The sequence below is a fragment of the Blautia sp. HCP3S3_H10_2 genome, assembly GCF_052122375.1.
In the GTDB taxonomy this organism is placed as follows: Bacteria; Bacillota; Clostridia; order Lachnospirales; family Lachnospiraceae; genus Blautia_A.
Genome location: NZ_JBQKCL010000018.1, coordinates 1 through 57671, shown reverse-complemented (window position 1 = coordinate 57671; position 57671 = coordinate 1). Strand labels below are relative to the sequence as shown.

The 57671-nt window shown below is 41.6% G+C and carries 61 protein-coding genes, 2 pseudogenes and 1 riboswitch; of the genes and pseudogenes, 14 read left to right on the top strand and 49 right to left on the bottom strand.

All coding sequences use genetic code 11. The features are described 5' to 3' along the window. Positions 1–72: 72 nt before the first annotated feature. Complete coding sequence (locus tag ACTQWB_RS16595; RefSeq protein ID WP_441502544.1) at positions 73–1134, top strand: undecaprenyldiphospho-muramoylpentapeptide beta-N-acetylglucosaminyltransferase; 1062 nt, start codon at positions 73–75, stop codon at positions 1132–1134. A gap of 49 nt (positions 1135–1183) precedes the next feature. Here ACTQWB_RS16595 and ACTQWB_RS16590 read toward each other — a convergent pair whose 3' ends face one another. Next, positions 1184–1711 carry an RNA polymerase sigma factor gene (locus ACTQWB_RS16590; RefSeq protein WP_441502543.1) on the bottom strand — a complete coding sequence of 176 codons (528 nt, stop codon included), beginning with the start codon at positions 1709–1711 and terminating at the stop codon, positions 1184–1186. 20 nt (positions 1712–1731) lie between these two features. Then, positions 1732–2136: an HIT family protein gene (locus ACTQWB_RS16585; RefSeq protein ID WP_441502542.1), complete on the bottom strand. Its 405-nt coding sequence runs from the start codon at positions 2134–2136 to the stop codon at positions 1732–1734. 176 nt (positions 2137–2312) lie between these two features. Here ACTQWB_RS16585 and ACTQWB_RS16580 point away from each other — a divergent pair, with 176 nt between their 5' ends. Then, complete coding sequence (locus ACTQWB_RS16580) at positions 2313–3002, top strand: sensor histidine kinase (RefSeq protein WP_441502541.1); 690 nt, start codon at positions 2313–2315, stop codon at positions 3000–3002. Here ACTQWB_RS16580 and ACTQWB_RS16575 read toward each other — a convergent pair. From ACTQWB_RS16575 to ACTQWB_RS16520, 12 genes are all read right to left on the bottom strand, one after another. Continuing rightward, the gene (locus ACTQWB_RS16575; protein ID WP_441502540.1) at positions 2969–3571 is read right to left on the bottom strand and encodes a rhomboid family intramembrane serine protease; all 603 of its coding nucleotides are present in this window, start codon (positions 3569–3571) and stop codon (positions 2969–2971) included. The genes ACTQWB_RS16580 and ACTQWB_RS16575 overlap by 34 nt on opposite strands. 96 nt (positions 3572–3667) lie before the next feature. Further along, positions 3668–5173 (bottom strand): DUF6382 domain-containing protein, encoded by a 1506-nt coding sequence (locus ACTQWB_RS16570; protein ID WP_441502539.1) that lies wholly within the window; start codon positions 5171–5173, stop codon positions 3668–3670. Between the two features lie 2 nt (positions 5174–5175). Continuing rightward, positions 5176–5610, bottom strand: coding sequence for a TadE family protein (locus ACTQWB_RS16565; protein ID WP_441502538.1), 435 nt, complete (start codon positions 5608–5610; stop codon positions 5176–5178). Further along, a complete protein-coding gene (locus tag ACTQWB_RS16560) occupies positions 5607–6017 on the bottom strand; it encodes a prepilin peptidase (RefSeq protein ID WP_441502537.1) in 411 nt (136 codons plus the stop codon). Before ACTQWB_RS16560 ends, ACTQWB_RS16565 begins: the two co-directional genes overlap by 4 nt. Positions 6018–6095: 78 nt before the next feature. Then, positions 6096–6743, bottom strand: coding sequence for a hypothetical protein (locus tag ACTQWB_RS16555; protein WP_441502536.1), 648 nt, complete (start codon positions 6741–6743; stop codon positions 6096–6098). 216 nt (positions 6744–6959) lie between these two features. Further along, the gene (locus ACTQWB_RS16550; RefSeq protein WP_441502535.1) at positions 6960–8468 is read right to left on the bottom strand and encodes a DUF5702 domain-containing protein; all 1509 of its coding nucleotides are present in this window, start codon (positions 8466–8468) and stop codon (positions 6960–6962) included. A 45-nt stretch (positions 8469–8513) separates the two neighbouring features. Then, positions 8514–8693, bottom strand: a complete 180-nt coding sequence (locus tag ACTQWB_RS16545; protein ID WP_441502534.1) for a Flp1 family type IVb pilin — start codon at positions 8691–8693, stop codon at positions 8514–8516. Between the two features lie 78 nt (positions 8694–8771). Beyond that, entirely contained in the window at positions 8772–9788 is a 1017-nt protein-coding gene (locus ACTQWB_RS16540) for a type II secretion system F family protein (RefSeq protein WP_441502533.1), read from the bottom strand. Between the two features lie 3 nt (positions 9789–9791). Beyond that, a complete protein-coding gene (locus ACTQWB_RS16535) occupies positions 9792–10544 on the bottom strand; it encodes a type II secretion system F family protein (RefSeq protein WP_441502532.1) in 753 nt (250 codons plus the stop codon). After that, complete coding sequence (locus ACTQWB_RS16530; RefSeq protein ID WP_441502531.1) at positions 10541–11734, bottom strand: CpaF family protein; 1194 nt, start codon at positions 11732–11734, stop codon at positions 10541–10543. Before ACTQWB_RS16530 ends, ACTQWB_RS16535 begins: the two co-directional genes overlap by 4 nt. Further along, positions 11731–12741: a hypothetical protein gene (locus ACTQWB_RS16525; protein WP_441502530.1), complete on the bottom strand. Its 1011-nt coding sequence runs from the start codon at positions 12739–12741 to the stop codon at positions 11731–11733. The genes ACTQWB_RS16530 and ACTQWB_RS16525 overlap by 4 nt, the downstream gene beginning before the upstream one ends. Further along, positions 12738–13247 carry a prepilin peptidase gene (locus tag ACTQWB_RS16520; RefSeq protein WP_441502529.1) on the bottom strand — a complete coding sequence of 170 codons (510 nt, stop codon included), beginning with the start codon at positions 13245–13247 and terminating at the stop codon, positions 12738–12740. The genes ACTQWB_RS16525 and ACTQWB_RS16520 overlap by 4 nt, the downstream gene beginning before the upstream one ends. A 253-nt stretch (positions 13248–13500) precedes the next feature. Here ACTQWB_RS16520 and ACTQWB_RS16515 point away from each other — a divergent pair, with 253 nt between their 5' ends. Both ACTQWB_RS16515 and ACTQWB_RS16510 read left to right on the top strand, forming a co-directional pair. Next, the gene (locus ACTQWB_RS16515; RefSeq protein WP_441502528.1) at positions 13501–14118 is read left to right on the top strand and encodes an SGNH/GDSL hydrolase family protein; all 618 of its coding nucleotides are present in this window, start codon (positions 13501–13503) and stop codon (positions 14116–14118) included. A 70-nt stretch (positions 14119–14188) separates the two neighbouring features. Continuing rightward, positions 14189–14944 (top strand): GNAT family N-acetyltransferase, encoded by a 756-nt coding sequence (locus ACTQWB_RS16510; RefSeq protein WP_441502527.1) that lies wholly within the window; start codon positions 14189–14191, stop codon positions 14942–14944. A 225-nt stretch (positions 14945–15169) separates the two neighbouring features. On the opposite strand, the gene ACTQWB_RS16505 is transcribed toward ACTQWB_RS16510, so the two are convergent. Continuing rightward, positions 15170–15730 (bottom strand): folate family ECF transporter S component, encoded by a 561-nt coding sequence (locus ACTQWB_RS16505; protein WP_441502526.1) that lies wholly within the window; start codon positions 15728–15730, stop codon positions 15170–15172. Positions 15731–15815: 85 nt separating this feature from the next. Continuing rightward, a riboswitch (THF riboswitch) is annotated at positions 15816–15917 on the bottom strand. Between the two features lie 234 nt (positions 15918–16151). Here ACTQWB_RS16505 and ACTQWB_RS16500 point away from each other — a divergent pair. Next, positions 16152–16376, top strand: coding sequence for a hypothetical protein (locus ACTQWB_RS16500; RefSeq protein WP_441502525.1), 225 nt, complete (start codon positions 16152–16154; stop codon positions 16374–16376). Further along, on the top strand, positions 16373–17551 hold the full coding sequence (locus ACTQWB_RS16495) for a hypothetical protein (RefSeq protein ID WP_441502524.1): 1179 nt from the start codon (positions 16373–16375) through the stop codon (positions 17549–17551). Before ACTQWB_RS16500 ends, ACTQWB_RS16495 begins: the two co-directional genes overlap by 4 nt. Here ACTQWB_RS16495 and ACTQWB_RS16490 read toward each other — a convergent pair. Continuing rightward, the gene (locus ACTQWB_RS16490; protein WP_441502523.1) at positions 17532–18410 is read right to left on the bottom strand and encodes an amidohydrolase family protein; all 879 of its coding nucleotides are present in this window, start codon (positions 18408–18410) and stop codon (positions 17532–17534) included. The genes ACTQWB_RS16495 and ACTQWB_RS16490 overlap by 20 nt on opposite strands. Before the next feature lie 166 nt (positions 18411–18576). Continuing rightward, positions 18577–19728, bottom strand: a complete 1152-nt coding sequence (locus ACTQWB_RS16485) for an alanyl-tRNA editing protein (RefSeq protein ID WP_441502522.1) — start codon at positions 19726–19728, stop codon at positions 18577–18579. 131 nt (positions 19729–19859) lie between these two features. Here ACTQWB_RS16485 and ACTQWB_RS16480 point away from each other — a divergent pair, with 131 nt between their 5' ends. From ACTQWB_RS16480 to ACTQWB_RS16470, 3 genes are read left to right on the top strand one after another with little or no spacing between them, the layout of a single operon-like run. Beyond that, positions 19860–20435: an RNA polymerase sigma factor gene (locus ACTQWB_RS16480; RefSeq protein ID WP_441502521.1), complete on the top strand. Its 576-nt coding sequence runs from the start codon at positions 19860–19862 to the stop codon at positions 20433–20435. Then, a complete protein-coding gene (locus tag ACTQWB_RS16475; protein WP_441502520.1) occupies positions 20436–20951 on the top strand; it encodes a hypothetical protein in 516 nt (171 codons plus the stop codon). A gap of 1 nt (position 20952) precedes the next feature. Further along, a complete protein-coding gene (locus ACTQWB_RS16470) occupies positions 20953–21636 on the top strand; it encodes a hypothetical protein (protein ID WP_441502519.1) in 684 nt (227 codons plus the stop codon). 45 nt (positions 21637–21681) lie between these two features. Here ACTQWB_RS16470 and ACTQWB_RS16465 read toward each other — a convergent pair whose 3' ends face one another. The 11 genes and pseudogenes from ACTQWB_RS16465 to ACTQWB_RS16415 all read right to left on the bottom strand — a co-directional run bounded on the left by ACTQWB_RS16465 (position 21682) and on the right by ACTQWB_RS16415 (position 29956). Beyond that, positions 21682–22677: a biotin--[acetyl-CoA-carboxylase] ligase gene (locus ACTQWB_RS16465; protein WP_441502518.1), complete on the bottom strand. Its 996-nt coding sequence runs from the start codon at positions 22675–22677 to the stop codon at positions 21682–21684. Further along, a complete protein-coding gene (locus ACTQWB_RS16460) occupies positions 22667–23656 on the bottom strand; it encodes a helix-turn-helix transcriptional regulator (protein WP_441502517.1) in 990 nt (329 codons plus the stop codon). Before ACTQWB_RS16460 ends, ACTQWB_RS16465 begins: the two co-directional genes overlap by 11 nt. Before the next feature lie 10 nt (positions 23657–23666). After that, positions 23667–23927 carry a hypothetical protein gene (locus ACTQWB_RS16455; RefSeq protein ID WP_441502516.1) on the bottom strand — a complete coding sequence of 87 codons (261 nt, stop codon included), beginning with the start codon at positions 23925–23927 and terminating at the stop codon, positions 23667–23669. 340 nt (positions 23928–24267) lie between these two features. Next, positions 24268–24960 (bottom strand): LrgB family protein, encoded by a 693-nt coding sequence (locus ACTQWB_RS16450; RefSeq protein ID WP_441502515.1) that lies wholly within the window; start codon positions 24958–24960, stop codon positions 24268–24270. Further along, a complete protein-coding gene (locus ACTQWB_RS16445; protein ID WP_441502514.1) occupies positions 24957–25319 on the bottom strand; it encodes a CidA/LrgA family protein in 363 nt (120 codons plus the stop codon). Before ACTQWB_RS16445 ends, ACTQWB_RS16450 begins: the two co-directional genes overlap by 4 nt. After that, a complete protein-coding gene (locus ACTQWB_RS16440; RefSeq protein ID WP_441502513.1) occupies positions 25316–25792 on the bottom strand; it encodes a hypothetical protein in 477 nt (158 codons plus the stop codon). The genes ACTQWB_RS16445 and ACTQWB_RS16440 overlap by 4 nt, the downstream gene beginning before the upstream one ends. A gap of 169 nt (positions 25793–25961) precedes the next feature. After that, the gene (locus ACTQWB_RS16435) at positions 25962–26411 is read right to left on the bottom strand and encodes a metallophosphoesterase family protein (protein WP_441502512.1); all 450 of its coding nucleotides are present in this window, start codon (positions 26409–26411) and stop codon (positions 25962–25964) included. Continuing rightward, a pseudogene (locus ACTQWB_RS16430) lies at positions 26405–27625 on the bottom strand (endonuclease Q family protein); the annotation flags it as partial. The pseudogene ACTQWB_RS16430 and the gene ACTQWB_RS16435, both read right to left, overlap by 7 nt. Further along, positions 27622–28623 carry a glycoside hydrolase family 5 protein gene (locus tag ACTQWB_RS16425; protein ID WP_441502511.1) on the bottom strand — a complete coding sequence of 334 codons (1002 nt, stop codon included), beginning with the start codon at positions 28621–28623 and terminating at the stop codon, positions 27622–27624. The gene ACTQWB_RS16425 and the pseudogene ACTQWB_RS16430, both read right to left, overlap by 4 nt. Continuing rightward, complete coding sequence (locus ACTQWB_RS16420; protein ID WP_441502510.1) at positions 28620–29189, bottom strand: M48 family metallopeptidase; 570 nt, start codon at positions 29187–29189, stop codon at positions 28620–28622. The genes ACTQWB_RS16425 and ACTQWB_RS16420 overlap by 4 nt, the downstream gene beginning before the upstream one ends. Then, positions 29183–29956 (bottom strand): HD domain-containing protein, encoded by a 774-nt coding sequence (locus ACTQWB_RS16415; protein WP_441502585.1) that lies wholly within the window; start codon positions 29954–29956, stop codon positions 29183–29185. The genes ACTQWB_RS16420 and ACTQWB_RS16415 overlap by 7 nt, the downstream gene beginning before the upstream one ends. Before the next feature lie 285 nt (positions 29957–30241). Here ACTQWB_RS16415 and ACTQWB_RS16410 point away from each other — a divergent pair, with 285 nt between their 5' ends. The 3 genes from ACTQWB_RS16410 to ACTQWB_RS16400 all read left to right on the top strand — a co-directional run bounded on the left by ACTQWB_RS16410 (position 30242) and on the right by ACTQWB_RS16400 (position 34695). Beyond that, complete coding sequence (locus ACTQWB_RS16410) at positions 30242–31138, top strand: AraC family transcriptional regulator (protein ID WP_441502509.1); 897 nt, start codon at positions 30242–30244, stop codon at positions 31136–31138. A gap of 134 nt (positions 31139–31272) precedes the next feature. After that, complete coding sequence (locus ACTQWB_RS16405) at positions 31273–33531, top strand: glycogen/starch/alpha-glucan phosphorylase (protein ID WP_441502508.1); 2259 nt, start codon at positions 31273–31275, stop codon at positions 33529–33531. Between the two features lie 525 nt (positions 33532–34056). Beyond that, the gene (locus ACTQWB_RS16400; RefSeq protein WP_441502507.1) at positions 34057–34695 is read left to right on the top strand and encodes an endonuclease III domain-containing protein; all 639 of its coding nucleotides are present in this window, start codon (positions 34057–34059) and stop codon (positions 34693–34695) included. 157 nt (positions 34696–34852) lie between these two features. Here ACTQWB_RS16400 and ACTQWB_RS16395 read toward each other — a convergent pair whose 3' ends face one another. The 21 genes and pseudogenes from ACTQWB_RS16395 to ACTQWB_RS16295 all read right to left on the bottom strand — a co-directional run bounded on the left by ACTQWB_RS16395 (position 34853) and on the right by ACTQWB_RS16295 (position 56624). Beyond that, complete coding sequence (locus tag ACTQWB_RS16395) at positions 34853–35626, bottom strand: ABC transporter permease (protein WP_441502506.1); 774 nt, start codon at positions 35624–35626, stop codon at positions 34853–34855. Further along, positions 35598–36644: an ABC transporter substrate-binding protein gene (locus tag ACTQWB_RS16390; protein WP_441502505.1), complete on the bottom strand. Its 1047-nt coding sequence runs from the start codon at positions 36642–36644 to the stop codon at positions 35598–35600. Before ACTQWB_RS16390 ends, ACTQWB_RS16395 begins: the two co-directional genes overlap by 29 nt. A gap of 101 nt (positions 36645–36745) precedes the next feature. Next, positions 36746–37183, bottom strand: a complete 438-nt coding sequence (locus tag ACTQWB_RS16385; protein ID WP_330602502.1) for a MarR family winged helix-turn-helix transcriptional regulator — start codon at positions 37181–37183, stop codon at positions 36746–36748. Between the two features lie 151 nt (positions 37184–37334). Next, positions 37335–39161, bottom strand: a complete 1827-nt coding sequence (locus ACTQWB_RS16380; RefSeq protein ID WP_441502504.1) for an acetyl-CoA carboxylase carboxyltransferase subunit alpha — start codon at positions 39159–39161, stop codon at positions 37335–37337. After that, a complete protein-coding gene (locus ACTQWB_RS16375) occupies positions 39151–40515 on the bottom strand; it encodes an acetyl-CoA carboxylase biotin carboxylase subunit (protein WP_441502503.1) in 1365 nt (454 codons plus the stop codon). The genes ACTQWB_RS16380 and ACTQWB_RS16375 overlap by 11 nt, the downstream gene beginning before the upstream one ends. Positions 40516–40534: 19 nt before the next feature. Then, a complete protein-coding gene (gene fabZ / locus ACTQWB_RS16370) occupies positions 40535–40963 on the bottom strand; it encodes a 3-hydroxyacyl-ACP dehydratase FabZ (protein ID WP_441502502.1) in 429 nt (142 codons plus the stop codon). Between the two features lie 16 nt (positions 40964–40979). Beyond that, positions 40980–41498, bottom strand: coding sequence for an acetyl-CoA carboxylase biotin carboxyl carrier protein (gene accB / locus ACTQWB_RS16365; RefSeq protein WP_441502501.1), 519 nt, complete (start codon positions 41496–41498; stop codon positions 40980–40982). Positions 41499–41513: 15 nt separating this feature from the next. Next, positions 41514–42752: a beta-ketoacyl-ACP synthase II gene (gene fabF / locus ACTQWB_RS16360; protein ID WP_441502500.1), complete on the bottom strand. Its 1239-nt coding sequence runs from the start codon at positions 42750–42752 to the stop codon at positions 41514–41516. Next, the gene (gene fabG / locus ACTQWB_RS16355) at positions 42749–43489 is read right to left on the bottom strand and encodes a 3-oxoacyl-[acyl-carrier-protein] reductase (RefSeq protein WP_441502499.1); all 741 of its coding nucleotides are present in this window, start codon (positions 43487–43489) and stop codon (positions 42749–42751) included. The genes fabF and fabG overlap by 4 nt, the downstream gene beginning before the upstream one ends. Positions 43490–43511: 22 nt before the next feature. After that, positions 43512–44447 (bottom strand): ACP S-malonyltransferase, encoded by a 936-nt coding sequence (gene fabD / locus ACTQWB_RS16350; RefSeq protein WP_441502498.1) that lies wholly within the window; start codon positions 44445–44447, stop codon positions 43512–43514. After that, positions 44440–45378: an enoyl-[acyl-carrier-protein] reductase FabK gene (gene fabK / locus ACTQWB_RS16345; RefSeq protein ID WP_441502497.1), complete on the bottom strand. Its 939-nt coding sequence runs from the start codon at positions 45376–45378 to the stop codon at positions 44440–44442. The genes fabD and fabK overlap by 8 nt, the downstream gene beginning before the upstream one ends. A gap of 199 nt (positions 45379–45577) precedes the next feature. Continuing rightward, positions 45578–45802, bottom strand: a complete 225-nt coding sequence (gene acpP, locus ACTQWB_RS16340) for an acyl carrier protein (protein ID WP_441502496.1) — start codon at positions 45800–45802, stop codon at positions 45578–45580. Positions 45803–45971: 169 nt separating this feature from the next. Next, a complete protein-coding gene (locus ACTQWB_RS16335) occupies positions 45972–46940 on the bottom strand; it encodes a beta-ketoacyl-ACP synthase III (protein WP_441502495.1) in 969 nt (322 codons plus the stop codon). A gap of 168 nt (positions 46941–47108) precedes the next feature. Continuing rightward, the gene (locus ACTQWB_RS16330; RefSeq protein WP_441502494.1) at positions 47109–48977 is read right to left on the bottom strand and encodes a transglutaminase domain-containing protein; all 1869 of its coding nucleotides are present in this window, start codon (positions 48975–48977) and stop codon (positions 47109–47111) included. Between the two features lie 32 nt (positions 48978–49009). Further along, positions 49010–50917: a DUF2142 domain-containing protein gene (locus tag ACTQWB_RS16325; RefSeq protein WP_441502493.1), complete on the bottom strand. Its 1908-nt coding sequence runs from the start codon at positions 50915–50917 to the stop codon at positions 49010–49012. An 11-nt stretch (positions 50918–50928) separates the two neighbouring features. Then, positions 50929–51879 (bottom strand): glycosyltransferase family 2 protein, encoded by a 951-nt coding sequence (locus tag ACTQWB_RS16320; RefSeq protein ID WP_441502492.1) that lies wholly within the window; start codon positions 51877–51879, stop codon positions 50929–50931. Between the two features lie 115 nt (positions 51880–51994). Next, complete coding sequence (locus ACTQWB_RS16315; protein WP_441502491.1) at positions 51995–53971, bottom strand: DUF6020 family protein; 1977 nt, start codon at positions 53969–53971, stop codon at positions 51995–51997. Between the two features lies 1 nt (position 53972). Further along, positions 53973–54224 (bottom strand): annotated as a pseudogene (locus ACTQWB_RS16310) (9-O-acetyl-N-acetylneuraminate esterase); the annotation flags it as partial. Beyond that, positions 54221–54556, bottom strand: coding sequence for a hypothetical protein (locus tag ACTQWB_RS16305; protein WP_441502490.1), 336 nt, complete (start codon positions 54554–54556; stop codon positions 54221–54223). The gene ACTQWB_RS16305 and the pseudogene ACTQWB_RS16310, both read right to left, overlap by 4 nt. A 182-nt stretch (positions 54557–54738) precedes the next feature. Further along, a complete protein-coding gene (locus tag ACTQWB_RS16300; protein WP_441502489.1) occupies positions 54739–55356 on the bottom strand; it encodes an HAD family hydrolase in 618 nt (205 codons plus the stop codon). A 2-nt stretch (positions 55357–55358) separates the two neighbouring features. Continuing rightward, positions 55359–56624, bottom strand: coding sequence for an aldolase catalytic domain-containing protein (locus tag ACTQWB_RS16295; protein ID WP_441502488.1), 1266 nt, complete (start codon positions 56622–56624; stop codon positions 55359–55361). A 178-nt stretch (positions 56625–56802) separates the two neighbouring features. Here ACTQWB_RS16295 and tnpA point away from each other — a divergent pair, with 178 nt between their 5' ends. Together tnpA and ACTQWB_RS16285 are read left to right on the top strand one after the other, a co-directional pair. Next, a complete protein-coding gene (gene tnpA / locus ACTQWB_RS16290) occupies positions 56803–57222 on the top strand; it encodes an IS66 family insertion sequence element accessory protein TnpA (protein ID WP_441502487.1) in 420 nt (139 codons plus the stop codon). Between the two features lie 173 nt (positions 57223–57395). Next, positions 57396–57671, top strand: a 276-nt coding sequence (locus ACTQWB_RS16285) for a hypothetical protein (RefSeq protein WP_441514616.1), incomplete at its 3' end; no start/stop codon positions are given.

Sequence of the window (57671 nt, the reverse complement as noted above, 5' to 3'; positions counted from 1 at the left end):
TTCATATTTATACAATAGGTGTAATTTTCCTAAACAAATACATTAACAAAAACAATTATTCAGGAGGATCCTATGAAACATATTATCCTTACCGGCGGTGGTACTGCCGGACATGTTACCCCGAATATTGCCCTGATTCCTGCATTAAAGGAAAAAGGTTATGAAATTTCTTATATCGGCTCCTACAATGGAATCGAAAAAAAATTGATTGAAGAACTTGGTATTCCTTATTATGGAATTGCATCCGGTAAATTAAGAAGATATTTTGATTTAAAAAACTTCTCGGATCCATTCCGTGTTGTAAAAGGTTTCTTTCAGGCAAAAAAATTAATGAAAAAGCTTAAACCTGATGTTGTTTTTTCCAAAGGTGGTTTTGTAACTGTACCCGTTGTAATTGCAGCGGGAAAACGTCATATTCCAGCAATTATCCATGAGTCTGACATGACTCCTGGTCTTGCCAATAAATTATGTCTCTCTTCAGCAGTTAAAATATGCTGTAATTTTCCTGAGACAGTCAACAATCTTCCAAAAGATAAAGCAGTTCTCACAGGTACACCGATCCGGCAGGAGCTTCTTCATGGAGATAAAGAACGCGCACGCGCATATTGTGGTTTCAACTCAGAGAAACCAGTTCTGCTTGTGATCGGAGGAAGCCTTGGTGCTGCTTCTGTAAACGAAAATGTAAGAAAAATTCTCCCGGAACTGTTAAAAGAGTTCCAGGTAATTCATATCTGTGGTAAAGGAAAAATGGATGAAAGTATCCAGTTGACAGGTTATGTTCAATACGAATATGTCCAGGAACAGCTTCCTGACATGTTTGCACTTGCAGATGTGGTAATCTCCCGTGCAGGAGCTAATGCGATCTGCGAACTTGCCGCACTTTCCAAGCCAAATCTCCTGATTCCTTTATCCGCAAAGGCAAGCCGCGGCGACCAGATCCTGAATGCACGTTCATTTGAACGCCAGGGATACAGCATGGTACTGGAAGAGGAGGAAATCACAGAATCCACTCTTATGAGTGCCATCCGCAAGCTCTATCTGGATCGTGATAAATATATTGCGGCTATGTCTGCAGGCAAAAACTTAAATTCCATTCAGCATATCGTCGATCTGATTGATGAATGTGCCCATTAATATCCAGCATACCCCTGTTGCATACAGGGGTATGCTTTTTTTATTAAAGTTACTCTTTTTCCAATCTCTCAAGTTCTTCTAAAAGCCAGTTTCTCGCTCTAAGCACTCTGTTGTTTACATTATTTCTTGTATACCCAAATTCCCGCGCTACTTCTTCTGTCGGAATGCCTTCCATTACCACTCTCATAAAAATCATATAGTTTACCGGGTTTTTACGGTGAAGGTTTTCGAATGCCATTGACAAATACTGTCTTTTTTCCATTCCCAGTAACGCAGCCTCTGCGCTTTCTGTCGTCCGATATTGCATTTCTGCTATATCATTATCATACATTACTTCCCGCTTCACATATGATTTTCTCAGGTAATCTCTGCCTTTGTTTGTTGTTTTCCACACTACCAGCGCATGTAGTCTCGCTTCACAAGAGACATCCAGTCTTTCCTTAATTCCATAAAAATACATGAATACTTCCTGGGTTACATCTTCTGCGGTAAAACGGCTTTGTACAATTGCATTGGCAACTTTCACTGAGACATCATAGTAGCGATCATAAAATGCCCTGAATTCTTCACTATTCATCTCTTGTACCCCGTTTCTTTTCAGTTTTTCATTTTCTCCAGGATTTCATTTTTCACTTCATCTGTCAAAGTTCCAGGTTCCCAGGTAATTCCTACCTTATCCCCTTCATATCTTGGAATCAGATGCATATGAAAATGAAATACAGTCTGACCTGCCTGCTCTCCATTGTTCTGGACAATATTAAATCCATCGCAGTTAAGTGCATCTGTCATCTTGGTTGCCATTTTCTTAGCCAGAATCATCGCTTTTGCAGCCATCTCGTCAGAGATTTCATAAATATTTGCAGCATGTGTCTTAGGCAAGATCAGCGCATGTCCTTTACTTGCCGGTCCCAGATCCAGAATTACCCTGAAATCCTCGTCCTCATATAATGTTGCTGCTGGAATTTCGCCATTGGCGATTTTACAAAAAATACAATTATCCATAGTCTTATTCCTCCCAAAAGAATATATAAATAATACGTTTGTAAACGTTGAAAATCACATTTTTTCTAAAAAAAAATTTTATTTTTTTATTTTCTGTCGAATAATCTCGATTTCTTTACTACGATTTCATTTGTCATTTTATGAACCTGATGTTACACTTCACATGAGGTGAGCTTATGCAAAATAACAATTTATCAAATATTAATCCAGATGAATTTCATCTGATACTCTCCCGTTTTTCCCACGAAATCCGCAATCCCATAGCACTTATCGGAAGTGAGCTTCAGATGATCGAGGATACCCATCCAGAAGTAACTGACTTTGATTACTGGAATGACATTGCTGCAAATCTGGAATACACAAAAGAACTTCTGAACAATCTTTCAGACTATAACAACGCTTATAAACTCATGCCACAGAAGACAGAATTGCCTCCCTATCTGAGAGCAGTTCTTTCCAGTATCCGACCAACCTATGACTATCTGGGAATCAAGTTGACTGTACAGATTGCTCCGACACTGCCATCCCTTTTTATTGACCGTGTCAAACTAAAACAGGCATTACTAAACCTTTTTCGCAATGCTGCTGAAGCCATCACCGAGTCCAACGGAAATGTGACCTTCCGTGCAGTCTCTTCAGACAATGGCATACATATTTCCATCACTGATAACGGATGTGGCATACCAGCAAATCAGTTTGGACAGATTTTCACACCGTTCGCCACCTCTAAGAAAAATGGAACTGGTCTTGGTCTGGCGATCACCAGACAGATCATCCTCTCACACAATGGTGAAATCTATGCTGAAAATGCCGAAGACCAGGGAGCTGTATTTCATATACTTCTTCCTGAAAACTTCCGCGGATGATACAGAATAGCGGCTAAAATAAAGCCACAGACCATTCCACCAACATGTGCAGCATTATCAACACCAGTACTTGTAAATCCAAAATATAAGGAAAAACCTGCCAGGATCAGCATCTGGCGTCCAGAAATATCCCGAATTCTTCCACGATGGCGAAGCACTACATAAACCATAGCTCCCATCACAGCAAATATAGCGCCAGATGCACCGGCAGATACTGCGTATTCTGTTTTTTTCATCTCCATTGCAAGAGAAAAAATATTTCCTCCCAATCCTCCAAGGAGATAGATAACTATAAATTTAACTTTTCCAACTACCGGTTCCAGACGTTGTCCCAGAACAAAAAGAACCAGCATATTATTAGCAATATGATATATTCCAAAATGCAGGAACATACATGTAAACAACCGGTAGATTTCACCATTTTCAAGGATCAGCGGCGGATAAGCTGCCCCACATTCAATCATATGGACCGTATTTTCAGATCCGCCGGTAAAATCTACAACAAGAAATATCAGCACATTCAGAAGTATAAAAAGAACCGTAACTGGTTCTTTTTTTATTCCTTCCACTTAACCACCTCGATATTTTCAGCTTACTATAAGGATTAGCCTTATTACTTTCTGATAATAAGGAAAGTATAGCACAATTTCTCTGATACCTCAACATTATTTCAAAAACACATATCTGGCCTGCGCAAAGTCCACTTCATCCTGATCCTGAAGGCAATAGTCCTCATCGCCTTTTAGCATTTTTCCATTTACAGATGTCCCATTGCGGGAATTTAAATCCGTCAGATAATACTCTCCATCTCTTCTGCGTATTTTTGCATGAATTCTGCTCACAGTGGGCAGATTCACCACAGCATCTGCTGCTGTTTCCATTTTTCCAATCACAGTCAGATCATCCTGTAGATAAATCGTGGCAAGTTCTCCTGGTTCCCGACTTACAAGGGTTGCCGGTCCGCTAACAATATTTGCAGATAGTACTACTGTTTCGCCACAATTTTTCTGTGATATTGACATTTTTGTTTCTTCTGTTATCTTTCTTTTTTCTCCTGCTATACTTTTTTCTTCTGGAGCAGTCTCTCTTTTTCCATACCTTTGGATATTTTTTTCCTGGACATCCCTTTCCTGGATATTTTTTTCCAGCTCACTTATTTCTTTATCAAATGCATATGATTTGCCTATATTTTCTTTTACTTCATTTTCCACTTCACTGTTTTTTTCTCTTTTTCTCTTCCTCATAGAGACAAGCCAACAACTCAGCATTCCAATTCCCATACCAGCTATGATCACTCCCAGGATTACTGCCACAGAAATTTGTGGAAGATAACCTAAAGTTTCTGCTGTTACTACCAGCAACGCTACTACAGCAGCTCCCACACACCATAACAGGATTCCTTTCGTATTTCCCAAACGCCGACTGCCTTTTTGTGTCGGTTCCTCATCCTGCCACATAAGACTTTCTACACCTTTTTCTAAGGCTTGTTCTTCTATTTCGGTCTTACCTTCAGTTAATTCTTTTTCTATATTTTCGTTTATCTCCCCTATATTTACGCACTTATGGGGTTCCAAAAACAGATCTGCTTTCTGCGTATTTAACATACTACCCGTTTTCCCTGTTTCTTCCCGTTCCTGGTACAATTCTTTTTTTATATATTCCAGATGAAAGCTGTCTTCCAAGGCTCTACGATATATTCCATATCCAAGCATTACTGCCCTTGAATCCTCATGATCCAATATGGGAAGAATATATTCGGTTAACTCCTGGAATTTCTCACGAATGTCCTGATCATACCCTGGAAGATAGCAGAAATAGAGTTGTCTTCTTTCTACATCCACATACATATATTCCGGTTTTAAGATTAGTCTGCATGGATTCAGCAGATATTCTGCCATTTCTTCCATCACCTGTACAAAGCCCCCCAGAATCATCTGCAAGTCTTCATATCCCATCTTTTTTTCTTCATACAGAGACAAAACCGACTGCTTGGAAGTAATATCAAAGCACACCATAAACTGTCCATCAATCCCTTGCATTCTGCATTTAAGAATTGACGGAATGGTATTTCCTACCAGCATCCGCATCTGGTATGAAGAAGTGTCCGGTTCTTCCTTTTCATACAACATCAGATAATTTCCGTTTATATCTCTTTTATACTCAGCTCTCATCCTTATTCCCTCAGTTTTCTAACAACATCCGTAGCGCCTTTAACTTTCCTGATCCACGATACTGGTTTTATTACTTTTACATTTCCCTGCACCTGAAGATGACTATTGATTCCTCCGAATACTGAAAATACATCTAAATTATAAATCACCTGAATCTTATTTCCTTCGCTAGCCTGTAGTTTCAGATTTTTACTACTGAAAAAGCCAGTATTTCCAAGCTCTTTTCCTTTCTTTAATGCTTTATCCCCGATTTTTCCATCTGGTCTTGCAGCTTCCATACTGCCATCAAGTACGGCTTCATATGCAGCCGCCGTAAGCCAGGCCTTGTTATGCATGTAAAAAAACAAATATAAAGTTACCATCAAAACCAATAAGATAACAGGCATCAAAAGTGCTGCTTCTATCGTCAAACTTCCCTGTCTCACGTCTCTTTTCAATAGATCAATCCCCCTATGTATCCAAGCAGCAAAAACGGCACAAGCGGTATTTCCTTCTTTTTTCCATTCATGGGTAAAACCAGTAAAATAATCCCCCAGAAGCTGCAGCATAAAAGTCCCAACAAAAAAGTAGTCAAAAGTTCCCCAAAGGATAAAACCGTTCCAAGCGCGAGCAATAATAGACCATCTCCAATTCCCACTGCACCTTTTGACACTATGCCCAACACGATCACACTGCCGCCTATCCCGGCAGCGGCCAGCCAGTTTATACCTATCGTTCCAAGAAAACAGGCCCGAACTGATCCAACTATTCCGAATATTCCTACCGTCAAAAGTGAAACTTCCCTTGTCCGTATATCTTTCCAGCTATTAACACCTAAAAATGTAAGAATACACACCTGTTCCATTTTTCCACCCCCACATTCTATTTCTATCTTCTTTCCTCAAACTTATTTCCGAAATTCAAACTTCTTTCGCTAATCTGATCAGCCACATCGCTTACATGCATGCAATTTTCCAACATCTGATTCTTTTACCATTCTCACAGTTCTTTTTAATCCACTACAGTTTTTATCGTTATGGTACCGATTCCCGGATTCTGTTATATATACCGTGCTTCCTGGTTTTTGCCCTCTGCTGCAGCTTTCGCAGGCATGGTATTTCTCTCCATATTCATTCCGCATCGACGAAATACTGCCTCCTGATACCTTGGTAACAGACAGATTAAGATGACTACAGTCCAGCTTTTTGTGATATACGGAGCCCGAAGCAGTAACATATACCATTTTCTCATGTCTGTCACTATTTTCAGTGCCACCCTCGCCCTGATCTTCCCCCGTCCAGGCGTGTACTTTCACTGTATTGTACATCCAGATTGCTGGAAGCGGTATCATCCCACTAACCGGTTTATATTTATATATATCCGGAAGTGTAATATCTCCCACATCACTTTCTCCTGCTGTATAAGCATACATCCCAGCCGTTTTTGCGTTCTCGCAAAGCTTGCTCAAATGTTCTGTCTGTATTCTGTAAACATCTAAAAAAGAGGTCATTGTAACCATTGCAAAGAAAAACAAAGGCAATACAATAGCAGCTTCTACTGTAAGACTTGCTTTTTTTAATACACTTTCCATTTTTCTCCAAAAGGTGCACAAAGACACTTTCCCCAAAAGGACTCCGCCAGAACCCGGGGATGTTCTGGCAGACCATTTTCCCAGAGAACTCTTCCTTCTTGTTTCGCTCTTTTTGAAAATTTGTATATCTTTTCTCATTCCTATTTTGATCAGTACTCCCATCTCCTTTCCGGGAAAGCATCCTTCTGCACCTTTTTCTCAAAGCCAGTCCCTTTTCTAAATATAATGATATTCTCTCGCTACAGTAAAAACTTTACGCTTATTTGCTTTTACATCCACAGAAGCTTCCAACGCCGTAATACAACAATCCAGCCGAAATTCATCCCACTGTTCAACCTCACGGAACGAGCTTTCGATCATATCCATACCACCCTCGATTTTCTGCTCCTTAGATGTTGTAAGCAAAAAAATCTGCAGATAATCTTCATAAGACAGCCCCTTTGTATCACTCTGTCTGTCCGTATCCAGCTTATCCACCAATGCTGGCATTCCTTGTAAGGATAACTGCCAGTTTGACGCATTCTTAATGGCCGGCACTTTACCACCTGCGAACAATTCCCTCACATCCAGAATGCTTTCTGCAAATGCCCAGCACAACACCAATGCACCTTCGATTACAACCGTCGCCGGTGGAATCAGGAATCCAGCTGCAATAGCAGCTGCCAGAGCCTGAACCTGCGACATCATAAGTGAATCTGACATCAGATAAGCGGCATTGATTCCTTCCCTTACCATTAAAAGTTTTTTTGCGACTGCTTTCAGATTTGCTTCATCACTGTTTTTCTTTTCAATAATGTATTCGATCTGATAACGCAAGCCGCCCTTTCCAGGTTCCATGTAATTACCCAGTTTTTCCATCAGATATTGCTGATACAATACCTGGGAAATTAATGTCCCGTCTTTTTTCACTGTATCTTCCATTGCAAGTCCACTTTCCAGCTTTCGTCCGGAAACCAGCTCCTTTTTCTTTACCTTTTTATTCGAAACGTCTTTTCCAGCCGGAAGTACCAGGTCCAGGATTCCCATCCATCTGATTTTTCTGATTGCCGGAATTGGATTATCCACTTTTGCAGGAAGATTTTTTTCCTCCGTCACAGATGGAAGCATTTTCCCGTCGGTAAAACCATTCTGATTTTGACGATTCTGTTCTTCCTGCTTTTTCTTTTCTTCCAATAAAGCCTGACTTTTCTGACTGGCAGAATCCATTTCACTTTCATAATTTTCAAGAGTTCCTTTATCTTCCAGCGCATTTCCTCTTTTCTCTGCTTCTATTGTCTTTTTCTGCATATTCCGGATCTTGTTTAACAGGAGTTTTGCCCCACGACTCCCCAGAGTTTCTTTCATATATTGAACAGCCTGTTGATAAAAAACCTCGCCATCCAGATCTGTCATTAGCAGATAACCAGATATCCCGCCTTGTTCTACTGATAAGTCCTGACTATTTTGCTTCAGCACAGGCTTCATATAAGATTCCAGATTATCATATACAAAAGCCAGATCCAGTTCCTTTCCCCCGCAGGCTCCATCAACCGCGAACAAATCATAGTCCTTTAAAAAGGACTTATTGTACTGTCCAAACAAAGAATACAGTCCAATATCCATCCCATTCAGTATCTGTGTTCTGGCAGCAGCCATCCTCGCTGACTCGAGTCCTGAGCTCAGCAAGGATAAAATAAGTCCAAGGGTTAATGCCAGGAAAACAGTAATACTTCCTCTTTTCATCATGGAGCACCTCTCCTTTTTTGTGTCACTTCATTATTTTGGAATCAGTTAAATAGAATTACTTTGTTTTGTGATCTTTGACAGAATATTCTTTACAAGACTGGTCAGCTGGTCCTTAAAAATCATGACCAGACCAATAAGAACTACAAGAATCAGAATGATTTCCACAACACCCACCGCATCCTCTTCCTGTAAAAATTCCTTAATAAGACTACGCAGTTCCTTCATTTTCTTCACCTCCCTCTGCCTGATCAATTTCTGATGTTCTCACCGCTTTTACAGTCTAGAGTTCCCATCAGATCGGATTTATCCATAAAAGGACAGACAGGCCGGAAGCATGACAATTGCCATGACCACGCCAAGCATAAGAACCATGGGTACCAACAGTTTTGTAGTTGCCGCTTCTCCAAGAACTTTTGCTTTTCTCTTCCTGTCATCCCAGGCTTCCACAGATTCTTTTTCCAGCATTTCCCCCATATGACGACTGCCCTTTTGGAGATTCTGAATCAGAAGAGTGGCAAATGTTTTATATTTTACATGTCCGCACCGCTCTCCGAAGCGTCGATAAGCTTCCAGTTCCGAAATCCCACTCTCCATTTCATGGCAGGCAGTAACAATTTCTTCATATGCGATTCTTTTTTCCTCTTTCCTTGTATAATCCACAGCCATCTTCCGGAATGCATTCCGCACCGTCATCCCGGCCTGTACAAGTAACGTAAATTTCATGATCACCCCCGGATAATCCATCATCAGCTCTTCATATCTTTGTGCTCTGGCCTTCTGTTCTTCTCTTGCAGTTATAACAATCAGCGCAAAAGCCGTTGCAACAGCCATTGCAGACAGAAGATTTCCCGTACTGTCATAAGGCGTTTTCCATTCTAATGTTCTTCCATCCCAGTTATCCGGAAGATAGTAGTAGTCAGGATTTTCCAATTCACTATTATAATTTTCTACATATTCCAGGAGCTGCTGTTCTTCCCGTTCTTCCTCCGTCAGCACTTCCTGCTGCCCGGCATTTTCCTTCTCCAATTCTTTTTCCGGGATCTGTACATAAACGCTGCCTGTTTCTTCTCCTTCGATAGATACCATAAATTTTTCTTCATATGGATCTTCCTCCTTTTTCAATTCATAACCACCATCCAGGATCTGTCCGCCACCTTTGGTAATTGTGAGAAGTAATCCAATGGTATTTCCAGCCAGTACAACTGCAAGAAACAGTTTTCTTCCTTTCGCTGTACCAATCTGTTCTATATGGATCCATCCCATAACACTTCCGGCAGTCAGAATCAGTAATATAACAAAAATAACAATATGAAGCCACATCCGCTACACCTCGATTTCCACGATTCTTTTCCCCATCCAGTATGCAGTTCCATATACAGTCAGACACACTGTCATCGCGCAGATTCCAAATGGGTTTCCATAAAGAATATCCAGAAAGCCAGGTGAGGCAAGCTGAAGGTAAAGAATAATCCCTGCCGGCATAAGACTCATGATCATCTGTTCTGATTTTTTTGCCGCCAGTGTAGCTTCAATTTCCTTTTTCACATCAATCTTATCTCCCAGCATTCTCGCAACTTTCTGGATTACATTTCCCAGATCTCCCCCACTTCGCTTCGCGGTGTACAGAACAGAGGCAAAATTTTCAATATCTTCTACCTTGCTGCGTTTTCCCAGATCCAGAAATAACTCTTCCACAGGTACACTGACTCTCTGCTGTGTTTCTATATACCGGAATTCCATTACAATATCTTCACCAGGCGCATACAGCTGTTCCAGATCCCGCACACAGGCCGAAACTGCATTTTCCACAGAATATCCAGCCTGAACAGCCACGCTCATGGAATTTAAGGCATCCCGGAACTGATAATTAAGGCGTCTCTTCCGTTCTTTAATCAGCTGTTTCTTTTTCCATTTCAGGTATAAAACGGGTGCTGGCACCATGAGCAGCATGATCCATGGATTTTTATAAAACAGGTAATCCACCGCAGCACATAGTGCCATACATTCTGTGATATATCTCACAGTTTCTTTAATGGAATAATGATATTTTCCATAATCCGGATTTTTCCCATTCATAGCATCACCCCCGCACGTTCCAGCTTTTCCCTATGCATTAATGGTGCAACCTGTATCAGCCCTTTTCCTTCCTGCCATTGATATAAAGGCTGTATCCTGATTTCGCCATCCTCATATCCGCACACCTCTGAAACCTCCAGAAGTTTTCTTGATTTGTCCCGCATACGACCTAAATGAATAAGAATGTCTACACCAGAAGCGATCTGTCTTCTTACGGCTGGCAAAGGCAGATCCAGCTCTGCCATTAAAGTCATAATCTCCAACCGGGCCAGCATATCACGGCAGCTGTTCGCATGTGCTGTTCCAAGGCTGCCCTCATGTCCTGTATTTAGCGCCTGCAGCATATCCATGGCCTCTCCTCCGCGCACCTCTCCCACAATAATGCGGCTTGGCCGCATACGAAGCGCTGTCCGGATAAGATCCCGGATGCTTACAGCAGGCGCCCCATTTGCAGTCGCAGGGCGGGCTTCTAATCGCACCAGATTTGTGATTCCCTGTATTTTTAATTCAGCATTATCTTCAATTGTGATAATCCGCTCATCCTTCGGTATGTATTCTGACAACGCTCCCAGAAAAGTAGTTTTACCACACCCCGTTCCTCCTCCGATTACGATCGAATACCGGGCCTCCACCAGTTTTTCCAGAAACACAGCGCACTCCCGGGTAATGCTTCCCAGTTCGATCAGCTTTTCCATCGTAATCGGTGTGTCTGGGAAACGCCGTATTGTCAATATCGGACCATTGAGTGCAACCGGAGCTACAACCACATTTACCCTCGAACCATTTTCCAGCCTTGCATCCACAATGGGGCTGGATTCATTCACAATACGATTGCATTTTCCTACGATCTGCTGGATCACGTCTTCCAGCTTTTCCTGATCTGTAAAGGACTTCTGCCATCTTGTCAGTTTTCCTTTTCTTTCCACGAAAATCGCATCCGGCCCATTTACCATGATCTCTGTTACCGTTTCATCCTCGATCAGCTCCTGCAAAACATCCAGTTTTCTTACTGAATAGAACAGTTCCTGCCTAAGCTGCACTTTTTCCTTCAGACTCACACCGGATTCCCGCAGCGTATTTACAATCAATTCGTCTATCGTTTCCAGAATTTCCTGATCAGTGAGTTCTCTATAAACGTCCAGTTTTTCTATTAACATTTTTCTAAGTTTCCGAAATATTTCCTGACTCATTCTCTTTCCTTTCTCAGGACTTCTCTCACATAGTCCCCAAGTTCACTCCACAATAGTCCTTCTATGTAATTTTCTGGTGTCACATTCCCGCCGTGAAATGGTGGACGTACTTTTGTGGTTCTGGTAAGAATCTGTGGATAATCCCAGATTCTCACCAGATTTTCAAACTGGGAAATCTTTGATACCGATACCGAATCTGACAACACAGGCATATAGATTTTCTGACACATGTCCAACATTTGAAAAGTTCCATCTACGGCACCTCCCATGTCCAGAATCACTGTTTCATAATTACTATGGAGCAATATTTCCTGCAGCAGCTTTTCCCAGTCTTCCCATACAGTTCCACGTATATCTTCCGGTGTGCGCACTGGTGGAATAAAATCAAGATTATTGATGGTCTGTATCATGCTGTTCATCTTATAAACCAGATTTCCGTTTTCCTGCCGTACATAATAAAGAAGATCACTTAAGTTCTGGGCAAAACCTTTTCCCAACATTTCCTCAAACCCGGAATACTCTTCCAGATTGAGATAAAGCACCGCCCTCTCTCTTGCCAGGATCTGGCCTAAAGTGAGCGCAAAGGAGGTTTTCAGACAACGGCCTAAGGGGGAATATACTGCATATATCTCTGTAGTCTTTTTCAGCACAGGAAACACAACTGGCGCAACAGCTTTCTCTGCCCCGTAACAAGCCATCACTTCTCTTACAACATCAGAAGAAGCCTGATACTTATATACACTTGGGTAGCGGTCCAGTTCCGGAGGGTGCACTCCTTCCGAAAGTATAACAATCTTACCAATTTCCAATTCCTGTACCTGGCGGCACATAGCCTTCTGGGAAATCAGCAGCAACTCAATTCGGTTGACTTTCCCATAAGCAACCAGACTCTCTACATTTGTAAATGCCTGAATTTCAAAAGGTATATTTTTCTTCTGATTCAGATAATCCATAAAATTCAGGGCATAATCCACCTCAAGATCGCAGACTGCGAAAATATTTTTCAATAGACACCTCCCGCATAAAGCAATGCACTAAAAAATATAGGAACTGTAAAATGAAAGTTTTCCAGCGGCATACCGCATTTATAATAAGGTTCTCTTTTTCCTGTTTCGAAATAAGCATGAATATAATGTAAGAAATAAAGGATTCTCTGGCAGATAATGCCGTTTGAAATCATAATGGCAGCTGATATAACAGCTCCGATCAGAAATGAATAGGAAATGCATTTAAGAATTTTCACAGGTCCGATCAGACTTCCTATAACGCTCAAAAGCTTGATATCTCCGGCTCCCAGCATCCTGAATACAAATAGGACGCCCAAAAGCAGCACCGGAAATAACAGACCACATATCCAGGTGATAAAGTTCCCCGCATCCCTTTCCCATAGTTGTGTAAACAGACTGAGCAGAGTACAAAACAACAGCCAGCCATTGTCAACCTTCTCTCTTTGAAGGTCCATCAGAACAGCACATCCAGCCACCACAGCTGGAAATATTCTGTAAAAAAGCATAGACGGATCCCGCCCTTCTTTGATATAATGTTTATTCTTAACAGGAGGATATCTCGGGTATTTCTGAACCAAAAATATGTTCTTTCTCATTCGTAGAATAGGGAATCGTCAATCCGAAAGGATGACTTTCGATACCAGATGACTTCTGGTGAGTCTTATTATAGTTTTTCCTTTTTGATTTGTCCAGTCCTTTTTTTCAAAATTTTATAAAAAAACTATAAACTGTTTTTCCCAAAATAACGGAGATAAAATCATGACAATATTAACATGTCTTGGTGACAGTATTACAGATTGTGATCATTGTTTTTCCAAAGATCTGCTTGGCAATGGATATGTAAAAATGCTTTCGGAACGTTTTCAGGAAATGGGCATAAACTGTCAGGTGCATAATTACGGTACAGACGGTTTCACTGTAAACAGATTGCTTCAAAGAATTCAAAGTTGTTCCGGCTTCGCAAGCAATATCATAACAATTTTGATAGGAATCAATGATATCGGAATGATGATGAATACAGGAAGAACATTGGAACAACAGAAAGATATGCTTGTTTCTTTTCAGAAGCACTATGCAGAGCTTTTAACAATATTAACAAAAGTCACTTCGCAGATTATTTTAATGGAGCCATTTCTGTTTCCCTGGCCTGCTTTTTATAAGACCTGGCTTCCATTCCGTCTGGAAATGTCCGAAATAATAAAAAAGCTAGGGGAACAGTTTCAACTGCCTTACCTTCCTTTACACCAGGAATTGAATGAAGAGGCACGCCGTTATGGATATTCTGCCATCACAACCGACGGTATCCACCTTACAGAACAGGGGCAGAAATATCTTGCAGACCATCTTTACCAGGCATTATGTGACAACCTAAAGTGAAGATGTTGCATTCGCCCATACAGTTATTGTATAATTAACATAAATTTCTAAACAAAAGAAGGTTTTTTCAATGGATAAAATTATCAAAGAAATTGAAGATATGTCGTTAAATGCCTGGCCTTCCCATAAAATGGAGCTTTACGACGGATGGATCCTGCGTTTTTCCTATTTTTATACCCACAGAACCAATAGTGTAGAACAATTCGGAACTTCTACCCTTTCCTGGAGAGAAAAAGTTTCTTTCTGTGAGGCAGAATATGCCCGCCTTGGAAGCCCTGCTATTTTTAAGATCAGTCCTCTGGTCTCCACGGATTTTGATTATCTTCTGGAAAACCGCGGTTACGAGATTCAGCATACCACCAATGTTATGGCAGCTTCTCTTGATGGTACTGACCTTTCTGCTTCCTGTGACCTGGTAACCCTTACAGATGACATTCCTGATATCTGGATTGAAAGTCTTTTTGATCTGAAGGGAACTGTCAATCCTGTACACCGGGCAGTTGTTCCATCTATGTATCATGCCATCGTAAAGGATACTATATGTGCCTCCATCTGGAGTAATGGAAAAATCATTGCCACTGGTCTTGGAATCTTAGACCGGAATTATATCGGTCTTTATGCGATTCATGTACGGGAAGATTTCAGGCACAAGGGATATGCCCGTCAGATCTGTACCGCACTTTTAAAAGAAGGGAAAAAGAAAGGCGCAACCAAAGCGTACCTTCAGGTTGTAGAGGGAAATACACCAGCACGTACCCTTTATGAATCACTGGGACTGCATTATCTTTACACCTATTGGTTCCGGGTACAGACCCATATTGATTGAAAAACTTCGAAACAGTAAGAAAGGATCCACACGGTAAAGCTTTTCATGTAAAATTTTCCGCAAAGTGGATCGTACAGATTTCAGGATGTAAAAAGACTGTGAGCATGTTTTACAAACATATCCACTCACAGTCTCTTTCTTTTGGGGAATCGTATCTTATAGAACATTCAACTAGTTAATCCGCTCTATATTACGTCTCATTATTCAATTTTTAAGCAAGAAGTTTTATACTGTTTTTTTCTCAAGCTTTGCTGGCCTTACATTGCCAACAACCATGCTGGTAAGCGGGCTGAAATAGAGAAGGCTTGTGAGCACACAGTAGATCGGTGTCATAATTGCAAACTGGACAATGCGTCCCGGCATAATTCCATAGAAGCTTGCGCCGATCATTACCAGCCCTGCGGTAGTAAATCCAAGAGTTCCCACAACACCAGAAATTACAATTGCAGCACACATAATAGCTGTTTTTACTTTTCTGCTCTTCTGAGCCATCAGATTTCCTGCCAGTCCTGCAACCACGCCCCAGGTTATTGCTGATAAAGTAATCAGTGGATTAACTCCATAGCCTTTCATAAAACATCCAACAATGTCGGCAACCGCACCTTCCACACCGCCAGCTACAGGACCCATCCACAGACCAGCCAGTATGGTAGCAATGGTTCCAAATGTGATGCGGTATACACCAAGATCGATTACCAGAACACGTGTCAAAACAAGCTGGATTGCAACCAGCAGTGCCAGAAATACAAGAGTCTTAACGCTCCATGTCTGTTTGTTTTTTTGCATAAAAAAACACCTCCATAATGATTAGAATAACAGAGTAGTTACCATAAATAATAATCCCTCCACATTATGAGATGTTCTCATATGTAGCAACGGGTGCGGAAAATATATCGTAAGCAGCCCTGCTGCTTTTCGTTTCACGGCGACTCCCCAGCCTATGAACACTTGACGCATAAATTCCTACTTCGCTATTATTTATTTAAAATGATTATAGCACAAAATATGGAAATTTCAATATGTATTTGTTATAATATTCACATAATTTTTTGTAGCAATATGGCCAATCTATAATTGAGTCAGATTGTGTATACTCTTAAATTTTTGGCATACTCTAAAACTATCCCCTGGTTCAAACAGACTCCAGTATATCAGGATACCGTTTCATATTTTCGCAATCGTAAAATATAGAAAAAGGAGTAGTTCTATGAGTATCAAAAAAGCAAGACCAGTTTTTCAGCAAAAACAATTAGTACTTGAAAATCCTTATAACATTTTTTATGATAATTACATGAACACAAATGCCACTACAGAATGTACAGGGCTAGGTTATCGCATGCCGTATGATCAGGTAGAATGGGATGCATACCGGCAGATTTTTGATTTTCTTCCTGTACCATTTCTGGATTCGGAGGATATAAAACAAGAATGAAGAAATTAACACAGCTATTTATTGGTTCCTGTGTACTTCTTTCTCTATCTGGCTGTACTGCCAGCGATCTGATCACAGATTATATCAGTAATTCACAGTCAGCTACAGATACTTCACAGGAAGCGGCACAGGAATCATCCCAGACACCCAAGCAACGTGTTTATATGGATGAGATCAAAGGCACCCTCCAGGATTTTACGGGAACCACGCTCACCGTAACAAGCCAGGAACAGACTTATATTTTTGATCTTTCAGACGCCACGCTGGAATGTGAAGACGGTATGATCACAGGAGATGAAATCAGCGTTATATACGAAGGACAGCTTTCCAATGATGACACCAGCACTGTAAAAGCGCTAAAAGTGGTAGACGACTTCCATAAGAAAAATCAACTGGAAGTCCGTAAGGCATATGGAGAAGTCCAGAGTCTGACCCCTAATACAATAACCATAAAGAATAAAAAGGGAAAAACGGCCACCTATCCAATAACTGGAACAGAACAGTATTATCAGAATGGTATTCGCACTGGAGTATGGGTCTATATTTATTTCAAGGGCAAATTTGCATCATCCGAAGACGGACAGGGTTCTTCTCTTAATGCCAGTCATCTGAAAGTACTTAGCATTTCAGATATTGATCCCCTTACTCTTCCTGAGCCAACCCCCACCCCTGATCCCACACAGGAATCTGCGGATGGCTCTGAAAAAGAACAACAATTGCATGCAGCCATTCAGAATATTTCCACAAATACCCTGACGGTTCTGCCATCAGGAGCCAATGCTTCAGAAGGCTCACTGAATGTAGATCTTTCCCAGATTCCGGTCTATTTCAAAGGCGGAACCGCTCCTGGTTCCTACGTAACCATAAATTATAAGGGGCAATACCAGGGAAATTCACTGAATGGAATTACCGTTACCTCTGTTACAGGAGATGATCCTGCTTCCCTTAGCTCCCGTAATCTATCCTATACCGTCAGCGGCACAATTGTAGGACACACAGCCAATACCGTCTCTCTACAGACTGGGGATGGCGCGGTCATAACCTGTTTCACAGAGGGAGCAAGGGATACCTCAACCAGTAACATGGAGCCTGGTGCCAGCATCCGGATTACTTTTGATCCTACCAAATCCAAAGAATCTAATATCTATACTTCTATTAAGATTCAGGACGCCTGAAGGTGGCCTGAATCTTTTTTTCTCCATCTTCCAGCCAGGAATCAACTTCTTCTCCAAGAATATCCCTAAATGCCTGATATTCCTCTGCTAATCCTTTTCCATGAAAAACCCTATATGCACCGGCATCACTGCCCAGTGCCATTTTTACCTTATATCTGTATGCAAGCCGAACATTCTTCGCAGCCTGCTCCACAATCGGATCCAGCACGGATTCTTCATACCGTCCACATCCTTGTAGATTTCTAACGGTCACAAGAGTCGGTACCCATACAGTATCACTGTCAGCCAGCATCCGGATGGTCTCCTCATCTATAAAATTGCCATGTTCCACCGAATCAACACCAGCTTCCACTGCGGCCTGTACTCCATAGACACCATTTGTATGGCTCATAACTGCCATACCTTCTTCATGGGCAATATGTACCATTTCACGGACTTCGTTCCGTTCCAGAGGCGTCCCGGTAATTTGCCCATGATCATTAAAATCCAGCAGACCAGTAGTCATGATTTTAATAAAATCAGCTCCCTGGCTTTTTGCTTCTTTCACCAGGGTATCATATTCTTTCATATCCTCGAAGCCTTTTCCCACAATAGATCCGTAATGACCATTTTTATGAATGGCAAAAACAGGCGTACGATAATCAATTCCGTATTCCAAAGCCAATTCCTTGGCCCTTGCTGACACGCCAAGCGCGTCTCCACCATCTCTTACAAAGGTAATCCCAAATTTCTGATAAGCCTTCAAGTGTCTCCGTATCGCATCATCATTGATATGCTCTTTATGGATTGAAATAGCTTCTTTATAATTCAATCCATCCATAATCACATGTGCATGGCATTCCCCGAACATTTTTCTCATTCCAACTGGCTATCCTAGAGTGTGTTTGAAAAAAGCTTTCTGCAAGATTTTTCAAACACACTCTAGGGCTTCCCCCATTCAGCAAGCAACTCGAATAACCAGTCTTTTCCTTTCTTCAGATAATAGTAAGCTTTTTTATACGCTCAAATCTGCTATTCCTCATCTGCTATTTCTCGAAAAATGATCGAATTTCCTTCTCAGATGCCTGCACAGACCCCTGTACAAAAAATGGTTTTCCACCACCACGTCCATTAAGTGCTGTGTTCATCTCTTTGGTAAACTGCCGCAGATCACCGTCTTTTTCTCCCATTGCATATTTATAGCTTCCATCTACATTTCTGGAAAATACGGCACAGCGCCCTTTGCAGACCTGTAAAATCGCATCTGTAAGCTTCTGCACACTTCCGGCTTCCATTCCTTCCTGGAACAAAAGAACGTTTTCTTTATCTTTCCATTTCGCAGCTTCTCCAGCGATAAAATCTTCTTCTAATGCATGTACTCTTCCCTTTAGCGCAAAATTTTCATCCTGAAGTCTGGCGACTGCCATAGCTGTTTTATCGGCTTTCGCAGATAATTTCACGGAAATCTGGCGATTCTGTTCATTCACCATATTCAGATAATCCAGAACTCTTTTTCCAGAGAGCATTTCCATACGGACACCCTCACGGAATTTCACAACAGAGAGTAATTTCACCATTCCAATTTCTCCTGTACGTGTCACATGAGTCCCACAACAAGCGCAGGTATCAGCCCCTGGAAAACGGACAATACGAACCCATCCGGAAAGCTCTTTCTTGCTTCTGTAATCCAGCACTTTCAGTTCTTCCTCAGTAGGATAAAAAATCTCAACTTTCTGATTCTTCCAGATAATCTGATTGGCTTTTGCTTCAATTTCTGCCATCTGGTCTTCGTTTAACATACCGCTAAAATCGATGGTAATCACATCACTTCCCATGTGAAACCCAACATTGTCGTACCCGAAGGCCTCATGAACCAGTCCACTTACAATATGTTCTCCTGAATGCTGCTGCATAAGATCAAATCGTCTGTCCCAGTTAATCTTCCCCTTAACTTCCGTGCCAGTTTCCAGCGGACCATCTGTATAATGAATCAATTCTCCATCTTTCTCGTGAACCTCTTTTACGCTCACACCGCCCAATGTACCGGTATCACTTGGCTGTCCACCGCCCTCTGGATAAAATGCCGTCTGGTCAAGAATTATCTCGTATCCCTTTTTCCCTTCCCTGCATTCTTGTACCCTGGCTGTAAATTCTTTTTTATAAACATCTTCATAGTATAATTTCTTTGTCTCGTACATATGTGCTCCTTTTTCACCTTTATCATTTTCTATATTGCCCAGATTATTTTCCAAACTGATTATAGTCCATTTATACTGTTCCTGCAATTTCTATCCTTAATTCAAAAATAAATTCCATAACCTTTCAAATTTTGAAGTCTTTTGTCTTACAGCTGCGTTATAATAATAGGACATATAGAAAGGGGGCTGATAGCATTTCACAGGAACAATATCTGGAATATCTGATTGAGCAATACCAGAATCTCATATATTCCATTTGTCTGAAATCAGTAGGCAACCCTTTCGACGCAGAAGATCTCACTCAGGAAGTATTTCTGTCAGCCTACAAAAATCTGTCCAGCTTCGATGGACTTTACGAAAAAGCCTGGCTTAGTAAAATTGCAGTACATAAATGCCTTGATTTTCTGAAAGCTGCCGGACGCCGTTCTATTCCTACAGAAGATATCTATTTCTCACAGATTCCTGACAAACAGCAGCAAACCTCGCCAGAAGAACTATGCCTGCAGTCAGATTCTGAACGACAGGTATTTCGAATATGCAGCAGTCTGAAAAGTCCTTACCGGGAAATTGCAATTGCTCATTTCTGTAAACAAATGTCCGTAACCGAAATATCGCAAAAAGAAGGCAAAAACCCCAAAACCATCCAGACTCAGCTATACCGGGCAAAAAACATGTTAAAAAAACTATTAGCAGAAAGGAGCGATTAAATGCATATCAATAATAATGACCTGGATAATTTCCAAAATAATAAAATGAATACAGATGAAATGATTGCTTTTCTGGAACATCTGGATGATTGTGATTATTGTCTGGAACAGTTTATGGATGACCCGGCCAATGCGCTAACGCCCGCTCCTGTCTATATGAAAGAAACCATTTTAAAACGGGCTGCTGCCACAGATATCCATGTACAGAAAACAGCCACCACTGCCACTCATAAAATCCAGCTTTTCTATGAGGGACTTCGCACAGTCGTAGGCGTCGTACTGGCGCTGATCATGCTTTTTTGTCTGGGACAGGCAAATTTATTTTCAATCCAGGTTCCACAATCTGCAACCAAAACAGCAAAAGCAGCTGAAGCACGCCGGGAAACCCAGTCTTCTTTCCGCAGCTTCTCTGACGGAATTACAGATGGTTTCACAGATAGCATCACGGATGGATCGCAAAAAATAGTTGACTACATTAATTCTATTTCAAAAACAATAACCAAGGGAGGTAACTAGTATGCAAAAACAAAAAAAGGGATTTCTGCTCTTTATCTGTTCCCTGATCCCAGGAGCAGGTGAAATGTATATGGGATTTTTTAAACAAGGGATCAGTATTATGACTCTGTTCTGGGCGATCATTGCAATTGCAGGAGGTCTTAATATTTCTTCGCTGGTCATTTTTCTTCCCGTGATATGGTTCTACAGTTTCTTTCATGTTCATAATCTGAAAAGTCTGCCAGAAGAAGAATTCTACTCTATCGAGGATAATTATATCTTACATTTAGACCGCGTACTTCAAAGTATGGACAAAGTTACTCCAAAATATATCCGCATTGTTGCAATTTTCGTAATTATTTTTGGAGTTGCGATTCTTTGGAATGGTTGTCGTGATCTCCTTTACTGGATTCTTCCTGGCTATCTGGGTGAATTAATCGAGAATATTATGTATCAGATTCCATCCATTCTCATTGGAGTTCTGTTCATTATCGCCGGTTATCAGCTTCTCACTAAGAGACCAGGTTCTACTTCACAGCCAGATGAAACCCCGAACGATTTCAGACAATGGCATAACTGGAACCCTGCCAATGCAGATGCGGCAGCTGATAAAGCAACTCCTCATACAATAGGCTCTGTTTCCCCAAAAGCTGAAAACATCTCTGACGATTCTTCTAACAATATGGAACAGAATAAACAGGTTTGATTCCCCAATAAATAAACATCCTGAAAATTTTACCGTTGGTGATTTCTATTTCACCGACGGTATTTTTATTGAAATTTCACCAAATAACAGTTTCTTTTGGTCACCATTTATTTCCTGCACCAGTAGTCTCCCATCCGGGCAGATAGAAAGCGCTCTGGCACTTCTTACATTCTCGTTATCTATAATTGTAATGTCCTTCCCAGGAACAATATTATGCTTTACATACTCTTCTGACAACTTTAATTTCTGTGTTTCTGCAAGAAGATAATTTACAATCTGGGCAACCAGCCGATTCTTGTCAGCCTGGTTTGCCAATTGCTGAGTCTCATAGATTCCTCCAGCAACATCCAAAAGTTCTTCCGGAAACACACTCTCATCTACATATAAATTCAGTCCAATTCCTACAATTGCAAATTCTATATTCCCGCTCTCAAAATCCGTCACGGCTTCTGTAAGGATTCCGCAAACCTTGCGGTCACCCTTATATAGGTCATTCACCCACTTGATTCCAAGATCTACACCGCAGACTTCTTTTACTGCCTTATATACCGCAGTAGCTGCTGCCGTAGTGATCAGCAGGCTTCCTTCCAGGGTTCCCTGCGGCTCCAGAATAATACTGAGGTAGATTCCACTCCCCTTAGGTGAATAAAACTCCCGCCCTCTGCGACCTCTGCCAGCTGTCTGTTCTAATGCAACAACAAAAGATCCATGTCCAGCCTGTCCACTTACAGCCAGCTGTCTGGCTTCCAGATTGGTGGAACTTATCTCATCAAATATCTGTATTTCTACCTCCGGCACTTCCAAATAAAGCCGGATTCCCTCTGCTGAGATCAGATTGCTCTCCCTGGCCAGCATATATCCTTTATTCGGTCCGGCTTCAATAGGATAGCCTTCCTGCCTGAGACTATTCACTGCCTTCCACACGGCTGCCCGTGTGCAGGAAAGCTCTCTGCCAATATCCTCACCGGACAGGATTTCCCCTTTATGCTGCTCTAACAATTCCAAAAGTCTGGATTTAACCGTCATGCTTTTATCCTTCATAATTCTCCAGGGCTTTCTTTAAAAAGTCCCGGTATTCTTTTCGCACATTCTCCGGCGAAACCACTTTGACATCATTTCCAAGAGCTGCAAGCCATCCATAAAACTGGGTGCTTACATTCACTTGCACCCGGGTAACAGAGTGGTCACTGTCTCTGGACATAATCATAATATCCTGGCCAAAACGGTCGATCATGACCCCGACAAGATGATTTCCAAATTCCAGGGTGATATTCTCTTCCCGTCCTCCAAACATCCCAAAAGTACCAGAGACAAACCGGGCTTCATCAAATTTCCCAAAAAGTTCAGCTCCATTCCTGGTTTCCTTCTCCATGACAACTTTCAGCATTTTATCAACACGGTAATGCTTCACAATACCGCTCTTCTCATCAATTCCTACCAGATAATAATTCTCATCCTGCCAGAGCATCTGCCAGGGACTGATCTGATAGCGCGCCCCGTCCCTCTTTAAATGCCGTTCCTTGGACACTGTCCATTCTGTGTATTGAAAACTTATCTGTCTGTTCTGTGAAATTGCCCTGTGAATTTCATCCACATTATAGTAGATATTCTCGTTGGTATTCTTCACCTGATTCTGTACGATTACCTGCCGCTGCAGATCTCTGGCCTGATAATTACTGGTAAGATGCTCCAGCTTCTGAATCAACTGCCTGGATTTCCCAATAGTAAGAAACCTGGAAGACTGAACTGCGTCCACCAGCAGTTTTAATTCTGCAGTCTCGAATTCACGACTTGCAAGATAAAAGCCGGCTGGCCGCTCTCTGCGATTCACAATATCCATTCCAAATACACGCAGAGTCTCAATGTCATCATATATAGTCTTACGCTCTGCGTGAATCCCCAATCCCTCCAGATATGAAATCAGATCTCTCACACTCATGGGATGCGCCTCATCTGTCTTCTCTGAAAAAGCACGCATAAGATATAAAATTTTCAGTTTCTGCTGGAAAGATTTCGGCATATCCTTACTCCTATTTATCAGTCAATACTGCTACGACTCCAGAATATAATACCATAAAAGCAAATATAAGAGCAATAATATCAGCACCATGAAAATCATAATTGAATATCATGGCTCCACCTACCATAATCTCTAACGTGATAAAAAGTCCAAGCACCATTGCCATGCTTCCGGAAAACTTCCTGCCATGCTTCTCTTCCTGTGTATCATCCAAATACCCCTCTGCCAGAGCTGCCTTTCTGCTATTAATACTTTTTCCTGAATTCCACATAATATCTCCTCCGTTTCCCTAAAATACCATCCTCTGTTCGTTATGAAACGTATTCTCCGAGCACGTTTACCGAACATATATTCCGAACATGTTTTCTTTTATGTTCTCAGTCTATCATATGTTTGGTACTATAAAACGGCACGAATTGTATTTTTTCGAATGTTTGTTCGTTTTTTGATTTTGAAATTTCTTTTCATTCTATTTTCTGAAAAGATTTTATTCAATACAGAGAAAAATGAAAAACAGCGCAAAAAACCGCCTGATACGCTTTTTCCAAGCAATATCATGCGGTTTCCGCCATTGAACATTTAATTAGTATACATTTCCAGAGCGTAATTCCTTACATAAATCCTGCAAAGACAGAGGCTGCAATAACCGTCAGAAGCCCTGCTACAGCAATTGCAAGGCTACTCATCGCCCCTTCTACAGGTCCCATTTCCATTGCTTTGGCTGTTCCAATGGCATGGGCAGAGGTTCCAAGTGCCAGACCTTTTGCGATGGGTTCCTCGATTTTTGCAATCTTACAGACTGCTTCAGCGATCACATTCCCAAGTACACCGGTAATAATGATCACTGCAACTGTGATCGTCACAAGTCCCCCAAGCTCTTCCGATACACCCATTCCAATAGCTGTTGTAATGGATTTCGGAAGCAAGGTAACATACTCTGCATGGGAAAGTCCGAACAGTTTTGCAAAAATAAGAACACTTACCATACTTGCAAGCACACCGGAAACAATTCCGATAATGACGGCTTTCAGATTCTTACGAAGCAGTGTAAGCTGTCTGTAAAGAGGTACAGCCAGACATACGGTAGCCGGAGTAAGCAGATAACTGATATACTGGCCGCCGGCATTATAGGTCTTGTAGTCCACCTGCATAAGCTGAAGGACGCCCATCACACACAGAATCGCGATCAAAAGGGGATTGAACAAAGCCATCTTAAATTTTTTCTTTAATAAAAGCCCGACCTCATATCCAACAAGACTTAAGGCTGCCCCGAAAAACAGGGAATTTTCAATAACAGATATCATTTCTTCTCTTTCCTCCTGTCTTTTCTGATCACAAACTGGGTACTGCGTCCGGTAACAACCATTACAATAACCGTTGTCAGAATCGTGATGATCACAACAGGAAGCCAGATCGGCTGCAGATCCCCCCACGCTTCCAAAAGGCCAACCCCGGCCGGAACAAACATAACTGGCATGATCTCAACCAGAAAATCAGCTGCATCTTCCACCTGCTCAAGCTTCAGGATTCCACTTGTAAGTGCCCCGAGCATCAATACAAGACCATATACACTGGCCGGTACCGGAAGCGGCAGAAGGATATGCAGTCCTTCCCCTAACGCTGAAATCAGCAGAATAATACAAAATTGCCTTAGATACTTCACTTTCTGTCTTCCTCCTCGCTGTCTCCACAAAGAAGTTCATTTGCAATTTCCAGATATGGCTGAAGCTCTTCTAATGTAGCCCTGCCATTTCTTTTCATCTTCGTAACCCCTGGATATTGGGCCGGGATGGATCTTGTCATATTTCCGTCTCCGTAGATTTTTACCATATCTCCATTTTCCAAAGTATCCCCGGCGATCAATTTATCATTTTTGTTATAAATTCCCTCTTTCGGGATAGCTGCTTTGAAAACTGTTTTTTTATCCATATCTACGAATACCATTTCCTTCAGTACATCCCCGGCTTCCACGTAAATGGCACGGATAGCTTCTTTTTCAAGACGTGCCTCTTCCTGCTTATCAATCTGTGCCTGTCTGGCAACAAGATTCCAGAAAGAACCACCTACTACACCAAAGATTATCAGAAGAATGACAATTCCTACAATGAATTTCACATCGATTTCTTTTTTCTCCACTGCAAATCCTCATTTCTTTCATGGCATTTTTTCTTCTGCCTCATTATACCCTATCTTATTAAAATTTCAATGCAATCTTTCGACAATTCTGTCTCTGCTTTTCCTCATTTTTTCTACAAATAATTGCTACAAGACGATTTTTTAATTACTTCAATACCATTTTTTATTACTAAAAAACAATTTTTTTCACTTCAAAGCTGCCATTTTCCACTGTCATCACCGCCATCGTCACATCTCCTCCAAAACGGCTTCTCCCGCAGCTTCCAGGATTCAGCCATAGCCTTCCATCGATTTCTTTGCAAAAGTACTGATGGCTGTGTCCAAAGATCACCACCTTTGTATCTCCCAGTTCCCAGGCTACGTCTTTCCTGTCGTGAACCATAAAAAATTTCACATTTCCAACCTGAAACGACAGGCTTCTTCGCAGATTCTGCGCCCAGTAACCATCATTATTTCCCCTTACAACATATAATGCCCCCAGTGGTCTGAGGGCATCCAGAATCTCGGGTCTGTCTACATCTCCTGCATGAAAAATGCAGTCACAGCCTTTTAATATTTCCACAACTTCCGGTCTCAGAAGTCCATGGGTATCTGAAATAATTCCAATTCTTACAGACATATTTTTCCATATTCTCCATCAAATCCAGGTGTACAGATCACCTCTTTATTTCTCAGCTTCGCAATGCCGGAAGCAATCCTCTCGCTGCTTTCTTTCTCAATATCTTCAATGGGTATTTCCCTTAAAATCTGAAATTCGTTTCCCAGTTTCTGAAGCATTTTTTCGTATTCTCCAGTGACCGTTTTGGTCGTTACAGCCTTTCCGACACAGGCAGATATCACTTCCGGAAGAGGTACAATGCTCTCAAAAGGTCTGGCATTTTTCTTCACAAAACCACTTTTCCGGTCAGCCAGATCCAAGATCCGGTGATCGACTCCCATGGTCAGTTTCTTACCACAAACCGGACATTTCCCATGATACTTTTCCGCCTCTTCAGGGCTCAGACAGATATGGCATTTCCGGTGTCCGTCAAAGTGATATTTTCCTTCTTCCGGAAAAAATTCCAGGGTTCCCATAAGGCCTTTTCCGTACTGAATGGCTTCAAAAAGTCCATTATAAGACAGCTCAATATCCAGTAAATTCGCTTCCCTGCCAAGCTTTGACGGTGAATGTGCATCTGAATTTGAGATCAATTGAAGCCCATCAAGAGCAGATAACCGCCAGTTCATAGGCGGATCTGATGACAAGCCAGTCTCTACTGCATGAATATACGGCGTAAGGTCCTCAAAGCATTCCTCCATATTATCAAAGCCGGAAGCAGCTCCAAATAATCCAAAATGCGGTGTCCATATATGCGCAGGAACCAGCATCCCATCAGGACATTTTTCCAGTAAAATTTCCAGAAGGTCATGGCAGTCAAGTCCCAGAATCGGTCTTCCATCAGAATGGATATTGCCGATCGTACTAAGCTTTTTGGCCATCTTATCTGCGGCTTCAAGCCCTGGAAGAATCAGCACATTGTGTACCTTGCGGCACTTTCCATTCTTTTTATAAATGGAACTGATCTCCCCGGTAACCACAAAACGGGGTGCCTGCCTTTGAAGTGCCCTGGCTTCTTCCAGGACATATTCCTCCTTTAACCGGTAAAGCCCAGCTTCTGCCGGAGTCAGCTTTTCTTTTAGTTCTTCCCGCCAGGCAGGATGGGTAAAATCACCGGTTCCCACCAGGGAAATTCCCTTTTTTCTTGCCCAAAGGTCCAGATATTCCGGACAGCCAAGCTTACTGGTCGCCATGGAATATCTGGAATGAATGTGTAAATCTGCAATTATTTTCATTTTTTCTTCTTATACCAATTTGTGATCCATTTGCCTGCTGCTGTCAGATTACCTGATGTCCATTTGCTGGTCTTGCTGCAATTTGATTTAATAAGTGCAGAGCTTTCTGCTTTATTTGACAGACTCCATGCAAAATAACTGATCTTATTTTTGTCCAGGAAGGTCAGCCATTTTTTCGCTTCAGCTTTATCCAGTCCACCATTTCCAGAAGCATCACAAATACTGAACTCTGATACAAATAAAGGAAGTCCTTTATTGAGGGCAGTCTGGGCTTTATCCCTTAACCACTGCTTGTGTGTAGCAGCGTAGAAATGCAAGGTGTACATTACATTTTTCCTGTATTTCTTTGCAACCGGAGACAATGCCGCCTGGTCAACATCCTGTGACCAGTTCGGTGTTCCCACCAGGATCACAGCTTTTTTATCATAAGTACGAATGCCTTTTATGATTTTTTCTGCATATTTTTTGATCGTATTCCAGGAGGTTCCTCCATTCGGTTCGTTGCAGATTTCATAAATCACATTGGTATTATTCTTGTATTTTTTTGCCATTTTTTTGAAGAATTTTAATGACTGGCTCTGATACTGCTGGGGATTGCCATCACTTAAAATATGCCAGTCAATAATCACATACAGCCCTGCCTTTGTGGCATATTTTACCCCATTGTCAATGCAGGCTTCCAGCTTACGCTGATTAGCGGTATCGCCAGTACAATAGCCATTGTACTCTGCGGTGTACATAGCAAGTCGTACTGCATTTACTTTCCAGTTCTTCTTAATATAAGTGAATGCACTCTGATTCACATACTCCGGATACCAGGATAAACCATGTGTGCTTACGCCACGGAGCTGTACGGTTTTCCCGCTGCTGTTTACAAGCTTTGTACCTTTTACCTGCAGTCTTGGAAGCTTGGATGCCGCAGATACCGGCACGCAAAATGCGCATAAAAGCAGCATTACAAGAAGCACTCCCCACCATTTCTTTCCTTTTTCTTTCATGAAGATCCCTCCTCCATCAATTTCCAGCCATTGTCCTTTAACCATTTTTCTCTCTCCCGGTAGTCTGGAAGAATGGCTTCCACTTCTTTCCAGAATGCCTGGGAATGGTTCATCTCCTTGCGGTGGCAAAGCTCATGCACCACCACATAATCCAGCACTTCAGGCGGTGCCAGAATTAACAGCCAGTTAAAATTCAGATTGCCATTCGCCGCACAGCTCCCCCATCTTGTCTTCTGCTGCCGTAAAGTGATCCGCCCATAGCTTACCCCGATCTTATCAGCAAAATAAGCTACTCTTCTTGGAATTACCACACAGGCTTTGTTCTGCAGATGCTGCCTTTCCAATGCAGACAGCCTTTTTACATGTTCCTTTATCTCCTCTCTTTTTTCCATTTTTTCCAGATTTTTCAGAATCCATTCCTGCTTTTCCTCTACAAATTTACGGATTCTGGCATCCGATAAACGAATGGGCGCACGCACAATAATCCTGCCATCTGGCTTTATTTCCAGACTCATAGTCCTACGGCTGCTGCGAATGATCTGATAGGAAATATCCTGGTTCAGCATAAGATTTTCTCCATATATTCATTCATCTGCTGCTCCAGTAATTTCATCTTTTCCCTGGTGTCTTTATCCTTATAATCCAGTCTCTTTATGATTCTGGAAATATAATTCTCTTCCTTCATGATCTGCCATGTTTCTTTAAAATTCAGGTCGTAATATTGAACCACATAGGACACCCAGTAATCAACTGGTGTCACACGGTTCTCAGACAGAACGGACTCCTTTTTCATGCAGGCTTCCCATACTTTTGGTGATATTTTACCCTCACCAGCCTGCTCCTGACATACACCTATCATGGCCTCCACAGCTTCCTCCAGTTTCACTCTGCAGTTGTCCAGTTTATCTGCGTCACGGATCATTTTGGCATGAAAAAGAATCCTCTCATCCTGGATTCCTCCCAGTTTAAAATCACTGTGTCTGGCAATTGCCGTGCAAATGATCTCATCATATTTCCGATCATCCAGAAATCTGCGAATCAAAGGATGCTCCCCTTCGAATAATAATTCTGCCCCAAAAGCTGCATGATCCATGGTGTCTGGGGAAAAGCTGTCATAAAGCCTGATCTGCTCAAACCGCCCAATATCGTGCAGCAAGGCAATCAGCTCTGCCAGCTGCTGGTCTTCCTCATTCAGATGCATTCTGTGTCCGATTTCCCGGGCACTTTTTACAACACCGTAGGTGTGCACGATCTTTAATCTGATTTTCTCATCTTCCCGGTCATATTCATTTAAATATTCTTCAAAAACCTCTTTTGCGTGGTTAAAATCAATTTTCAACAGTCTGTTCCTCTTTCTTTTATTCCTTCATAAGTCTTTTTCTTATTATAAACCACCACTCTCTCTTTTCCAATAGAAGCCGGGGATTTTCGGAAATTTCTATATAATGTGGTAACTGTTCCAAGCGAAGCTTGTTGTGGCTTGCACACTTTTTTCCCATAACGTATAATATCGATGATACCAGGGGCAAAAGGTCAGAAATCCATTCGTGCCTGCACCATAAAGCTTTTGTCCCTAACCTCGTATGAATACAACATTCCTGGAAAGGGCCAAAAGACAATGACAGATAAAACACCTGACGTTTCACCAAATGTAGACGAAACCATGAAAGAACTGGAAACCCATGGTTCCTTTGAGCTGCCTGTTGAAACCTATACCGATAACTGCGAAATTTTCCGTTCTCTGTACAATCACTGGCATAAAGAGATGGAAATCATCTGCATTGACCAGGGAAGCGGTCTTGCCCGTCTGAACAGAGAGACCTTGCGGCTGAAAGAGGGAGATCTCCTGATCGTCAACAGCGGTGTCCTGCACGGAATCAAATCTGATTCCAGGCATATTTTATATTACAGAAGTGTGGTGTTTGATCTTAGTTTTCTGGCTGGTCCTGCAGGTGATCTTTGCCAGGAAAAAGTAATTTCCCTGCTTATGGAAAACCGTGCTGAGTTCACTCATTTAATCACTCCATCCCATGAAAATTACCACAATATTTTCCATCTTTTCTGTGAGATCCATAACTGTCACAGGGAAAAGCCGCCTTTTTATTATATGAAACTGAAGGGACTTTTCTATGGACTTTTCTATGAAATGCTGGCCGGAAATTACATTATCACAACCGACGCCGAACAGAACAGGAATCTTTTATCCATAAAAAAAGTACTGGATTATATCAGCGCCCATTACCGGGAGCCTTTGTCCGTGAAGGAATTATCCGGTCTTTCCAACTACAGTGAATTTTACTTTATGAAGCTATTCAAGCAATATACTGGAAAAACAGCGGCCGCATACCTGAATGATTACAGACTTGAGAAGGCGAAATCCCTGCTTTTGCACACAGATGCCTCCGTAACGGATATCGCACTGGATGTTGGCTTCAATAACACCAGCTATTTTATCAAAAAATTCCAGGAAGCCAACCAGTTATCCCCTCATAAATTTCGCAAAAAAATGTCATAACAGAACAGTTTTGTTGTATTTTTCTCATATCTGCATATGCTAATATAACACCATCAAAAGAAGGTAATACCCAACAGAATGTAGAACTGGATTGGAAAAGGACACACCATATGTGTCTTTGAAAGGAGAAATTTATGAAAGCTTTAGAAACTATGATTCAGGACATGTTCCACAAAGATTGCGCAGCATGTACAGACCAGGAAGTATACGAAGCACTTCTCACATATACCAAAGAACAGCTGGCCGCAAAAGGCTATCACGATGGAAAGAAAAAGATTTATTATATTTCCGCCGAATTTCTTATTGGAAAGCTGCTTTCCAATAATCTGATCAACCTCGGCATCTACGATCAGGTCGCAGAATTCTTAAAAGAAAACGGTAAGTCACTGGCAGAGATTGAATCTGTTGAGCCGGAGCCATCTCTTGGAAATGGCGGTCTTGGCCGTCTGGCAGCCTGCTTTTTGGACTCCATCGCAACCCTCGGATTGCCTGGTGAAGGTATCGGCCTGAACTATCATCTGGGACTTTTCAAACAGGTTTTTGAGGACAATCTCCAGCATGAAGTACCCAATCCGTGGATCACACCGGATTCCTGGCTGACCGCTACAGACGTGACTTACATGGTTCCTTTCAGAGGATTTTCCCTGAAATCTACCATGTATAATATTGATGTGGCAGGTTATGAAAACAAGGCCATCCGCCTTCGTCTTTTTGACATTGATCTGGCTGATGAGTCCATGGTTCATGACGGAATCACCTTTAATAAAAAAGATATTTTACACAACCTGACACTGTTCCTGTATCCGGACGACAGTGATGAGGATGGACGTAAGCTTCGTGTTTACCAGCAGTATTTTATGGTAAGCAATGCAGCCCAGCTCATCCTTGATGAAGCCATTTCCAAAGGAAGCAACCTTCATGACCTGGCTGATTATGCAGTTGTACAGATCAACGATACCCATCCAAGTATGATCATTCCAGAGTTTATCCGCCTCCTTGGAGAGCGTGGAATCGACTTTGATGAGGCAGCTGAAATCGTTTCCCATGTATGCGCTTACACCAACCATACCATCCTGGCTGAAGCGCTGGAAAAATGGCCGATCTACTATCTGGAAGACATTGTTCCGCAGCTGGTTCCGATCATCCGCAAGCTGGATGAAAAAGTAAAAGCCAAATATCCGGCTGAAAACCTTGCCATTATCGACAGCAATAATCTGGTTCATATGGCTCACATGGATATTCATTATGGATTCTCTATCAATGGTGTTGCAGCCCTTCATACAGAAATTCTGAAGAACTCTGAGCTGCATCAGTTTTATGAGATTTATCCTGAAAAATTCAATAATAAGACCAATGGTATCACCTTCCGCCGCTGGTTAATGTATTGTAACCAGCCACTTACCAGGTTTATTTCTTCTCTTATTGGAGATGGTTATAAGAAAAACGCAGATGAGCTGAAGAAGCTTCTTGCATACAAGGATGACCAGAAAGTTCTGGATCAGCTGCTTGCAATTAAAGCAGATGCCAAGAAGATCTGTAAGGATTTTGTACTGGAAAATACAGGTATCGAGATTGATGAGAACAGTGTATTTGATATTCAGATCAAGAGACTTCATGAGTACAAACGTCAGCAGCTGAATGCACTTTATATCATTTACAAGTATCTGGAGATCAAGGGCGGAAAGAAGCCGGAGAGACCGATTACCTTTATCTTTGGTGCAAAGGCAGCTCCTGCTTATTACATTGCAAAAGATATCATTCATCTGCTTCTGACTCTGGAATCTCTGATTCAGAATGATCCGGATGTTGCTCCTTACATGAAGCTTGTTATGGTAGAGAATTACAATGTCAGCGCTGCTGAGAAGCTGATTCCTGCCTGCGATATTTCCGAGCAGATTTCCCTTGCTTCCAAGGAGGCAAGTGGTACTGGTAACATGAAGTTTATGCTGAATGGTGCAGTTACTCTTGGTACTATGGATGGAGCCAACGTAGAGATCAGTGACCTGGTAGGCAAAGATAATATTTATATCTTTGGCGAATCCAGTGATGAAGTTATCAAGCATTATGAGAAGATGGATTATAATTCCAGAGCAATTTATGAGGGCGATGCTGATATTAAGAAATATGTGGATTTCATTGTCAGTGAGCCGATGCTGAAGCTTGGTAAAGAGGAGCATCTTAGAAACTTCTATAATGAGCTTCTCAATAAAGACTGGTTTATGACTCTGCTTGACCTTAAGGATTATATTAAAGTAAAAGATCAGGTGTTTGCGGATTATGAAGACCGCAACAGCTGGGCTAAAAAGATGCTGGTTAATATTGGGGAGGCTGGATTCTTCTCTTCTGACAGAACTATTGAGCAGTATAATAAGGATATCTGGCATTTGAATTAAAAAATGTGTGGAGGTGGACGCCAGCCAGGGGTGCTGCGTTACAGACAACGTTAAATTTGAGGATTTTGTTCCGCCGCCTATTGACAGCCCCGTATGCAAACTTGCCCTTTGGGCTCAGACAGTGCATACGGGGCTGTCGCTATGCTCACTAAATCCTCAAATTTAACTAACTGTCTGTAACGCAGCACCCCTGGCTGTCTGTTTACTCACATTACATAACTGCATCAACTGTTAAATCAACATATAAAATTAACATAATAACCTCCGTCAAATGCAAACAAAATATTTTTTTATAAATCATTATCTTTAAAATATTGCCAGTTGCAAAATGAGTATTTTCTAATTACAATGTATTCAAGAATATGGGTTCTAAAAATGTTCTGCAAAGCATAAGTCGAAGTACGCATATGAAATTGCGAAAATAATTTATTGCTTTATCCAGTCAGTAATTGCACCTTCATTGTTGACAATGCAATTACCGGCCAAATAGAATATTAAGCAGAAAACAGAAAGAGGAATAACAATATGACAAAAGAAGAACTTGCTCTTGAGGTAATAGATCGTTTAAAAAAGGAATACCCACTGGCGGACTGTACACTTGATTATGACGAAGCATGGAAGCTGCTGGTTAGTGTAAGATTGGCTGCACAGTGTACGGATGCGCGGGTCAATGTTGTCGTGCAGGATCTGTACAAAAAATTCCCGGATGTGGCTGCTCTTGCAGCTGCTACCCCGGAGGAAATTGAAGCTATTGTGAAGCCCTGTGGGCTTGGGAAAAGTAAGGCCAGGGATATCAGTGCATGTATGAAGATTCTCCATGAAAAGTATCAGGATAAGGTTCCATGTGATTTCGATGCATTGCTTGCCCTTCCAGGGGTTGGACGTAAAAGTGCCAATCTGATCATGGGGGATGTTTTTGGTAAACCAGCTATTGTCACGGATACCCATTGTATCCGCCTTACGAACCGGATCGGTCTTGTAGATAACCAGAAGGATCCAAAGAAGGTAGAAATGGCTTTATGGAAGATCATCCCGCCAGAAGAAGGAAATGATTTCTGCCACCGCCTTGTCAATCATGGACGGGAGGTCTGTACTGCCAGAACTGCACCTTATTGTGACAGGTGCTGTCTGGCTGATATCTGTGCCAGACATGGAGTTAAATAAGCATATATGAAAATTGATTTCCGCAAAATGAATGTTACAATTTATGGAAGATTGGGCCTTAAATGAAAATGTCGTAGCAGACTACGATAACCACTTCAGATAAAATATGCCACAAAGTGGAGCATACAGATTGCAAAAACGATTTTGTGGGCAGGTTTTAAAACCTGCCCACTATTTTTTTGAGACAAAACATAAATACTTTCTCAAATCCTACGCTCACAGCTATGATCACGATCGTCCAGGCAAACAAATCCGGCGTCTCCAGATATACCTTGGCTTTGTATAATTTTTCACCGATGGAACCGGTAGGAATGCCAATCACTTCTGCGGCAACGCCTGCTTTCCAGCAAAGTCCAAGTCCAAGCTTACAAGCTGTAACTGCGTAAGGCATAACCTGGGAAAGATAGACAAATTGTACCTTTTTCCAGGAACCGGCGCCAAAAGAATCTGCCATCTCCAGAAGCTGTCCGTCGGTCTGTCTCAGTCCCTCCAGAAGATTCGTATAAACCACTGGAAAGACCATCAAAAAAGAAATAAAAACAGATAGGTTCCGGGACGGGATCCAGATCAGGCACAAGATGATAAAAGAGGCAACCGGTGTAGCTTTGATCACCAGAATCAGCGGCTCCATCAATACTTCTACTGCAAAAAAGCAATAAGAAAGTGCTGCAAAAACTGTTCCCAGAATCAAGGCAAGTGAAAATCCAAGAATGATTCTCTCAAAACTAAATGCGACGGATTTCCAGAAATCCATTGTCCATACAAGTTCTGTAAGTCTTTTTACAACAGAAACAGGAGATGCCAGAAGGATCTCCTGTTTCAGCCACATACTGACCAGCTGCCATACCAGAATCCATACAGCAGCTGCCAGAATTTTATAAACTATCTGATGCTTTTTGTTCTCAGGAACGTTTGTAATAGAAGTCCTCATCTGGTAACTGGCCTCCGATGGTTTCCGGATTCTGTACATTTAATGTATTCAGATAACCAGAAAGAATGGTCTCCATTTCATCCCCTTCCATGAATACAATACTGCATTCCGGAATAGCTTTTGCGGCAACCTCAGCCGGAATGATATCATGGTCTCCAATGATCTGAGCAGCTGCATCCGGGTCAGAATTTACAAATTCCACAGAATCCTTATAGGCATCCATAAAAGCGTCTACATCTGCTTCATGTTCTTTCAGATAATCATTTCTCGCTACCACAACTCCTGTTACCAGTCTGCTTCCATCTGTTGCAGAAGACTCCCAGAGCTGGTTCAGATCAAGAGCAACCCGGAGATTTTCGTTTTTCATAAGTGCAGTTGTAACAAATGGCTGGGGAAGAAGTCCTACTGCAGTCTGATCTTCCGCAAGAGCTGCCACAACCTCTGCGTGTTCGGATTTGTACTCAATGGTCACATCTTTCTCAGGATCCACTCCATTGGCTTCCAGAACAGAATTCAAGGCATATTCCGGAGTAGCTCCTTTTCCACTTGCATAGATGGTTTTTCCCTTCAGATCTTCTACTGATGAAATGGAATCACCATTCTCCACAAGATAAAGGATTCCCAGTGTATTAACTGCAAGTACACTGATGTTTTTGTCTGTTTTCTGATATAAAACAGATGCAAGATTAGATGGAACTGCTGCCACATCAACCTGTCCCTGAACGATCATCGGTACGATCTCGTCTGGTGATGCAACAATGGAAAACTCATAATTTCCATCATCAAGAAGCTGTGCCATTCCCATGGCGGTAGGTCCTTTCATCGCCCCAACCTTCATCGCAGAAGAATCCGAGTCTGCTTCCTCTGCTACTGCTTCTTCATCTGATTCACTTCCTGTTGCCTCTGATTCTTCGTTCTCTTCCTGGGCAAATACAATATCCGCACCAGCAATGCTTCCAGTCAGTGTTACCACACCCAGTACTGCGGCCATAAGCCAGGATAATGTTTTTCTCTTCATAGGACTTTCCTTTCCGGATCTGATCTGAATCCAGTATATTCTACTGCCAGCTTATGCCGCAGCGACCACATATTTGTCCCTTGGATTTTCAGCAGAAAGGTTCACGACTTGTATTGTCTGAAGAAAAGTGTCAGGCTGTCTAACGCCTTGGCGAGAACAAGCGCTTCCTTCTCATCCAGTACATCCAGTACTGCATCTGTCATCTTGCGGTGAAATTCTGCATGATGATGATATGCTTTTCTACCCTTTAGTGTAAGATGAATAAATACCACACGGCGGTCCTGTTCGCTTCTCTCTCTTGTAGCGTAGCCCTTTTTTACCAGGCTGTTCATGGATGTAGTCAGGGAGCCTACGGTGATATTCAGCTTAGCGGCAATGTCGGACATTTTATTTCCGCCAAGGCCGACAGCCTCAATAATATGCATATCGTTATTGGTGATATCCTTATATTCTTCCGTAATGATCGCCTGTTCTTCCAGTTCCATGATCTCGTTAAACAGATGTACCAGCACATCGTTAATGACTTCCCTGTTCTCCACTCTTTTCTCTCCTAAACTGACATACTGCCAGATGACAGCAGCCCATTTTCAGTTACTGCTCGCTCCCGTTCGCAGCAACTATTTTTCTGCAAATTTTCCAAGCAAATATTTACGGTAAGTATATCACATTCCAGTGTATTTTTCTACATTTTTACAAATTTCTATAACGATTGTAACGCTTATTCAGTAATTTTTCCGAATCAAGAATTGTGTATGATTTCAGGAAATTATGGATCCTTTCTTTTAGGATATTCATTGTATCTGCCATATTTTCTCTGGTAAAAGGCATTTTTTCTGGTATTATCTGTTCAACAATCCCAAGTGCTTTCAGATCTTTTGCTGTCAGCTTCATCACCTGGGCAGCTTCCTTCGCCTTTGAGCTGTCTTTCCATAGGATTGAGGCAAAACCTTCGGGTGAAAGAATGGAATAAATGGAATTTTCCAGCATCCATACTTCATCTCCTACAGCAAGGGCAAGGGCACCACCACTTCCCCCTTCCCCGATGACAATAGAAAGCACAGGTACCTTAAGTCCTGACATTTCAAACAGATTTCTGGCAATTGCCTCGCCCTGTCCACGCTCTTCTGCCTCCACTCCGCAAAATGCGCCAGGAGTATCTACCAGACAGATCACAGGTCTTTTAAACTTCTCAGCCTGTTTCATAAGACGCAGGGATTTCCGATAGCCCTCCGGGGAAACCATGCCAAAATTATGCGCAATATTCTCCTTGGTGCCGTTTCCTTTTTCCTGTATGATTACAGTTACAGGTCTTTTATTAAAATATGCAATTCCTCCAATCATGGCTGGATCATCTCCGAAAAGGCGGTCACCATGAAGCTCCGTAAAATGGTCAAACAGACAGGGGATATAATCTTTCCCGGTAGGTCGTTCTTTGCTGCGGGCAAGCTGGACATGTTCCCATGCAGATTTTGTCTCGTTTATCTGCTTTTTTTCGAAGCTGCCCACCTGTTTTTTCCAAGTTTCAGTCCCATTGTCCACGGCATTTCCTGCTATATTTCCTACTACCGTTTCCTGCACATTTTCTACTTGATCTTCAATGGAATTTTCTATGCTTTCCGTTGTATTTACTTGCTTTCCTAACTCATTATCTTCGGATTTCAGACTAACTTCACAATGCATATTTAAGATTCGGGCCAGTATTCCCTTCATATCTTTCCGTTCCACGATCCGGTCTATAAATCCATGCTCCAGCAGAAATTCCGACCTTTGAAAACCTTTTGGAAGCTTCTGCCGGATCGTCTGCTCGATCACCCTGGGACCTGCAAAACCAATCAGCGCATTGGGTTCTGCCAGGATAATATCTCCCAGCATGGCAAAGCTGGCTGTCACTCCTCCAGTAGTAGGATTTGTAAGAACACTGACATAAAGAAGACCTGCATCACTATGTCTTTTTAATGCTGCAGAAGTCTTTGCCATCTGCATCAACGAAACAATTCCTTCCTGCATTCTGGCGCCTCCTGAGCAGGCAAAAAGCACTACCGGTAATCGTTCTTCGGTAGCTTTTTCCACCGCTCTGGCAATCTTTTCACCTACGTTTTCCCCCATGCTTGCCATGAGGAAACGACTGTCGCACACTCCTAAAACAGCTTCTGTACCACCAATTTTCCCTTTTCCAGTAACAATTGCTTCATTAAGTCCGGTCTTTTCCTGAAGCTTCTTTAACTTGTCCTCGTAGCCTTTATAGGACAATGGATTGCTTGCCGGCATCACCTTATCCCACTCTTCAAAGGTTCCCTCATCTACGATCATTTCGATTCTGCGCCTTGCATGAACCCTGAAATAATTACCACAATGGGGACAGATATAATCATTCTTTTTTACCTCATCCACAAACACAGCCGCCTTGCAGGCATTGCATTTTTTCAACATTCCATCCGGTACTTCCGGTTTTATCTGCCGTTCTTCGCCAGTCTGTGAACTTGCAATTGTACGTTTAAAAGCATATCTAAGCTTCATTTACTTTCACTCCTCCGATCTGGTGACTTTCCAGAAAGCCGATGTCAAACTCGCCCTTCTGATAGTCCGGATCGTTCATGATTTCAAACTGATAATCAATATTTGTGTCTATCCCCTGGATGATCATTTCCCCAAGAGCACTCTTCATTTTCGCGATTGCTTCCTCACGGTTTTTGCCGTGTACGATCAGTTTGGCAAGCATGGAATCGTAATAAGGGGGAATCTGGTAGCCACTGTAAATGCCTGTATCCACCCGGATTCCCTGTCCTCCGGGAAGGTGCAGATCCGTAATCATTCCCGGCGATGGACGGAAATTTTTCCATGGATTTTCCGCATTGATCCGGCACTCGATAGCATGGCCTTGAAGCTTAATATCTTCCTGGGAAAAGGATAAAGGCTCACCTGAGGCAATCTTCAACTGCTCCTTTACCAGATCCAGGCCTGTGACCCATTCCGTTACCGGATGCTCTACCTGGATACGGGTATTCATCTCCATAAAATAGAATTTCCCTGTTTTTTCCAAAAGAAATTCTATGGTTCCTGCGTTTACATAATGTGCTGCTTTTGCTGCTTTTACAGCAGCATCTCCCATTCTTTTACGCAGCTCATCCGATACTGCCATGGACGGGGATTCCTCTATCATTTTCTGATGATTACGCTGGATTGAACAATCACGCTCCCCAAGGTGTACCACATTTCCCCGACTGTCAGCAAGGATCTGAAATTCAATATGTCTGGGATGTTCTACAAAGTGTTCAATATACATGGTTCCATCCCCAAACGCAATCTGTGCTTCCTTTTGCGCAGTAAGAAATGCCAGCTCAAATTCCTTTTCGGAAAAGGCTGTCCGCATTCCCTTTCCTCCGCCTCCAAGTGCTGCTTTTATGATTACCGGGTAGCCAATTCTGGCTGCTTCCCGGGCACCTGTAGCAGCATCCAAAATAGCTTCTGTACTGCCTGGAATCACAGGTACTCCCGCTGCTTCCATGGTGTTCCTTGCAATCTGTTTATTTCCAAGATTCTGTATTACCTGGGATGGTGGACCTACGAAAGTAATATTACATTGCTCACAAATCTGTGCAAATCTGGCATTTTCTGATAAAAATCCGAAACCTGGATGTATGGCATCTGCGCCGGATACCATTGCCGCACTGATGATACGTTCCATATTCAGATAACTTTCGGCAGAAGCACCAGGTCCGATACAGATTGCTTCATCTGCAAGCTGTGTGTGCAGGCTTTCTTTGTCAGCTTCTGAATAAACAGCAACTGCCTCAATCCCCATTTCCCGGCATGCCCGGATAATTCTCACTGCAATTTCCCCGCGATTGGCAATTAATAACTTTCTGATCATATCCATATCCTTTCAGGCTCTAACCCACCATAAAAGTAAGCTCTGCCTTCACTACAACTTTTCCATCTACGGTTGCAACAGCCTGCCCCACACCCATGGGACCTTTTTGTTTTATGACTCTCATTTCCAGCTTCAGCTTGTCACCTGGCTGCACTTTTCCCTTGAAACGACATTTGTCAATTCCACCAAAATATGCGATCTTTCCTTTGTTTTCAGGCTTGGAAAGAATGGCAACCGCCCCAGTCTGAGCCAGTGCTTCTACGATCAGGACACCCGGCATTACTGGCTCCTGTGGGAAGTGTCCCTTAAAAAAGTCTTCACGGAAGGTCACACATTTGTAGCCTACTGCAAACTCTCCCGGCTCATAATCTTCAATATAATCAATCAAAAGAAAGGGGTGACGGTGAGGAAGAATTTCCTCAATCTGTTTTATGTTTAAATGATTCATTTTTCTCTCAGCTCCATCAAAGAATAATAAACAATGGCTGGCCGTACTCCACAGGCTGTCCATTTTCTACCAGAATTTCTGCAATCTCCCCATCGAAATCGCTCTCAATATCATTCATCAGTTTCATTGCTTCTACAATGGCAAGAACCTGTCCTTTTTTTACTTTATCCCCTACTTTTACAAAAGCAGGTGCATCCTCAGAGGGTGCTGCATAAAAGGTTCCTACAAGAGGGGATTTTACAATATTTCCAGATGGCACAGGCTGTAATTCCGAAACAATTTTTCCGTTATGATCTGCTGATATTGTATGCTTACTGAAATCCTTTTGAGCTTCGTTTTTTCTCTCATCACATGCTGCTTCTTCATGACTTACCTTCATTCCTGACAGAGCGTTTTCCTGCTGCATTCCTGGCAGGATTACAGGCGCAATTTTGTTATTTAAGGTAAGTTTTATTCCCTCACTTTCATAACAAAATGACTCCAGACGGGAATCAGATACATGATCGATCAGACTCAAAATCTGTTCAAATTCCATTGTCTTTTTTCCTCCTTACTGATACTTTTTCAGTAAAAGGACCGCATTGTGACCACCAAATCCAAGAGAATTACTCATGGCGTAAGTTACCTTTTGCTGTACCGGTCCTGCAATACAATAATCAAGATCAAGCTCTTCTTCTGTCTCGCGGGTTCCAACGGTCTGATGGATAAAGCCTTCCTCAATTGACTTGGCACAGACAATAAATTCTACTCCTCCGGCGGCACCAAGAAGATGACCGATCATAGACTTGGTGGAATTAATTTTCACTTTTTTTGCCGCATCTTTCAAAGCAGCTTTGATTGCCCTGGTCTCGAAAAGGTCGTTATGATGCGTTCCCGTTCCATGTGCATTGATATAATCAATTTCCTCTGGCTGTACCCCGGCTTCTTTCATCGCATCGGTCATGGCTCTGGCCGCTCCGCTTCCATCTTCAATAGGGGAAGTAATGTGATATGCATCTGCTGTTGCCCCATATCCAGCCACTTCTGCATAGATCTTTGCATTTCTCGCTTTTGCATGCTCCAGTTCTTCCAGAACCACTACGCCAGCCCCTTCTCCGATTACAAATCCACCTCTGTCTTTGTCAAAAGGAATGGAAGCGCGGGCAGGATCTGTACTGGTACTAAGTGCAGTCAGATTGGTAAAACCAGCCACTCCCACAGGAGTGATCGCACCTTCTGTTCCACCAGCCAGCATAACCTCAGCATCCCCGTACTGAATCGCCCGAAAAGCATCTCCGATACAATGTGTCCCAGATGCACATGCTGTCACAACATTGGTACATTTTCCTCTCGCACCAGTTGCAATAGACACATTTCCAGCCGCCATGTTGCTGATCATCTTGGGCACAAGAAGCGGATCCACCTTGGAAGGACCTCTTTGCAGCAATCTCTGCTCGGCATTCTCCATTGCCTGCAGGCTTCCGATTCCAGAGCCTACGATCACACCTACACAGAAGGGATCTTCTTTTTCCATATCAATCCCGGCATCTGCCAGTGCTTCTTTCGCAGCTGCCACTGCATACTGGGAAAATAGTTCCATACGCTTTGCAGCTTTAAAATCCATATAATCTTTTGCATTAAAATCTTTCACTTCAGCTGCAAGCTTCACCTTAAAATCTGTCGTATCAAACCTGGTAATTTCCCCAATTCCAATCTCGCCTGCTTTTATATTTTCCCAGAATGTTTCCACATTATTTCCAATAGGCGTAACCGCACCTAATCCAGTCACTACCACCCGTCTTTTACTCATAACATTCCTCCATCTACACACAAAACCTGCCCCGTAATATATCTGGCTTCAGGAGATGCGAAAAATGCCACAGCCTTCGCCACATCTTCCGGTTCTCCAAAATTTCCCATTGGAATATTCTTCAAAGTTTCTTCTTTTACCTTATCAGGAAGCACATCTGTCATGTCCGTTCTGATAAAGCCAGGAGCTACAGCATTTACCGTAATCCCGCGGGAAGCAAGTTCCTTTGCGGCAGTCTTGGTAAGACCGATCGCGCCGGCTTTTGAAGCTGCATAATTTGCCTGTCCGGGGTTTCCACCGATTCCTACAACAGAGGCCATATTTATGATCCGGCCGCTTCTTTGCTTCACCATCTGTCGTGATACATGGCGGATGCAGTTAAAGGTTCCCTTAAGATTTGTGTCCACAACTTTTCCAAAATCTTCCTCACTCATTGCCATCAAAAGTCCGTCTTTTGTAATCCCTGCATTGTTTACCAGGATGTCGATCCGGCCATATGTTTTTATTATTTCTTTGATAAAAGCTGCACAGGCGTCAAAATCTGCCACATTGCATTGGCTGATTACAGCTTGTCCTCCCTGCCTCTCAATTTCCGCTTTTACTGCTTCTGCTTTTTCTTTTGAGCCATTGTAATTGATGATTACAAATGCTCCTTTTTGGGCCAGTTCAATGGCGATTGCTTTCCCGATTCCCCGGGAAGCGCCCGTCACAACTGCGATTTTTTTCTCTGTATTCATGCCTTATTTTTGCTCCTGTCATTCAGATTCCCATAGCCTTTTCATTTACAAGCTTTGTAATCAGCTTAAGATCTTCCACTTTCTGAATATTATAGGTTGTCACCTCTGGCGCGATCTTTCGCATAAAACCAGTCAGTGTTTTTCCCGGACCAATTTCCACAAAGGTGTCCGCACCATCTGCAAGCATCTGTTCCACGCTCTGCTGCCATAGCACAGAAGATGAAATTTGTCTTGTGAGAAGATCTTTTGTGGCACAGATGTCTGTAATATACTGTGCAGTTACATTGGTCACATATGGGATTTTCAGACTGGTAAATTCCACTTTGTCCAGTTCTTTTTCCAATTCTTTTCCTGCATTTTTAAGCATAGAGGAATGAAATGGACCACTTACTGCAAGGGGAAGAACACGTTTTGCACCGCATTCTTTCAGCTTTATTGAGGCCTCATCTACAGCTGCTTTCGGACCTGTAATCACGATTTGTCCAGGACAGTTATAATTCGCAATTTCAGCTTTTGTCCCTGCAATAATGCTCTCAATTTCCTGGGTTTTGAGTCCAAGAACAGCTGCCATAGAGCCCTCTCCTGCCGGTACCGCCTGTTCCATAAGGATTCCTCTTTTCCGTACGGTTGTTATGGCATCCTTGGCACTCATTCCGCCTGCCACAGAAACCGCACAGTATTCACCAAGGCTTAAACCTGCTGTTACATCCGGATGAAGACCATATTCTTCTACCACTTTTTCCATTGCCAGACAGGTGGTTACCAGCGCTGCCTGGGTATATTCAGTTAAATTTAACCGGTCATTTTTCTCAAAACAAAGCGCTTTCATATCCAGTGAAAGCCACTGGCTTGCATCATCAAAAAGCTGTCTGGCGACTGGAAATTGTTCATAAAAATCCTGCCCCATTCCCATCTTCTGGGCACCCTGTCCGGGAAAAAGAAATGCAATCTTACTCATAAATTCCAGTTCCTTTCAGCAGATCATCCGTCTCCTTTACAAGCTTCTGGATCAGGTCATAACAGCTCATCTGCTCCTTTACAAGACCTGCGCTCTGGCCCGCCATTACGCTTCCAGTTTTTACATCACCATCCACCACAGCACGCCTCAGACTTCCAAGAGTCATCTTCTCAAGTTCCTCAAAGGAAACTCCCTCTGCCTCTTTTTTCAGGTATTCTTTTGTCATCTGATTCCGAAGGGCACGTACCGGATGACCAGTGGAACGGCCAGTGACTTTGGTATCAATGTCCCTTGCTTTCAGGATCATATCTTTGTAATTCTGATGCGCCCAGCACTCTGTGGTTGCCACAAAATGAGTACCCATCTGGACAGCTCTGGCACCAAGCATAAACGCTGCTGCGATTCCTCTTCCATCTGCAATTCCCCCTGCCGCAATCACTGGTATATTTACTGCATCTACAATCTGGGGAACCAGAACCATTGTTGTTGTCTCGCCAATATGCCCGCCAGATTCGCAGCCTTCTGCCACTACGGCATCTGCGCCGCAGCGCTCCATCCTTCTTGCCTGAGCTACAGATGCAATGACCGGAATGATCCTGACACCTGCTTCTTTCCACATTTTCATGTATTTTTCCGGACTTCCGGCTCCAGTTGTAACTACTGGAACTTTTTCTTCCACGATTACCTTTGCGATTTCATCCGCATACGGGCTCATCAGCATAATATTGACTCCAAAAGGCTTATCCGTAAGCTTTTTTACCTGATGTACCTGCTCACGAACCCAATCCGCCGGAGCACTTGCCGCGCCGATCAAACCCAGTCCGCCAGCTTCTGAAACAGCCGCCGCCAGATGATATTCTGCTACCCAGGCCATGCCGCCCTGAATGATTGGATATTCAATTCCAAGTAACTTCGTAACTTCTGTTTTCATGAAAATCTCCATTCTGCAATTTCATTTTATCGTAACTGTTCAGAGCCCACCTCCAAAATGCTTCGCATTTCGTCGGTTTGGCGTATCCGCCAAATGGATTTATGTGCAAAAGTGTTCATTCATGCAAGCATGATTCACACTTTTGCACATAAATCCGCTTAGCTCTGAACAGTTACATTTTATCTATGTTTTCCAAGCATTACTGACGGCTCTGAAGATAAACTTCCACATCGCCAATGGTCTTGATATTCTCCAGATCTTCCGTAGGAATCTCTACTTCAAATTCCTCTTCCAGAGCCATTACCATCTCGAAAAGATCAAGGGAATCTGCCCCAAGATCTTCTTTGAAAGAAGTCTCTGCTGTCATTGTATTTACATCTGCTCCTAATGAATCTGCTGCGATTGTTTTGATTTTTTCTAACATTTTTTGTTCTCCTTTTTTATCTATCTTATATTTTTTCGTAACTATTCAGAACATCTACAAAATGCCGTGTATTTCGTCAATGGGACACATCAAATTGATTTGAACAGTTACTTATTTTCTATAATCCAGAGCCTTTTTTCTGACCCGAATTAAGATTTGCCAATTGTTTTTACCATTGAAGCAGGCTTGCTCCATAAGTAAGTCCTCCACCGAATCCCGAAAGAACGACCCAGTCTCCAGCTTTTAATTCTCCTTTTTTATTCCATTCATCCAGAAGAAGTGGGATGCTTGCAGAAGATGTATTTCCCAGATTTTCTATATTCATGGGGAATTTTTCCAAAGGTTCTTTCATGTGCTTTGCTACGGAAGAAACAATCCTCTGGTTTGCCTGGTGAAGCATGTAGTAACGGATTTCTTCTTTTGTTTTTCCTGCCTTTTCCAATACCTCAAGGATTACTTCCGGCACTTTGGAAACAGCGAATTTAAACACCTCTTTGCCATCCATCTGCATATAAGTGGACGAAAGATCAGCCCTTGTTTCTGTAAATTCAGGCCGGTTCCGGCTGGCACAGGTAAGTGACTCTCCGCCGTTTCCCATAGAATGAGTCGCCTGAATGTAAACCGCGGATTCCTCATTTTCCAGGATCACAGCCCCAGCTCCATCGCCAAATAGTACACAGGTACTTCTGTCCTGCCAGTTAGTGAGATGGGACAGCGCTTCTGCCCCGATTACCAATGCCCGATGGTAAATCTGCTGTCCCAGATAAGCCTGGGCAGTGTTTAACGCCAGAAGAAATCCTGTACAGGCACCGTTCAGATCAAAGCAGGTGGCATTAACCGCACCGATCAGCTTTTGGACTTCGCATGCTGTACAGGGCATGATTCTCTCGGCTGACATCGTGGAAACCAGGATCAGGTCAATCTGCTCCGGCCACATTCCTGCATCTGTAAGAGCTTTTTCGGCTGCCCTTGCCGCCATATACGCCACTGTTTCCTCTTGTCCGGCTATGTGTCTTTGTCTGATTCCAGTACGTCCCCGGATCCATTCATCACTTGTATCCATCATGTGGGACAGATTATCGTTATCCCACACCTGAACTGGCCGGTAAGAGCCAGTCCCTTTTATTTTTCCAGTCATAATACCCTCCAGGTATTCCTTACTTATCCTTATGTTTTTATTTTTGTTTTAAAATTGTTTGATTATCAAAGTATATCATAAATTTTCTATTTGTCAACAAAAAATACTGCCTGAACAGGATTTTTCTTCCTGCATCAGACAGTATTCACCAGGCAACATTCTATTTTTTTATTTCTTTACCCGCACTTTGCAGGTTACTTTTTTGTTTCCAGACTTAACGGTAATTACAGTGGTTCCCCTCTTTTTCGCAACAATTTTTCCCTTCGAATTCACCGTGGCCACCTTGGGATTGGAGCTTTTATAAGTAACCTTCTGCTGGCTGGTTACTGGTGTAAGTACTACTTTCAGCTTAAAACTTTTCCCCTTTTTCGCAAGGGTCACGCTACGTTTATTTAAGGATATCGCAGTTGTTTTTACAATGCCCTTCTGCACCTTTACATATAGCGTTTTGCGGCTTCCGTTGGTATAAGTGATGGTAACCGTAGCTCTTCCGCTTTTTTTACCTGTTATTTTCTTGTTTTTGCCAATCAACACAATTTTCTTATTGGAAGTACTTAGCTTCTTAATTTTGCCAGATGGTTTGTATGACTGACCGATCTGTAAGGTGACTGAAACCGGAGCGGCTGTTGGCTTAGGATCTGCGGCCGGCACTGGTGTATTCGTTGGTGCCGGAGCCTTCGTTACCGCTGGTGCTTTCGTTGGTACAGGCTTCTCGCTTGGGATTGGCGTCGCTGTCGGCACTGGCACTCGGGTTGGTACCGGCATTGCCGTTGGCACAGGTACTCGTGTCGGCGCTGGCGTCGCTGTCAAAGTCGGTTCTGGCGTGATGGTCGATACGGGCACCTTTGTCGGAGTCGCAACCGGCACACTGGTTGGTACAGGTGTCTCAGTTGGTGTTACATCTGAAATCTCCTCTTTTTCCCCATATCCTTTTTCCCACAATACCGGCAAAATAAAGACAGGGGAACTATTCCCGCTTGACGAAGTAGAAAAGCTTGTGTATTCCACCCGCTCTTCGCCAATTGTAATAAATTGTCCTACTGACTGTCTTCCAACCAGCAGATATCTCTCTGATGGATTCGCTCCTACATCATCCCAGGTGGCATCCACCAGATACCATTTCCCGTCTTCCATCTGAATGTAATTCCACATATGGGCACCTGGCGTCCCCTGCGCTGTCCCCTTGGCCGTTCCACTGATACAGGCACAATTAATGCCCATATAATAACAGAGAATTTTCATGGATTTGGCATAGCCTTCGCAAACAAATGCCGGATTCTCATCGAGGAACAAGGACGCTGCTGTATGTACCCACATGGTATTGTCATTCCGGTATACTGCTTTCTGGCAGATATAATCATGGACGGTTTTTATTTTCTGACGCGGAGACATCCCTGCTGTCCTTGAGTTTAATTCCTGCACCGTTTTTTGTACATTTTCCATGAAAGCATCCATTCTTTTATGGGCGCCTGTGGTTATTTCACGGGATTCCGGATTAAAACTGAATCCAGAAAAAACAGCTCTATAGCCCGTAGAAGAAGACAAATCATAATTACAGCTGATCCTGTATCCATAACTTCCGCCCCGGAACCAGAACGCTTGTGGATAATCATAGGAAAAGGCATCCGATGCAGCCTGAATCGCACTGTTCACCCTGCTTTTTGCCAATTCATAGTCTTCGCCTTTTTTCTGGAAAGAACCATCTTCTACAACTGCCTCAAAAGAAATAGACTTTGGAAATTCAAAAGAAATACTCAGATTTTCCAAATGCTGGCTATACTCTGTCACATAATTCTGAACCAGTTGATCATAAAACCATCTGGCATTTTCATCTAACTGGTCTCCATAGCTGTCCGTATAAGTCTCCAGGGAAAACAGTCCAATGCCGTTGTCACTGGCATGATCCGCTAAAGCCCCTGAAAGGATTTCACCGGATTCTTCTGCTACAACATTATATCCAACCTCATACCCAGCCCAGACCTGTGACAAGCCAGATGCACCAATCAGTATAAAGGAACACATAATAAAAAAAGCCAAAAAACAATTTCTTTTTCCCATTTAAACACACTCTAAACTCTCTTCACGATCAGACAACGATATATACATTCACTGCATAAAAGCAAACTACTTCCAAGAACAATTTGGTAATACCGAACCCTTGATATTTTTATATTTATCCTGTCATTTTCCACAATGAACGCAACTGGCAGAAGCAACGGCAGGAAATACCTGGCCTGTACACCTTTGATCTGCCCAGCCCCAATCGGCGAGAAAGTCAGATACATAGCCAGCCAGATCAGAACAACAGATAAAAATACATTTATAATACAATACCATCTATTCCTTTTTAAATTATAATATATCGTATTTTCACCCTGAGGTTTTACAAGAAACAGTAAAAGAAGTAACGGTAAAAGAAGTAAAGCCCATACTTCTTTTAGCATTCCAAGCACATAAAAGTTCAGGAACATCTGATTAAAGATCAAAGTAGTATTATTTGCTGTTTCTCCATTATTTCTGAAATTATCAAATGAAAAAATATCCCTGATAAACATTTTCACAGTTGCCAGAGGATGTTCCAACATACTCAAAAGCTGTCCCACAATTCCAGTGTTTCCACCTCTGGAATCTCCTCCGTAGAGCAGATTCCCTGTCAATATGTTTTCCAGCAATGGCTCTATCTTTATTACGATTACACCAATTGCCAATAAAACTACCAGAGCAGCAACGCATATTCCTGCTGCCTTTTTTACTTTCGTATCAAGCAGCCTCTTTCCTTTCTCCCACAGAATAGGAACGATCAGTAAAATCAATGGACAATACACAGGCTTTGCAACACATCCTATGCCCAGAAGAATCACTGCCCCAATCACATTTCTGATATTTTCGTTTCCCCGCACCTTTTCAAGTTCATTCATGCAAAGCACTACACCCAGCGTGATGGTTGAAAAAATCCATCCATCATAAGTATACATGCTTTCCTGGAAAATAACTGTAGGCATCATTCCTAAAGCTGCAATCAATACTTTTTTTCTTTTAGCAACAATAATTGCTATTGCAGTCAGCAAAGCACAGAAAACCAGATTTCCCAGTCGCCCTAATATATAACAGCCCACATAAGACGCCCCTGCCCTTTCTGCCAGATGATACATAAGAATCATAGGAAAATGGGTAATATAATTTCTCAAAGAACTTGGATTGCTATACGTTTCTTCCGTATTTCCAGCAAGCTGGTCCAGATATTCCCTGATCATATACTGTTCTTCTGAGGAATTTGCTGCCGTCCAGTTATTTCGCACAAAATTCAGTTGTGCAGCTGGATTCAAAGATACTTCCGATGAAAAATCAGCATTATATACGGTAGCATAATGCACCTCTTCATCCCAGGATATTGCATATGGACCGGAATCTATCGCTATTATCCCTCCAAAACCCACTGCCCCGACCAGATAAAACAGCCATACTCTTTTTAATATGAACTGTTTTTCAAATATAAGTAATATTGCCAGAAAACTTACCAGGCCAAAAAACAACATTCTATATTTGTTAAAAACAAGTTCGTTGGAATAAGAAATGCCAGATAGTTTTACCTTGGATGGGCGCTTAAATACAATCTCCAGTTTTACAATTTTCCTGTTAATATTTGTAAAAGCCGCTTCCAGCCCCGGATACATATATTCCTTCAACTCAACTGTTTCTTCTTTTCCAAAATCATTTATTGCCGTACAGGTTACATTATAATATCTTTTCTTTTTTACAGTTCCTTGCACGATCAGTTTCTTTATATATACCGGCTCCTCAAATTCTTTCTGATATATCAGTTTTCCATCTGAATCCGTAGTACTTTCACTTATTGAAACAGGGCTGTATCCGTTAATAATCGCCTGATAGTTGAATCCCAGTTCCACCAGAAGTGCAATCGCAACAGCCAGAACCGCTTCAATCACAATTCTGCTTATTTTATTCCTGATAAACAATAACTTCTCCTTTATTCCATGCCCTTATCTATCAAATTGTTATACTGTCCCTGAATCCGCTCCAGTTCCATTTCAAAATCCTGTCGGTTCTTCTGAACCATGGTCTGCAGAATCATACCTGAAAACAAAGACTGAATCGCGCCAAGTACAGCAAAACCGCAAACGATCAGCGTAGGTATTTTTCCAACCATGCCAGTCTCAAGATATTTCACAAATACCGGTATGAAGAATCCAATTCCTAAAATAAGCAATATACTTGAAAGAATTCCGAAGAATGCCATGGGCTTATAATTGCGATACAGTCTCGCAATGGTTCTCAATACTTTAAATCCATCGGAATAGGTATTCAATTTAGACTCGCTGCCATCCGGACGGTCTCTGTACTCGATTACTTCATTTTCAATATACATATTTTTATCCACAGCATGAATACTCATCTCTGTTTCAATCTCAAAGCCCTTGGACAATACTGGAAATGATTTTACAAACTGATAACTAAAAGCTCTGTATCCGGTCATAATATCGTTAATCTGTGTATTAAACATGAGATTGATACATTTGCGTACAAGACTGTTTCCAAAGTTATGGAATGGCCTTTTATTCTCTGTAAAATAAGTGGAGGATAAACGATCGCCAACTACCATATCCACTTTTTTGTCCAATACCTTCCTTGCCATGGCAGGTGCAAACTCTGCCGGATAGGTGTCATCCCCATCCGCCATGATGTAGCACTGTGCATCAATTTCACGGAACATCCGGCGGATCACGTTACCTTTTCCCTGCTGATACTCATACCGGACTACGGCGCCAGCCTTACGCGCAATCTCGTCTGTATGATCCGTAGAGTTATTATCATACACATAAACAATCGCTTCCGGTAATGCTTTTTTAAAATCTTTTACGACCTTTTCTATTGTTTTGCTTTCATTATAGCAGGGAATCAATACTGCAATTTTATCCATTTTATTGTGCTTCCTTTCCCATTTTCTTTCCTTTTTCCTTATGTTTATAACGAAACTTTATTTTTATCGTATTATTTTATTCTACTACACTGTAAATCTCCGGACAAGTTAATTATCATTTAACAGTTGCCTTAATTTTACTGCCTATCGTAAAATCAAACCGGGACTTCTCATGAGCTGTAACGTTTCTTCCTATGAGATACGGAAACAGCAGGCTTACCGGAAGCATGCAGATAGATGACAAACCATATCTTGGCCAATAGCAGATAGGTGTGGCAATAAGCAGCGTCGCGATATTTCCCAGGCAGGGAATAAAAAACAAGAGATAACGCCATTTTCCCTTTACGATCGCATACAGAATCATAAACAGCGCGATCCACAGGCATAAAGCCACTGACGGCATTGGCGTAGCCAGGGAAAAATATTCTTTCAGTTTCACATTCAGCTTACTATTTTCACCCAAAAGGCTTCCTGAATGGATTTTAAAATTCTTTTTAAGCATTTTAGGCCCCTTGGGAACTCCCATCGCACTATTACCAGTGTAACTGTTTAATTCCCAATAACTAAGCCCCCAGAAGCCACAGGTGTCCATCGCCCAGGCTTCCACATATAGCTTTGGATTTTTGATCAACAATGAGAGCCATACTTTCAGGAATTCCTTGTGGTGCTCCCTGAAAAAGGCGGAATCAAAATCATCGCTCCATTTCATATGGTCGACCAAACCCGGGCTATAATTTTCCCTGTATTTCTCCAATGGCATGATTTTGTCCAGAAACTCTTTTTCTTCCTCCGAAATATTCCCCTCGTATACAACCGTCCTTGCGACCTGCTGCAAAGGTACTCCATATGCACCGGCAGCCGTTCCTAAAATTCCAAAATGGCGGAATACTGGTCCCTGAATCACACAGCAAAAAGCAATAGTTGCTACTGTCGCTAATATCAGACTTTTTCCCAGTACACATCTGTTTTTCCCAATAAGCGCACAGCCCATCATAAGAATCAGGGAAAACAACGCAACATATTTGCCATTGTGCCTTGAAAAGCACATCACCAATATGGCGAGCATACATTGCAAAATATATTTCTTATCTTTTGAGACTTTCCCTCTGGAATAGATCAGATCAAACAATTTAAAACTGTAAAAATAAACTGCCATTGCGAAAATCGGATCTTTCCACATACTCACAGCATGCTGTCCCCAGAATCGCGGCAGTGCAAAGAACAGCAATACGAAAAAACAGATTTTCTTAGATATATTTTTGTTCCGGAGCCAGCAGATACTATATGCAAAAATACCGCCCATATACAACATTTGCAAAACAGAATAAATCGCACACCCAAATGTATTTCCCCTGCCGATCAAATGACTCAGTGATATACAGAATTTTACAAACATCGTAAACATAAAAGGATGCATATCACCATATTTCCATTTGCCAATAGCCTGCCCTATGGACATGGTTGAATCTCCATATATAATAGCAGGATAATACAGGATCAGATAAGGAAGCCAACAAATAAACAGAACAATTGTTAAAATGATGAACCATTTTGTACTGGAAATCCCAACTGCATAACAATTCTTTCCGGAAATGTCTTCTTTACTAATTCCTCCAGTATTTACTTCTGTATTTTTCTTTGCACCTGCTTTTACATTTTCGAATATTATAGTGTATATCCTGGTAGATGAAAACAGCTGAACCATCCCGAAGCTTAACAACATAAAGGCATACAAAAGCACCAAGAAAGCAATCAGATCATATCCCGTGTATTCTTCTATGTAGTTTGCCGTAATATCGCTGTAAAAATCGTAGAACTGCATCACCATATGTTTGCAGACGACTAATACCACTGATATTCCCAGAGAAAAAAGACAATACCACCATTTCTTCTGCCCAAATTCTTCTCTGTTTTTCCAGACATACTCCTGAAGCAGATAAAACGCAGCTGCTATGGGAAACAGAATTACCGATGTGCCTGGAAGCTTCAGGTATTCTGTTAATACTCCTGCGCAGGTAAGGCTTAAAAGGATCCGGGGGATAAAATGTCTGTAGATATCTGTTAAAAATAATTTATTTTTTTCTTTTGTCATTTTATACAACAGCCTCTGTTATTCTTTTATTTCCAATTGTAAGTTCGTGAAGCCCGATTTCTTTTTTCTTATTAAAATTGAAACTAAGCATATAACCCTCATCTACATGATATGCATCCAAATATTCCACAAGCTGCTCTCCACGGCAATTGTATTCCTGTCCGCGCCATATTTTCATCTCAATAATAAACTATTCTCCACGATAATCCACAATTACATCCGTTCGTTTCTGATTACGTGTTCTTGATCTTAAGCCGCTTTTTCTAAATTATTTTGCTGTGAAAGATCATTGTATTCCAAAAGCTCTGAAAAAGTATGTGCGAATGTCGCTGAAAAGTCTTCCTCGCTCTGAAAATCCGCATTTCCAAACGTCTGGAAATCCATCAGAATCACATAGTACTCGTCCTGTAAATATCTATATAATGCCCGAAGAGTAGTTGTCTTCCCGTATTGCCGCGCTTTGTTTATCACAAAATAGCAGTCATCATCTACAAGCTTCTTGATTTCTTTTAAACGCGCATCCAGATTAACCATATAATGCTTCTCCGGGATACAGATACCGGTAGTGTTGAAGGATTTAGGCATGTGAACTCCTTTCTGAGGCAGGAGTAATCGACTTTCATTCATGGTGATGTCTGTGTTAGCAGACGTTTCCGTTTAGTTACTTGAAATAAAAAATCCCGCCGCTTGTCTATGTAGTTTTTATTTTACTACACAGGCTGGCGGCGGGCAAGGGAATAAAATTATTCTTTATTTTCCTGTACAGGCTATAGTAACAGTCTTAGTTCTAAAAGTGAATTTATAGTAGTACATTTAATCCCAAGCACCCTTCCATACCCATATTTAGCATAAACAAACGGTATCTCCGCTTTAACTGAAGCAGTATAATCCCCTATTGTATCACCAACAAATAACATTTTATCATATGGATATTTGGCTTTAATATTTTCAAGCATATTAATTTTGGTATATCCACCTTTTTCCTTTGCTACTTCAATATACTCAAAAAAAGCAGAAATACCGAATAATTCAAATAACTTTTCAACCTGTGGTTTAGTTTTCATCGTTGCAATGCAAATCCTGTAATTATTTTTTTTCAAGTATTTTAACAAATCCTCTAAACCTTTATATGGTCTAGACTCCCCCACATATTTAGTCACATACTTTTTCCGGTATTTTCTAGTTGCCTCCATTGCAATCTCATCAGAAAACCCATTAAACTTTATCAGACTGTCTTTTATTGCAGGTCCAATGTATTTGTCTTCTTCTCTCTCATTAATTTTTTTGCAGCCATATGAATCAAGTATATCATTAAGGCAATGTATTATACCTGATTTAGTATCAAATAAAGTTCCATCAATATCAAAAATTATTGTTTTCATCATTTTTATATTTTCACATACTTTGGCGTAGTCAAAAAGCTAATTTTTATTTTCTTGGAATACTCTTTAAATACTTTTTTCATGCCCTCATTCATAGCATCTAATACTGCATTCCTAGTAATAACTTCCATATGTTTATCCGCATAATTATCTGCTGTTTCGTGTGAGTATCCATCAAATCCTGCAAGAGCAATTTCCTTAACACCATAATTCATTAAAAATTTTACTGCCATTAATCCCGCATTATCTTTTACTGCTTCTATATCATTCACAAGATCTCTATATTTTACTTGAAGATAAACATCTTCACTGGTAATGTTTGAAGTAACTATGCACTTACCATATATGGACTTGTCAATTTCCCTATATCTTCTTAAATTACTCAAAAATACATAATTTGAAAGAGCATAATTAAAATTCACACTAATACATATTGCTGTTTTAGCATATTGTTCGATTTTTTCTCTCTCAACGACAGAACTTTTACCAGGTGCAACCAAAAGAACTTTTCGATTCTTTAATAAACTCAAAAGTTCATCTTTATGTTCATCCTGAACTTTTCCTATAGCAAGATATCTTGTATACAGTTCTTCAATATATGCTTTATCAAATCCAACCTTTTTTTCGTTATCCATCAGTTGAAATATATTTTCCATATCTTCTACAGTTAATGTTTTTTTATCATCTAAAAAACTCGCATAATTAGGATGAGCATTATTTTTTGCAGAAATATAATTCGGCAATGAATATCCCCAGTAATTTTTCTTATAGAACGAATCTAAAATTTCATCAACAATCGTCAACAACGGTTTCAATTTATAATCCGCATTATGATTCTCATTTAAATATTCTGTAAATAATTCTGTATTTAAATTGCCAGCTCCTCGTCCCATTCCGTAAACAGATGCATCAATAATAATTGATCGGTTACTTTGAACCTGAGTCAGACTAAGGCAATTAGAATATGCCAACTGCATATTATTGTGGGAATGAAAGCCAACATGCACTTTATCTGAAAGATTATGCTCAACTGTATAAAAAAGACGTATCAAATCTTTTTCTTTCATCATTCCAAAACTATCTACTATATAAAATGCATAAGGTTCGAAATTATTGACTTTTTTAATTAAATCAATAAATTCTTCATCCGTATAAGACAAAGAAACCATCCCTTGGACAAATACTTTATATCCTTTTTCTTTCAATTTTTTACAGAATTCAAGAGCGTTTTCCATTTCTCTTTTATGAAATGCTACTCTTATACCTTCCACAGACATTCCATCATATTGCGGAATATCATCTATATTATATTCGTAAGCGTATAAAAATTGGGTGCTTTGACGTTTACCAATAAATATCTTATCATAAAGTAAAGAGTAAAATTTTACTACACTATCTACCAGGTGATAAACCTAAAGGTAGAAATATACTACTTTATGGAGAAATCTTATGGCACAGTTAAGAACCCGCCGCTCTCAGGAAGAGTGGCTTGAACTCATTCAGGAATGCCGCTGCAGTGGTATGACAGACCGTGATTGGTGCGACCAGCATGGAATCGTTGTCAGTTCTTTTTATAACGCAGTGAAACGGCTCCGCAAAAAAGCCTGTGACATTCCTTATACTTCTAATAAGAAGTCATATGCGCTGGATCTTACTTCCAATAAACAGGATGTTGTCCAGATAGACATATATCCGGATCATGATCCGGAAGCAGGTGCAGTGGCTTTACCACAAACACCTGCGGTGCACCTTGACAATTCACATACGATTGAACTGGTGATGGATGACGTAGCCATCAGGATCAATAATTCCGCTAACCCTGTTCTGTTAGAACAGATCCTTAGGATGATACGTCCGTCATCATGTTAGCGGACATCTCCGGTGTCGATGCCATTTTTATCGTGACCGGTTTATCCTCAGAGTATTTTTATCCTCATCTTTTCTGGATATAGCGATATTTACTCTCTTCTTCGCAAAAAAGATGAGGATAACATATTTTATGTGATAATGGAATCGCATTAAAATCGAAAGGATGTGATTTCATGAATTATGCTGATACCGTCGAAAAGGTAATGTCACTACTTAAAGAAAAGAAGGTGTGTTCAAGCAGTAGAAAGTCGCATAGGGACTGTTATGAATCTCTTGGATCGTATCTCGACCAAAATAGTACCGAGTATACGGTCAAAGCGCGTGATGAATGGTTTGCTGAGATTAAGAAAAGCCTTCCTTCACAGCGATGTGTCATATGGATCCGGTATGTATACCAGTTAGAGGAAATGGATTCTTCAGGAACAGTATCTGACCGCAGGCTATATCTA

Excerpts from the sequence above, each read along its gene's own strand:
- ACTQWB_RS16450 (WP_441502515.1), bottom strand. The coding sequence starts at position 24,960 with ATGATATCTGTTATTGAAAATTCCCTGTTTTTCGGGGCAGCCTTAAGT.
- tnpA (WP_441502487.1), top strand. The coding sequence starts at position 56,803 with ATGGCACAGTTAAGAACCCGCCGCTCTCAGGAAGAGTGGCTTGAACTC.
- ACTQWB_RS16405 (WP_441502508.1), top strand. The coding sequence starts at position 31,273 with ATGAAAGCTTTAGAAACTATGATTCAGGACATGTTCCACAAAGATTGC.
- ACTQWB_RS16305 (WP_441502490.1), bottom strand. The coding sequence starts at position 54,556 with ATGCCTAAATCCTTCAACACTACCGGTATCTGTATCCCGGAGAAGCAT.
- ACTQWB_RS16590 (WP_441502543.1), bottom strand. The coding sequence starts at position 1,711 with ATGAATAGTGAAGAATTCAGGGCATTTTATGATCGCTACTATGATGTC.
- ACTQWB_RS16395 (WP_441502506.1), bottom strand. The coding sequence starts at position 35,626 with ATGAGGACTTCTATTACAAACGTTCCTGAGAACAAAAAGCATCAGATA.
- ACTQWB_RS16320 (WP_441502492.1), bottom strand. The coding sequence starts at position 51,879 with ATGGATAAAATTGCAGTATTGATTCCCTGCTATAATGAAAGCAAAACA.
- ACTQWB_RS16585 (WP_441502542.1), bottom strand. The coding sequence starts at position 2,136 with ATGGATAATTGTATTTTTTGTAAAATCGCCAATGGCGAAATTCCAGCA.
- ACTQWB_RS16390 (WP_441502505.1), bottom strand. The coding sequence starts at position 36,644 with ATGAAGAGAAAAACATTATCCTGGCTTATGGCCGCAGTACTGGGTGTG.
- ACTQWB_RS16410 (WP_441502509.1), top strand. The coding sequence starts at position 30,242 with ATGACAGATAAAACACCTGACGTTTCACCAAATGTAGACGAAACCATG.
- ACTQWB_RS16510 (WP_441502527.1), top strand. The coding sequence starts at position 14,189 with ATGGATAAAATTATCAAAGAAATTGAAGATATGTCGTTAAATGCCTGG.
- ACTQWB_RS16335 (WP_441502495.1), bottom strand. The coding sequence starts at position 46,940 with ATGACTGGAAAAATAAAAGGGACTGGCTCTTACCGGCCAGTTCAGGTG.
- ACTQWB_RS16420 (WP_441502510.1), bottom strand. The coding sequence starts at position 29,189 with ATGCTGAACCAGGATATTTCCTATCAGATCATTCGCAGCAGCCGTAGG.
- ACTQWB_RS16470 (WP_441502519.1), top strand. The coding sequence starts at position 20,953 with ATGCAAAAACAAAAAAAGGGATTTCTGCTCTTTATCTGTTCCCTGATC.
- ACTQWB_RS16545 (WP_441502534.1), bottom strand. The coding sequence starts at position 8,693 with ATGAAGGAACTGCGTAGTCTTATTAAGGAATTTTTACAGGAAGAGGAT.
- accB (WP_441502501.1), bottom strand. The coding sequence starts at position 41,498 with ATGGAATTTGAACAGATTTTGAGTCTGATCGATCATGTATCTGATTCC.
- ACTQWB_RS16560 (WP_441502537.1), bottom strand. The coding sequence starts at position 6,017 with ATGGAACAGGTGTGTATTCTTACATTTTTAGGTGTTAATAGCTGGAAA.
- ACTQWB_RS16495 (WP_441502524.1), top strand. The coding sequence starts at position 16,373 with ATGAAGAAATTAACACAGCTATTTATTGGTTCCTGTGTACTTCTTTCT.
- ACTQWB_RS16380 (WP_441502504.1), bottom strand. The coding sequence starts at position 39,161 with ATGAAGCTTAGATATGCTTTTAAACGTACAATTGCAAGTTCACAGACT.
- ACTQWB_RS16595 (WP_441502544.1), top strand. The coding sequence starts at position 73 with ATGAAACATATTATCCTTACCGGCGGTGGTACTGCCGGACATGTTACC.
- ACTQWB_RS16530 (WP_441502531.1), bottom strand. The coding sequence starts at position 11,734 with ATGAGTCAGGAAATATTTCGGAAACTTAGAAAAATGTTAATAGAAAAA.
- ACTQWB_RS16520 (WP_441502529.1), bottom strand. The coding sequence starts at position 13,247 with ATGCTTTTTTACAGAATATTTCCAGCTGTGGTGGCTGGATGTGCTGTT.
- fabK (WP_441502497.1), bottom strand. The coding sequence starts at position 45,378 with ATGAAAACAGAAGTTACGAAGTTACTTGGAATTGAATATCCAATCATT.
- ACTQWB_RS16570 (WP_441502539.1), bottom strand. The coding sequence starts at position 5,173 with ATGAGAGCTGAGTATAAAAGAGATATAAACGGAAATTATCTGATGTTG.
- ACTQWB_RS16455 (WP_441502516.1), bottom strand. The coding sequence starts at position 23,927 with ATGTGGAATTCAGGAAAAAGTATTAATAGCAGAAAGGCAGCTCTGGCA.
- ACTQWB_RS16315 (WP_441502491.1), bottom strand. The coding sequence starts at position 53,971 with ATGACAAAAGAAAAAAATAAATTATTTTTAACAGATATCTACAGACAT.
- ACTQWB_RS16400 (WP_441502507.1), top strand. The coding sequence starts at position 34,057 with ATGACAAAAGAAGAACTTGCTCTTGAGGTAATAGATCGTTTAAAAAAG.
- fabG (WP_441502499.1), bottom strand. The coding sequence starts at position 43,489 with ATGAATACAGAGAAAAAAATCGCAGTTGTGACGGGCGCTTCCCGGGGA.
- ACTQWB_RS16515 (WP_441502528.1), top strand. The coding sequence starts at position 13,501 with ATGACAATATTAACATGTCTTGGTGACAGTATTACAGATTGTGATCAT.
- ACTQWB_RS16550 (WP_441502535.1), bottom strand. The coding sequence starts at position 8,468 with ATGATGAAAAGAGGAAGTATTACTGTTTTCCTGGCATTAACCCTTGGA.
- ACTQWB_RS16500 (WP_441502525.1), top strand. The coding sequence starts at position 16,152 with ATGAGTATCAAAAAAGCAAGACCAGTTTTTCAGCAAAAACAATTAGTA.
- ACTQWB_RS16555 (WP_441502536.1), bottom strand. The coding sequence starts at position 6,743 with ATGGAAAGTGTATTAAAAAAAGCAAGTCTTACAGTAGAAGCTGCTATT.
- fabD (WP_441502498.1), bottom strand. The coding sequence starts at position 44,447 with ATGAGTAAGATTGCATTTCTTTTTCCCGGACAGGGTGCCCAGAAGATG.
- ACTQWB_RS16505 (WP_441502526.1), bottom strand. The coding sequence starts at position 15,730 with ATGCAAAAAAACAAACAGACATGGAGCGTTAAGACTCTTGTATTTCTG.
- fabZ (WP_441502502.1), bottom strand. The coding sequence starts at position 40,963 with ATGAATCATTTAAACATAAAACAGATTGAGGAAATTCTTCCTCACCGT.
- ACTQWB_RS16475 (WP_441502520.1), top strand. The coding sequence starts at position 20,436 with ATGCATATCAATAATAATGACCTGGATAATTTCCAAAATAATAAAATG.
- ACTQWB_RS16460 (WP_441502517.1), bottom strand. The coding sequence starts at position 23,656 with ATGCCGAAATCTTTCCAGCAGAAACTGAAAATTTTATATCTTATGCGT.
- ACTQWB_RS16465 (WP_441502518.1), bottom strand. The coding sequence starts at position 22,677 with ATGAAGGATAAAAGCATGACGGTTAAATCCAGACTTTTGGAATTGTTA.
- acpP (WP_441502496.1), bottom strand. The coding sequence starts at position 45,802 with ATGTTAGAAAAAATCAAAACAATCGCAGCAGATTCATTAGGAGCAGAT.
- ACTQWB_RS16375 (WP_441502503.1), bottom strand. The coding sequence starts at position 40,515 with ATGATCAGAAAGTTATTAATTGCCAATCGCGGGGAAATTGCAGTGAGA.
- ACTQWB_RS16485 (WP_441502522.1), bottom strand. The coding sequence starts at position 19,728 with ATGTACGAGACAAAGAAATTATACTATGAAGATGTTTATAAAAAAGAA.
- ACTQWB_RS16535 (WP_441502532.1), bottom strand. The coding sequence starts at position 10,544 with ATGAATGGGAAAAATCCGGATTATGGAAAATATCATTATTCCATTAAA.
- ACTQWB_RS16425 (WP_441502511.1), bottom strand. The coding sequence starts at position 28,623 with ATGAAAGAAAAAGGAAAGAAATGGTGGGGAGTGCTTCTTGTAATGCTG.
- ACTQWB_RS16490 (WP_441502523.1), bottom strand. The coding sequence starts at position 18,410 with ATGAGAAAAATGTTCGGGGAATGCCATGCACATGTGATTATGGATGGA.
- ACTQWB_RS16300 (WP_441502489.1), bottom strand. The coding sequence starts at position 55,356 with ATGATGAAAACAATAATTTTTGATATTGATGGAACTTTATTTGATACT.
- ACTQWB_RS16580 (WP_441502541.1), top strand. The coding sequence starts at position 2,313 with ATGCAAAATAACAATTTATCAAATATTAATCCAGATGAATTTCATCTG.
- ACTQWB_RS16540 (WP_441502533.1), bottom strand. The coding sequence starts at position 9,788 with ATGTGGCTTCATATTGTTATTTTTGTTATATTACTGATTCTGACTGCC.
- fabF (WP_441502500.1), bottom strand. The coding sequence starts at position 42,752 with ATGAGTAAAAGACGGGTGGTAGTGACTGGATTAGGTGCGGTTACGCCT.
- ACTQWB_RS16435 (WP_441502512.1), bottom strand. The coding sequence starts at position 26,411 with ATGTCTGTAAGAATTGGAATTATTTCAGATACCCATGGACTTCTGAGA.